Here is a 56,153-nt window from a genome sequence, read left to right as displayed (position 1 = left end):
CCTGGCACGCTGTCCGTACGGCTTGCCGTACGTGTCACCAAATGCCGTGAAATACGCACCCAGAGCGGCCAGTCCGCCGGCATGCGACGCCCCCACGGCCGCGCCCACGACCAGCGGCAACGCGATCGCCACCCCGCACAGCAGCCCATAGCCCCAAGGCGGCCGCGCGGGCAGTTCGAACCCGCGCCGCAGCGAACGAAGCGTCCCCCGCATGGATGCGTGCCCCCGGTCCGGCGGCGCGGCCCACGCTCCCGGACCCGCCGCATGCTGTGCTGGTGACGGCGCGGCGCCCGTGCCCCTACGCCTGTTTGGGGTCCCAGTGCGTGACCAGGTTCCCCGCCCCTGGCCAGAGGTCTACCCACTCGGAGTCTGTCCGGATCACCGCGAACGAACCCGGCCGAAACCCGAACTCGCCGCCGGACAACCCCAGGGCCAGCTCGTGCACACCCGGATTGTGCCCGCACAGGACCATCGTGCGCGCCTCCGGATCCTGCAACCGGATCAACGCCAGCAGCTCGTCGGCATACGCCTCGTAGATGTCCCGCTCGAAGCTGATCTCCTGATCGGGGAAGGCCAGCTCGGCGGTGCGCCGCGTCCGCAACGCCGGTGAACACAACACCACGTCCGGCCGGTGCCCCAGCGCCCGGAGCTCATCGCCCACCCGCTGGGCGTCCCGCTCACCCCGCTCCGTCAACGGCCGCTCCCGATCGGCCAGCCCCGGCACCTGAGCGGCCTTCGCATGCCGCAACACGATCAGCGTCCGCACCGGTTCACCCCCTCGACGCCCACACGGCCATGGCGACCAACAGTCCCAGGATCACCACCATGGCCAAGAGGATCAAGACCAGCGTTCGGCCGCCGTTGGGCCGGTTCTCTTCCACCGGCCCAGTTTCCCACCCGACCCGCCCGCCCCTTCACCCGAGACCATCGGGTCCGAGTCCGGGCGCGCCGGACCAGAGCCTGCCCGCCCCCCTCAGACCGGCCCTCCGGGCCTGCCCCTCCTGTCCCTCCTGTCCCTCCTGTCCCTCCTGTCCAGCGTCCGGGACCGCTGGGCAACGTGCGTTGTGGCGGCGAGGACCACGTCCGACGTGAGAAGCGCCCGGCGATCGGCGCCCGCCCACGGCGGCGGGAGGTGGGGGCGGCGGCTTCGCCGTAAAGGAAGAAGGGCACCCACCGAAGCGGATGCCCTTCGACTGCGAGAAGTGACTACGAACCCACTGAAGCCGGGTTGCGGTCGTTGGCGGGCTCGACGGTTACCGAGCGGCGCTTGCTGATGATGATGGCGATCACGATCACCAGCACCGCGACCGCCGGCACGCCGATGCGCACCAGCAGATTGTCCGCGTACAGGACCACCGCCGGGGCCACCAGCAGCGCCACCAGGTTCATGACCTTGATGAGCGGGTTGATGGCCGGGCCGGCCGTGTCCTTGAACGGGTCGCCGACCGTGTCGCCGATCACCGTGGCGGCGTGGGCCTCGGAGCCCTTGCCGCCGTGGTGGCCGTCCTCGACGAGCTTCTTGGCGTTGTCCCAGGCGCCGCCGGAGTTGGCCAGGAAGACCGCCATCAGCGTGCCGCAGGCGATGGCGCCGGCCAGGAACGCGCCCAGCGGCGCGTACCCCAGCGCGAAGCCGACCGCGATCGGGGTCATGACCGCGAGCAGGCCGGGCGTGGCCAGTTCGCGCAGCGAGTCGCGGGTGCAGATGTCGACGACGCGGCCGTACTCGGGCTTGACGGTGCCGTCCATGATGCCCGGGTTGTTGCGGAACTGGTCGCGGACCTCGAAGACCACGCGCATCGCCGCCCGGCCCACGGCCATGATCGCCAGGCCGGAGAACAGGAACACGACCGCGGCGCCGATGATCAGGCCGACGAGCACGTTCGGCTGGTCGATGTCGAGGCCGAAGCTGGCCGGGTTCGGGAGCTGGCCCTGCACGGCCGTCTTGAACGCGCCGAACAACGCCGTCGCCGCGAGCACCGCCGTCGCGATCGCGATGCCCTTGGTGATCGCCTTGGTGGTGTTGCCGACCGCGTCGAGGCTGGTCAGGACGCGGGCGCCCTCGCCCTCGACGTCGCCGGACATCTCGGCGATGCCCTGCGCGTTGTCGGAGACCGGGCCGAAGGTGTCCATGGAGACGATGACGCCGACCGTGGTCAGCAGGCCGGTGCCGGCCAGCGCGACCGCGAACAGCGCCACGGTCACGTTGCCGAAGCCCAGCAGGAACGCGCCGTAGACGGCGCCGCCGATGATCAGCGCCGAGTACACCGCGGACTCCAGGCCGACGCTGATGCCGGCCAGGATGACGGTCGCGGGACCGGTCACCGAGCTCTCGCCGATCTCCTTGACCGGACGGCGGTTCGTCTCGGTGAAGTAGCCGGTGAGCAGCTGGATCGCGCTGGCCAGCACGAGGCCGACGAGCACCGCGCCGATCGCGATGATGCGTGGGTCGGCGTCGGACTGCACGGCCGAGCCGCTCAGCCCGCTGAAGCTGCTGGGCAGGTACCAGAAGGCGGCCGCGGCCACGAGCACCGCGGAGATCGCGGCGGAGATGAAGAAGCTGCGGTTGATGGCCGCCATGCCGTTGCGGTCCTTGTCGCGCAGGCCGGTGACGAAGATGCCGATGATGGCGGTGACGACACCGATCATCGGCACGATGAGCGGGAAGATCAGTCCCTGCTCACCGAAGGCCACCTTGCCCAGGATGAGGCTCGCGACGAGCATGACCGCGTACGACTCGAACAGGTCGGCCGCCATGCCCGCGCAGTCGCCCACGTTGTCACCGACGTTGTCGGCGATGGTCGCGGCGTTGCGCGGGTCGTCCTCGGGAATGCCCTGCTCGACCTTGCCGACCAGGTCGGCGCCGACGTCCGCGGCCTTGGTGAAGATGCCGCCGCCGACGCGCATGAACATCGCCAGCAGCGCGGCGCCGAAGCCGAAGCCCTCGAGCACGCCAGGCGCGTCACCCTGGTAGAGCAGGACGACGACGGCCGCGCCCAGCAGGCCGAGGCCCACCGTGAACATGCCGGCCACACCACCGGTGCGGAAGGCGATCCGCATGGCGCGCTTCTCGCCGCTGGTGCGAGCGGCGGCGGCGACCCGCACGTTTCCGCGTACGGCCAGCCACATTCCCATGAATCCGGTCAATGCGGAGAACACCGCACCCACCACGAAGAAGATCGACCTGCCGATCTTCACGTCCGTCTCGCCGGGCAGGAACCACAGCAAGATGGGGATGAGAATGACGAAAATCGCGAGAGTTCTGAACTGCCGCTTCAGATAGGCGGCCGCTCCTTCTTGTACGGCACGCGCGATGTTCTGCATGCGCTCCGTGCCCTGGTCGGCCGCCAGCACCTCGCGGACGAGGCCGCCGGCGACGGCCAGTGCGATGAGTGCGACGGCGGCGACCACGACCACAATGGTCAGGTTGGTTCCGCTCAGGGTCAGATTCGACGCTGGCTCCAAGGCCAGGTAGTGCCCAAACATCCGTTCTCCTCGGCAAGACCGGTACGTCCTGCCCGGGCGGTGCTGCAAGGTTCTCGGTTGGTGCGGCACCATCCGGGTACTGGGTGCCGCTTCCGGTTGAGTCCGCAGTGTCGCCGGATCACCTTGGCCGGTGCCGGGAGTCTACGCAGCGCTTCCACGGATATGAAGGCTCTCGGGGCGGGCAATTAAGCGCGCGTCCAGTAAGCCCCAGACTGGGGCCCGATTTGGTGGGTGGCCGTGGGTATGTCCTGCGGTTTACGGGCATGACAAGTTCTTGAAAAGTGTTGTCCGAAACTGGGTTGCGCGTGACGGCGCCCCGACACCTGCGGGTGGGGCTCCGCGGCTCCGCCGTACCCGACCTGTTCCCCGTTCGTGCGCACATGTTCCTGCGCCCAGCATTCCCGCGCACAGCTTTCCCGCGCACAGCTTTCCTGCGCCCAGCTTTCCCGCGCACATGACAGGAGCCGCGCCGCTGTGAGCGGCGCGGCTGTCAGGAAAGTCGTCCCGTCAGGAGGCTTTCAGGGAGCCTTCAGGGGCCTTCAAGGGGTACGGCCGTTGAGCGAGGCCGGCCAGCTCATGCGGATCCGCATGCCCTTCGGACTGGGGAAGACCTCCACGTCGTCGGCCAGGCCCGCGATCACCGCGATGCCGAAGCCGGACATGAACGAGTCGGAGAGCGCGCCCAGGTCGACCGGCTGCTCCTGCTGGATCTCGTCGCTCGGGGCCTGGTCGCTGACCGTCACCTCGAAGCGGCCGGAATCGTCGCGCAACTCGATGCGGATCGGCTCTCCCGGGCAGTGGGCGCGATGCGCCTCCACCGCCCGGGAGCACGCTTCACCGACGGCCAGCCTGACCTCGTCAAGCAGCGACTCCTCCACACCGGTGCGCCGGGCGATCGCGGTCGCGACCAGCCTCGCCGTCCGCACGTGCGCGGGCAGGGCGCTGAACGTCAGCTCGACGGTAGCCATGGCTACTTGTCTTTGCCGTGAGCTTCCTTGGCCTCGTCCACCGAAGCGTAGATCCCGAAGACCTTGGTCAGACCGGTGATCCGGAAGATCTTGAGGATGCGCTCCTGCGTGCAGACCAGTTCGAGCGATCCATCGTGCGCACGAACTCGCTTGAGCCCGCCGACGAGGACGCCAAGGCCGGTCGAGTCGAGGAAATCGACCTTCTCCATGTTCACGAGAAGGTGGAAGTTGCCCTTGTTGACCAGGTCGATCAGCAGCTCACGCAATCTCGGCGCGGTGTAGACATCGATCTCACCTTCGACCTCCACGATGGTGAGTCGGTCCTCGGTGCGGTGATCCAACTTCAGATCCACAGATCCTCCAGCGCCTCGCCTGCGAAAGTACCCTTGCGGGCCTGGCAGTCTGGAGCGGGGCTCCCGACCGTCGGACCCTGACGCGCGGCATTCAACCATGCGTCTGGCTTGTGTCTATACGAAATCACGATTCCCGGCGACTTTGCCCACGGATGCCAGACTGGAAACAGTGACTTCCTCCGCTTCCTCCCCACACCGGCCAGGTCCACTCCTCGGCCACCTGCTCGGCGTTCCCGCACGTCATGAGCGCGTCACCCATGTGGAGCATGTTCCAGCACGTCAGGCGGGTCAAGTGGGATGGCCCAAATGGGTTCCGGAACTCCTGGTTACGCGCTTGGCGAACCACGGCGTGAACGGCCTGTGGCCGCACCAGCTCGAAGCCGCTGACCTGGCGTACCGTGGCCGAAACGTGATCATTTCCACAGGGACGGCGTCGGGGAAGTCGCTCGCTTACCTCACTCCGGCGATCACGGCATGTCTCGGCGGAGGCACTGTTCTGTACCTCACGCCGACCAAGGCGCTGGCCGCCGACCAGCTCCGCTCGCTGCGCGAACTGCGCATCTCCGCGGTACGGCCGGCCACCTTCGACGGCGACACCCCCTTCGAGGAACGCACCTGGGTCCGCCAGCACGCCAACTACGTCCTCACGAACCCGGACATGCTCCACCGCGGCATCCTGCCCCGCCACTCCCAATGGTCGGCCTTCTTCCGCCGCCTGCGCATGATCGTCGTGGACGAGTGCCACGGGTACCGCGGCGTCTTCGGCTCCCACGTGGCCCAGATCCTGCGCCGCCTGCGCCGGGTGTGCTCCCGGTACGGCTCCGCCCCCGTGTACATGCTGGCCTCCGCCACCGCCAGCGAGCCCGCCGCGTTCGGGATGCGCCTGACGGGCCTTGAGATGGACGAGGTGACCTTGGACGCCTCGCCCAAGGGTTCGACCACGTTCGCCCTCTGGGAGCCGCCTCTGACGGATCTGCGGGGCGAGGGAGGGGCGCCGATCCGCCGCACGGCCACCGCCGAGACCGCCGACCTCCTGGCCGACCTGGTCCTCGCGGACGTGCGCACCCTCGCCTTCGTCCGCAGCCGCAGAGGTGCCGAGACGGTGGCGCTCTCGGCCCGCGCCAAACTCGCCGACGTGGCCGCCGCCCTCCCCTACGGCGCCCACCTCGGCCCCCTCCCCGGCGCCCCCGTCCCCCACCCGGCCCTCCCGGGAGACGCCGCCCCCCACCCCTCCACGGGTACGGCAGGCGACCCTCCCCCGGATTCCGGCCCCCCGGACACCGGTACAGCCCCCGCCGACCCGCCAGGCGCAACCCCCGCAGACCTGGGCGCCCTCGCGGTTGACGCTGACGCCCTCGCGGTTGAGGCTGACGCCCTCGCGGTTGACGCTGACGGCCTCAAGGCCGAACCTGCCGACCCCGCAGCCGTGCCCCCCGCCGAGCCAGGGGACGCAACCGCCCACCTTCAGGCCGAGCCCACCACCCACCTTCAGGCCGAGCCCACCACCGATCCCACCGACGTGACCAAAACGACGACCGGCCCGCCCTCCGACGCGGAGCCCGACTGGGCCGGCTTGCCGGACAAGGTGGCCGCCTACCGGGCCGGTTACCTCTCGGAGGACCGGCGCCTGCTGGAGAAGGCCCTCCGGTCGGGCACCCTGATGGGCCTGGCCACCACGAACGCCCTGGAACTGGGCGTGGACGTCTCCGGCCTGGACGCCGTACTGATCGCCGGCTGGCCGGGCACCAGGGCGTCCCTGTGGCAGCAGGCGGGCCGGGCGGGCCGTGACGGCAAGGAGTCGCTGGCCGTGCTGATCGCCCGGGACGACCCTCTGGACACCTACATCGTCCACCACCCGGAGGCCCTGTTCGGCCGCCCGGTGGAGGCGATCGTCCTGGACCCGGACAACCCGTATGTCCTGGGCCCCCACCTCTGCGCCGCCGCCGCGGAGATCCCGCTGACCGAGGACGACCTCCCGACATTCGGCGACACCACCGCCGACGTCCTGGACGACTTGGTCACCGACGGCCTCCTGCGCAGACGCGCCGCCGGCTGGTTCTGGACCCGCCGCGAACGCGCCACCGACCTGGCCGACATCCGCGGCGGCGGCGGAGCCCCCGTCCAGGTCGTGGAGTCCACGACCGGCCGCCTCCTGGGCACCGTGGACGAGCCGTCTGCCCACACCACCGTCCACACCGGCGCCGTCTACCTCCACCAGGGCGAGACCTTCCTGGTGGAGGAGCTGGACCTGGACGCCGGAGTAGCCCTGGTGGGCGCCGCCGAGCCCGACTACTCGACCTTCGCCCGCGACATCACCGAGATCCGCGTCCTGAAGTCCCTCCGCACCGCCCCTCTGGGCTGCGGCACCCTGACCTTCGGCGAGGTGGAGGTGACCCGGCAGGTCGTCTCCTACATGAAACGCCGCCTCCAGACCGGCGAAATGCTGGGAGACGAGCCACTCGACCTGCCCCCGCGCACCCTCCGCACCAGAGCCGTCTGGTGGACCCTCCCCGCCGACACCATCGCCACCCTGGCGGAGGAGGGCTTCGACCTGGGCGGCGCCGCCCACGCGGCCGAACACGCCTCCATCGGCCTCCTCCCCCTCTTCGCCACCTGCGACCGCTGGGACATCGGCGGCGTCTCCACCGAACTCCACTTCGACACCGGCCTCCTCACCGTCTTCGTCTACGACGGCCACGAGGGCGGCGCCGGCTTCGCGGAACGCGGCTACTCCCGCGCCGCCGACTGGCTCACCGCCACCCGGGAGGCCATCCGCTCCTGCGAATGCGAACGCGGCTGCCCGTCCTGCATCCAGTCCCCGAAATGCGGCAACGGCAACGAACCCCTGAGCAAACGCGGCGCCCTCCGCCTCCTGGACACCCTCCTCAACCCTTGACCCCACCCCAACACCCGCCCCAACCCTTGACCCCGACGCCCTCCCCAACCCTTGCCCCCACCCCGACGCCCTCCTCAATCCGTGGCCTCACCCCGACGCCCTCTTCAACCCTTGACCCCACCTCGAAACACCGACAATCTCCGCCAGCCACCGACCAGCCCGCCCCCTCGCAAGGTTCCCCACGAAGGACGGGGCACAGGGCTCGTCCGCCCGCCGTACAAACATCAGGCAAGGCAGGATGATCAAGCACGTCAGGCAACAGCCCGAGCACTCATGATCGTTTTACTTCTCGGCCTCCGCGGTCATCCCAAGATGGCGGCTGCCCAGCAGGGCCAGCGCGTCCGCCGAGAACTGCCCGGCTCCGCCCGGTAGACGGCCAGTTGCTGGCCGGGGCTGGAGTTGACGCTCAGGGATTGGTAGCTCTGCCACTCCCACCCACACGAAGACGCCAGCCCCCGCTACACCTCACCCGCCGGACGACCGGATGCGCGGCTAACTTTCGGCACGCTCATCCGGGGTCCAGAAGTCGCCCGGCTGCGGACGCTCCCAGAACCCGCTGTCCTCCATCGCCCTGGGCGTGGGCGGAAGGTAGTCATCCCAACGATCCTCAAGACGTACGGCCGGCGCCGGCCTCGAAGGCTCGGCCACCTCGGTCACCGCCGAACTGGGGAGGGCGATGCGAAGCGGTTCCTGGCGAGCGGCGTCGGCCTGGTTCTGGGCACTGCGCATGTCATCGGCACTCACATACAACGGGAGAACCGCAGAAGGCCGATCCGGCCCGTGCTCGCGCTCTGACCCAGCCGCGCCCTGACCCGATCCGCCAGAAGCACGCGAGACGCCCGGAGCACTCGAGTCACCAGAGGCACGCGAGGCGTCGGGCGCACTCAAATCGCCGGGACCACTCGAGGCGGCAGGAGCGGGAACCTGAGCCGGAACCCGCGGACCGGCGGCATCCGGCTGATCCGGCACCCGAGACGAACCGCCCTGCACCTCACCGGAACTCCCCGATCCCCCCTGGACACGTCCTCGCCCCGAATCAGACTCCTGACCCCGGCCAGAGCCAGGCAGCTGCCCTTGGGCACGCGACCGTCCCGAGGCGTAGGGGTGACCGGCCCCCTCCAACCGCCCCGCGCCATCCAACCGGCCAGGGCCGTCCAGGTGACCAGCACCATGCACCTGACCAGCGCCATCGCGCCGACCCGCACCACCCGACGGACCAGCACGACGCGCCTGACCAGGACCACGCACCTGACCAGAGCCGCCCAGCCGACCCGAGCCTTGCACGTGACCGCTCGAGTCGTGCACCTGACCACCCGAGCCGTGCACCTGACCACCCGCGCCATCCAACCGGCCAGGGCCGTCCAGGTGACCAGCACCATGCAGCTGACCAGCGCCATCGCGCCGACCCGCGTCATTCCGTTGGCCAGAACCGTCCGCTCGGTCGCCGGTGCGCGGTTGACCGTGGATGTGCGGGTGGGAGGAGGGCATGGACTGTGGAGACTGGTCCGGCCTGGTGCGGGTCTTGGCTACGGCCAGCACCACGGCAGGACGGCGAGGCGCGGTCGCCGTCGGCGGAATGCTGTCACCGGCCTGTGGGGCGTCATGGGCGGCAGCGCGATAGACCGAACCTGAGGGACCCGGGGAACCTGGGGATGGCCTGGATGGTCCAGTGGCGGTGGCGAGGGAGCGGCGGCGGGCCCAAGCACCAAAGTGGGCGGCGAGCAGCAGAAGGACGAGCCCACCCGCGACATACAGCCCGTACTGCCCGACGTCCCCCAGAGGCGATTCGGAGGACTGGGCCTGCACCTGGCTGTCGGCGGGAGCAGACGTCTGCGACTCTTCCCGGCTGGGGGTGAGGGAGTCGTCGTCAGCGGTTGGGACGGGAAGGTTGCCGTCCTTGTCGGTTTCCGGCATCGCCGGGAGCTTGGTGTCGGTCTTAGGCGTGGTGACCTTGCGCGTGGGAGTCGCGACCTTGGGATCGGTCTTCTTCTTGCTGGTGTCGTTCGGGAGGGTGGGAAGGTTGTCGATGCCCTTCTTGGTGGTCTGCGGCTTCGCCGTGGGGGCGGCTCCCGCCTTCTTCGTCGTGGGCTTGGCGGCCGGCGGCGCAGGAACGTTCACATAGGCAGGCCCCGAGCTCCGAGACGCCAGCGAACCACCGTCCCCGTCGCCGCGAACCGCCTTGACCGTGAAACCGACCCGCTGCCCCGCCGCCTTGGGCGGAACCGACAACGTCGCCCGGCACGTCCCTCCGCCACACGCTTCGTCCACCGACATACGCCCCACGGTCCCCGACTGGGTGGTGGCGACCTCGTAGGTCTGCAGATCAGGCTCACTACCTCTGCTCCAGGTCACCACGACCTTCCCGGCACCCTGAAGGTTCGCATCCACACCGCTGGGGGGCGCGGCCGGGCGCCGGAGCTTGAAGGTGCGCGTCTCATAGGTGGTGCCCGTGATCTCGCCCTTGAGCGTGACGGTGAAGGTGCCATTAGGCGCGTCCCCGGCATCGAACGTGCCCGACAGGGTCTGACTGGCACCCCCGCCGGCAACCTTCTGCCGAGGTGTGGAGGGCCCCTCGACATACAGGCCCATGCTCAGCTGAGCCAACCGGGTACGAGCGGAGATGGAAACCGACCCACCGGTGATCACCTGGCCGTCTGAAGGCGAGGTGATCTGACCATCCCGCGCCCCGCCCACGTCACCCCACCGGACCTGCGCGCCGGCCGTACCACCACCGAGCGCCAGCGCACCGATCACGACCAGCGTGGCTGTCATCAGCCTGCCAACCACCGTCACGACGCATCCCTTCATCGAGAGCCTCGCGCCGCCTCTGGGACGGCCGGGAAGTGCCGGTCCCCCGGCGACCATAGCGACTGGAGTCACACCATTCCCAGACCTAGTTCTCAGTCGGCATGGACCGAGGGTAAGCGTGACCTTACGCGACATAGTCAACTCTTGGACACCGCGTCCAAGAAGTCGTAATTCGATCGCGACCTACCCCACCAGCCCCTCAATCACGACGAGTTTCACGACCTACAAGCACCAGCGATGGGCGCATGAACAGCACGACCTGCCGGAACTGTTCAACCAGCGGCCCTTCGCCCGGAAGCCCTCTCCGGGCAGCGCCGACGAGCACGCGGTGGACGCGGCCCGGCAGGCAACCGCCACGAACGAACTGATCGCTGCGGAGAGGATGCGACCGACGCGCCGCGATCTTCCCCGGGGATCATGGTGTGCCAATCACAAGGTCACGATCAGGGGCGAGTGCGCCAAGAGGCCGCATTCTATGATCATGGACTCATGAGCCAATTGCGCATGCTGTCTGCCACGGAAATCTCTTCGGAACGACTCCTGCTCCGCAAAACATTGCATGATGCCGACCGCGAAGGATTCGTCGAGCTCATGACCGATCCCGAGGTTCAGAAATACATCGGTGGCCCGCGGCCGCGGAGTGAGGTCGAGCAGCGCTTCGATGCCCTCATAACCGCCAACGCGACATCGAGTCCTGGCAACTATGTCATCGCGGACAACACGACGAACCAACTCATCGGAACATTGATGCTCGCCCGCCGATCGGCCGATAACCCCGGGCACATCACCCAGGATGGCGAGGAACTGGAACTGGGCTATGTACTGCGGCGCAGTGCATGGGGTGCAGGCTTCGCCTTCGAAGCCGCCACGGCCGCGCTGCGGGCCGCGGCGGACGAACTCCCTGCCCAACCGGTCGTGCTCGTGACCCAGACCGCGAACACACGATCTCTGGCACTCGCCGCCCGCCTGGGTTTCCGCCCCATCAGCACATTCGAGGAGTACGGCGCCGAGCAAACCCTCTGCACCGCTCCCCTGTTCATGTTCCGCAATCGAGCTGACACTTGATCACTGGAATAGTTTTTGCATATCCGTCTCAGTCGGCTTGAGGATCCTAGGGAGTCGGTTCGGAGTGGTTGGGAAAAGGTCCACCCGGGAGGACCATGGTTGGGACTTGGCGCAAACACCAAGGGGGCCATGTGGACGCGGCATCACTGGAACTAACCCGGCGAGCTGTGGATGAGTTGCTGGCCATCGTTCAGGGCTCTTCTCAAGACTTGACATGGCAGTCGCGCTACGAGAGCGAACAGGATCTCGTGCGCGACCTACGTGACCATGCCGGCCGGCTCGCGCGCGGGGACGTGAGCCGCTTGTCCGATCTTCGCTTCCTCCTTCTTCCGACAGGCGCGTTGTGTGAGATCGCGGCAAGCAGCGGATGGCTGGAACGCTACGTCTCGCTGGCGAACCGCCTGGACGCGTCCTCGGTGTGGCCCCCCACCTGACCCGCCCAGTGTGACGGTCATCCGGTTCACATGCTCCGCTCGCCCAAGCCTTAGGCAGAGTGCATGGCTCGGGGGCAGGATCGGCGCGGCGGGTAGCCGGTTGATGTGCCCCCTTGCCATGCCCCGGGGTCCGGTGGCCGGAAGGCGGTGCCGGACCGGGGCGGTCAGCTTGGCTGTGGGATTGGTTGTCGTGGTCAGCCGGTTGAGGTGATCCAGGAGGGGCCTGCTTTTGCCTGGCCGGTCAGGGTGCGTTTGCCCAGGCCGGGGATGGTGATGTCCACGGCGGTTCGGACTTCGGCCGTTTCTTCGGTGATGGTGCAGTGGGTCAGGCGGGCTGTGTTGGCCTGGGCTATCTCGTCGGCTCGGGCACAGGCTTGGTCGGGGGCGGCTATGGCCAGGCGGGCGGCTTCCAGGGCGCTCAGGTCGGCTGCGCTGTTCACACGGTGTCTTGCCACTCTTACGGAGCCGGCGGTGGTCAGGGCGATGGCCAGGCACATCAGGACTGTCATCACCGCGGCGGACCAGATCGTGGCTGAGCCTTGCTCGGCGTTCATCGTGGCATCGTCCTGGGGTGCTTCGTTGCACGTGTTGCCGCCTTGGGTGCGGCTTTCGCGGTCATCGTTCTGTGCCTGCGGTGGCGGAGGCGGTCACACGCATCGGGGGGAAGGAGTCGGACCAGGGTGGGCGCACGCGGAGGGTGATCTGGACCTTGGTCTGCTGCTGGGACTGGGTGATGCTGATCTCGGCTTCCGGTCGGGTGGCCGACTTGGCGGCTTCGCGGACTTGGTCCAGGGGTTCGCCTCTTGCTGCGGCTCTTGCGGCTGCTCTGGCGGCGTCCACGCATTCGAGATGGGCGCTCACTGACTGGATGAGCCAGAGGGAAACGGCTAGGACGATCATCAGGGCGGGAAGGGCTGCGGCGGTCTCCGCGGTGGCGAAGCCCCGGGAGGAGCCGGTGCGGAGGGCGGCGGCCCGCGCATGCGTTGGACGCCACCGGCCGCGGGTCACGCGGCCGAGTCGGGTCACGCGGCCGAGTCGGGTCACGCGGCCGAGTTGAGTGCTCGGTCGATCACGCCGGCCAGCGTGGCCTGGACCTCGGGGCTGTTGATGACCTTGAAGAGCAGGAGGGCGAAGGCTACCGCGGCCAGGGTGCCTACGGCGTACTCGGCCGTCGACATGCCTGCGTCGGGCCGGGTGGTCGTGCGGGTGGGCGGCCACCAGCGGCGGCAGTTGGCGTCCTTGGGGGACTGCTCGTCGGGGGGTGTGGGCTCGGGCTCCTCCGGGGATGCGGGGTGGTCGGCTGGCGGGTCGAAGGGGTCGGGTTCGGTTCGGGGTTTGGGTGGGGTGGCTGCGATGTCGTGCTGGATGGTCAGGGTGCTCATCGTGCCTCCTGGGGTTTGGCGCCGGGGCTTTGGCCGGTGCGGGAGTTCAAGGGTGGCCGAGGTGGGGTGGGGGGCGATCGGGCGAACGACGTTCTGTGGATGGGGCGGAGTGGAGGTGGTGGGGTTGTGGATTGGCCGGGAGGCGATGGAAGGGGCTGTGGATGGGGTGCGGCGGCCGATCGCGGCTGACGGGACCCGTCCCGGGGGGCTACGGCAGGACGATGGTCGAGGCCAGGCTGGCGATGACCGGGACGATGCCCAGGAGGACGAAGGCGGGAAGGAAGCACAGGCCAAGGGGGGCCACGGCCTTGACGGCCACGCGGCGGGCCGCGGTCAGGGAGGCGGCCTGGGCGGACTCGCGGGCGTCGTCGGCCAGCCGGGTGAGGACGTCGGCCACGGGTGCGCCGCTCAGGGCCGCTCTGGTCATGGCTCGGGCCAGGGCTGCGGTGGCGGGGTCGCGGGCCAGGTGAGCCCAGGTGGGTTCGGGGTCGGCGCCGAGGCGGAGTTGGGTGGCGACCCAGGTCAGGCGGGTTGCCAGGGGGCCGGGTAGGGCGTTCGCGGCGGTTTCGACGGCTGCGCCGACAGGGCGGCCGGCCAGGAGGCAGGCGACCATGAGGTCGGCGGCGAAGGGGAGGTCGGCGGCCATCTGGCGGCGTTCGCGCAGGACGGCCGGGGGTTCCTGCCTGGCGAGTACCCAGGCCGTGGCGACGGCGCTCAGGAGCCCGGCGATCATCCCTGCCACGCCCATGAAGACGAGGCCGGTGACCACACCCACGCATGCGGCGATCAGGAGAACTCGGCGGTCGGGCACCGGCAGGCGCACCGGCCCCAGGTGGAGCACGGAACCCGGTTGGGCGAGCGTCCCCAGGGGCGCAGGGCCCGGTCGTGCGCGTGACCCCGATTGCGCGGCGGACGGCCCTGCCGCGACAGGCGGCCATACCGTGGCGGACGGCCCTGCCGCGGCGTGCGACCCTGCCGCGGCGGCCGGCCGTGCCACTGCCTCAGGCCACACGGTCGTATCCCCATCCGGGTACAGCCGAGCCAACCGGCGGGCGGGTGTGTCAAAGGGAACCCACACCCACACCGCCAGCCCGGCAGCCACCGCGCACAGCACAGCCAGCACCGAACCACCCCCTCACGAATCCTGGGCCGCCAAGGCCATCCGCCCCGTCCACCACATCCCGCAGGCGACCAGCGAGACCCCACCCACCAGGCACCCCACCCCGACCAGCCCGCCGAACAAGAAGTCCAGCGGCCGCATCCCCAGCGCCGACGCCATCACCAGCCCCAGCAACGGCAGGACGGCCAGCAGCCGGGCCGTGGCCCTGGGGCCCGCGAGCTGGGCGGCGACCTCCTGGCGGTGTGCCCGGGCGGCGCGCAGCGTGGCGGCCACGCGTTCGGCCAGTGCGGCCATGCCGCCCCCGACGCCCACGCCCACCCGCCAGCAGGCGGCCAGCCTGGCCAGCCCTTCCCCACCGGGTACGGCGGCAGCGGTGGCCAGGGCCGCGGCCACGTCACCGCCGTCGCGGGCCGCGGCGGTGACCTCCCGCAGGTTCTCGGGCAGGTCCACCGTGGCGATGGCCCGGACCATGGCCTCGCCGGGCGTCCGGCCGGCCGCGAGTTCCGCGGACAGCGCGTGACACAGTTCGATGGTCGCCTGCCGCCACGCCTCGGCCCGATGCGCCGGACGCTGCCGGGTGAGCGTCCATCGAGCCGCGGGCCGGCGGGCGGTCAGGCGGGCCAGCCGTACGGCGGCGGCCGATGGGCCGGTCCACACCCAGGCCGCCAGGCCGGCGAGCACGGCAGCCAGGATCGGGGTCATCGCGGCTCCCCCAGGCGGGCCATCAAGGCTGGGTAGGCGGGGCCGAAGCTCAGGTCGGGTGTGAACGCGACCGCCTGCCGGGCTTCGACGAGCCCGGAGGAGGGCGTCCTGGTCAGCAGGCAGATCTCCGCGACCCGCCGACGGCCGTCGGCCCGGCCGCGGGTCAGGTGGACGACCACGTCCAGCGCCGCGGCGAGCTGGCTGTGCACGGCCTCCCGGCTGAGTCCGGCCGCGCAGGCCAGCGCCTCCAGGCGGGCGGGCACGTCGGCGGCGTTGTTGGCGTGCAGGGTGCCGCAGCCGCCCTCGTGGCCGGTGTTCAGGGCGGCCAGCAGGTCGACGACCTCGGCTCCGCGGACCTCCCCGACCACCAGCCGGTCGGGGCGCATGCGCAGCGCCTGGCGTACCAGGTCGCGGAGCCCGACCCCGCCGGCGCCCTCCAGGTTGGCGGGCCTGGACTCCAGGCGGACCACGTGGGGGTGTTCGGGGCGCAGCTCGGCCGAGTCTTCCACCAGCAGCAGGCGTTCGCCGGGGTCGGCCAGCGACAACAGGGCGGACAGCAGGGTCGTCTTGCCGGTGCCGGTGCCGCCGGTGACCAGGAAGGCCAGCCGGGCGGCGACCACGGCGCGCAGGATGCGCACCGCCTCCGGGCGGAGGGTCCGGGCGGTCACCAGGGCGTCCAGCGTGAACGTCTGGCGCGGCGGCAGCCGCAGCGACACGCACGTGCCCTCGGCGGCCACGGGCGGCAGCACGGCGTGGAGGCGGACGCCCCCGGCCAGGCGGGCGTCCACGTAGGGGCAGGCGTCGTCCAGCCGCCGTCCCGCCGCGGCGGCCAGGCGCTGGGCCAGCCTGCGCACGGCGTCGTCGTCGGGGAAGGTCACTCGGGTACGGCGCAGCCCGCGGCCGTCGTCCACCCAGACCTCGCCGGGTCCGTTGACCAGGACGTCGGTGACGTCGGGGGCGGCCAGCAGCGGCTCCAGCGGGCCGGCGCCGATCAGGTCGGCGCTCAGCGCCCTCGCCACGGCCAGGATCTCGGCATCGCCGTACACGGACTTCTCGGCGCGCAGCGCGAGGGCGACCTGGGCGGCGCTGGGCTCGACGCCGGCGCGGGCCAGGCGGGCGCGGACGGCTTCCACAAGGCTGGTGTCGATGGCCTCGACCAGGCCGGAGTCCATCAGCTGCCCGCGACGAGGGTGTGGACGAGGTTGCCGCACAGGGTGCCGAGGGCGGTGCGGGTGCCGAGGCGCGGGAGTTCGCCGCGGTTGAGGGCGGCCGGGAGGCGGGGGTGGTCGGGCAGGCGTCCGGCGCAGGGGATGCCGAGGGTTTCCGCGACGGCCTGGTCGCTCAGGACGCCGGGCCTGGTCACGACTCTGGCGTCGGCCGTGTGCCTGGCGAGCTCGCGCAGGACCTGGCCCGCGGCCAGGACGCCGCGTACGTCGGCGGTGACCACGAGGAGGGTGGTCTCGGCTCTGGCCAGCGCCTCGGCGGCGGCGGGGTCCAGGTGGCGGGGAAGGTCGGCGACCACCAGGTCGAAGCCGCGGCGGCCGGCCTCCAGGACCGAGCGCATGGCGGCGGGCGGGATGGGGGCGACCTCGCCTCTGCCGAAGCTGAGCAGCGCCAGGTCGCCGAAGGCCGGGAGGGCGGCCTGTAGGGCGCCGGCGTTGATGCGGCCCTCTCTGGCCATCAGGTCGCCCCAGCGGGCTCCTGCCGCGTCCTCACGGCCGAGCAGGGCGTCGATGCCGCCGCCCAGGCGGTCGGCGTCCACGAGCAGTGTGCGCAGGCGGTCGCCGGACGCCTTCAGCGCCAGGCAGGCGGACAGGACGCTGGCTCCCGCGCCGCCGCGGCCGCCGGCCACGCAGGCGATGACCCCCGCGCGGGAGGCGGGCTCCAGCGCGTCGGCGAACTCCTCCACCAGGCGGCGCTCGTCGTCGGGCAGGTCGATGACCGCCTGGGCGCCCACCGCCACGCAGCGCCGCCAGGCGCCGGGGTCGGACAGGTCGCGGGTGGCGAGGAAGACGCGTTCGCGGGCGGGCGGGCCGGTGGCGGCGAGTTCCTCGGCGAGGTCGTCACCGACGACGACCACGGGGGCGACGCCCCACTGGGGGCGGGCGAGGGCGGGGCTGTGGGCGACGTCGAGCTGGGCGCCGGCGGCCGCGGCCACGCGGACGAGGTCGTCGAGGAGCGCTGGGTCCTCGGTGATGACGAGGGGTCGGGTCATCGGATCCTCCCGGGCGGGTTGGGAGGACAACGATGCGATGCCGGCGGGCTCGCCCGCGCAGCCGAACGGGGTTCTGTGGACAGACCGGCGGCTGTGGAAAAGAGGCGACCCCCGCCGGGGGGGAGAGCGGGGGTCGCCGTACCGGTCCGGCTCCGGGGGGGTAGAGCCGGTCCCGTTTCAGAAGAAAGCTTTCAACACTTAACCAGAGCATGGCAAGGGACTTGCAAAGCTAACCCATGCACAGTCGCTCCAGTTTCGGGAGATACCACCGTATGCTGCCCGATCGACTCGAGTTTCGTCGAGGAGCAATCTCGTATTTTCGCTAAGTTTTTTCGCCCGAAGCTAACGATCACATAAAGGAGATCACGCAGCGTGATCATCACGGCGAGGTAACCGTGAGGCCCGCTCGCGTCGGGCCCAGAGGTCCGACCGCTCCGCCACGGCGCGGTAAAGGTCTTGGTCGTAGGGCTTCCCATCAGGGCGAATCCGACGTACAAAGGTGACACGGACCACTTGTCCGGGTGCGTCAGCCGGGTACCCACGCGCGACCAGCCGCGGGAGGCGCGTCGAGACGGGCTTGACCCGATCCGACGAATACAGGTGCACGCTTGGTAACCCGGTGTGATGCGCGGCAGACGGCGTCTCACCCAATCGAGGCGCCGTCAGCTATGTCCGCCCACGGGCCACCCCCTCGACTACCCCCGCTGCATGGCCTCACAGACGGCCGTGGTCTCCCGCGCCCCGAGGCTCACCGCCGAGGCACACTGGCATACCCACGCGGCGACTCCCTCGGGCGTCCCGGTCAGGTACGCCTTCAGGCCGGCCTCGTAGTCCTGCTCCAGATGGCCCACCTCGATCGCGACCAGCGACTTCGGATCCAGGCCGTACTCCACCAGCGTCAGCCGCTCGGCCGCCCGCGCGACCACCCCGTCCGCGCTGCCGAACGGCTTCAGTACGGCCAGCTCCGCGTGCACGATCGCGGCCAGGACCACCGCCGGCGCCTTCGTGGGCGTCTCCAGCAGCCCGAACAGCGCCTCCACGCGCGGCCCGGACGCAGCGGGCCGCCCCAGGTCCTCGGCGGGGACCAGACCGGCCGCCGCCACCGCGTGCAGCCGCGCCAGCACCTGCCGGGGAGCCTTGCGCCAGGTCGGGCCCAGCCGGCCCAGCTCGGCGGAGGCGCGCAGCGCCCCCTGCACGACCGGATCGCCGACCTCGTCGGCCCGCAGCGCCTCCAGCGTCACGTCCGCACCGGCCAGCGCGGAGGAGGCCCGCGCCCCGCGCAACGACGACTCGGTGGAGACCGCCGGACTGGCCCGGCGCAGGACCCGGTGCCGGTAAAGCCGGTCGACGGACTTACGCGCCTCGTCGACGGCTTCGGCAACACCGGGAAGCTGGGCGACTGCGGCCAGTGGGTCACTCACGCGTCAGACCTTACCTGCGGGTAACTCGAGGGAGCGCCCAGGGGGCCCATAAACCCCCACGAATTGGCCCGTTCCAGCATTCTATGCTTTCAAAATGACAACGTTTCAATTGCGACTGTAATGACGTCTGATAAACCGGGCCGCTGGTACGGACCTGTCTAGACCTCTTGTGTGAGCCACCGGCGACCTGGTGAAGTGGGACACGACCTAACCAACCTGGCCATAGAAGGAGCATGAGGTGGCCCCGGAGACCCCTGGCACCGAGACCCAGGCGCTGTCGAACCTGCTGCAGGAAAGCCGCCGGTTCGCACCACCCGCCGACCTGGCCTCGTCCGCGAACGTCACGTCAGCCGCGTATGACGAGGCGGCCGCCGACCGTCTCGGGTTCTGGGAGCGTGCCGCAGACCGGCTGACCTGGGCCAAGCGCTGGGACACCACGCTCGAGTGGAACCCGCCCTTCGCCAAGTGGTTCACCGGCGGGCAGCTGAACATCGCCTACAACTGCGTCGACCGGCACGTCGAGGCCGGTCGGGGCGACAAGGTCGCCTACCACTGGGAGGGCGAGCCCGAGGGCGACAGCCGTACCCTCACCTACGCCGACCTCCAGCGCGAGGTCAACAAGACCGCGAACGCGCTCACCGAGCTGGGGGTGGGCAAGGGCGACCGGGTCGCGATCTACATGCCGATGATCCCCGAGCTGCCGATCGCGATGCTGGCCTGCGCCCGCATCGGCGCGGTCCACTCGGTGGTGTTCGGCGGCTTCTCGGCCACCGCGCTCAAGAGCCGCATCGACGACGCCGACGCCAAGCTGGTCATCACCGCCGACGGCGGCTACCGCAGGGGCGCGCCGTCCGCGCTCAAGCCGACCGTGGACGAGGCCGTCGCCGAGTGCCCGCAGATCGAGCACGTGCTCGTCGTCCGCCGGACAAATCAGGAAATTTCCACGTACGACCGCGATGTCTTCTGGGCCGACATCGTCGAGCGCCAGAGCGACCAGCACACCGCCGAGCCCCACGAGGCCGAGGACCCGCTGTTCATCCTGTACACCAGCGGCACCACCGGAAAGCCGAAGGGCATCCTGCACACCAGCGGCGGCTACCTCACCCAGACGTCCTGGACGCACCACGCGGTCTTCGACCTCAAGCCCGAGACCGACATCTACTGGTGCACCGCCGACATCGGCTGGGTGACCGGCCACTCCTACATCGTGTACGGCCCGCTGGCCAACGGCGCCACCAGCGTGATCTACGAGGGCACCCCCGACACCCCGCACCGCGGCCGGTTCTGGGAGATCGTCCAGAAGTACAAGGTCACGATCCTCTACACCGCGCCGACCGCGATCCGGACGTTCATGAAGTGGGGCGACGACATCCCCGCGAAGTTCGACATGTCATCCCTGCGCATCCTCGGCTCCGTGGGCGAGCCCATCAACCCCGAGGCCTACGTCTGGTACCGCGAGCACATCGGCGCCAGCCGTACCCCGGTCGTGGACACGTGGTGGCAGACGGAGACCGGCGCGATCATGATTAGCCCGCTCCCGGGCGTGACCAGCGCCAAGCCGGGCGCCGCGATGACCCCGCTGCCGGGCATCGTCGCCGACGTGGTCGACGACCAGGGCCACAGCGTCCCCAACGGAGGCGGCGGCTACCTGGCCATCCGCGAGCCGTGGCCGTCGATGCTGCGCACGATCTGGGGCGACGACCAGCGCTACATCGACACCTACTGGTCGCGCTTCGAGGGCATGTACTTCGCCGGCGACGGCGCCAAGCGCGACGAGGACGGCGACATCTGGCTGCTCGGCCGGGTCGACGACGTCATGCTCGTCTCCGGGCACAACATCTCCACCACCGAGGTGGAGTCGGCGCTGGTCAGCCACCCGAAGGTGGCCGAGGCGGCGGTCGTGGGCGCCACCGACCCGGTGACCGGCCAGGCGATCGTCTCCTTCGTCATCCTGCGCGGCACCGCGGAGGAGGGCGCGGACATCGCCACCGAGCTGCGCAACCACGTGGCCAAGACGCTCGGCCCGATCGCCAAGCCGCGCCAGATCCTGGTCGTGCCCGAGCTGCCGAAGACGCGCTCCGGCAAGATCATGCGGCGTCTGCTGCGTGACGTGGCGGAGAACCGCAGCGTCGGCGACGTCACCACGCTGGCCGACAGCACGGTGATGAACCTCATCGCGGAGAAGCTCCCGAGCGCGAAGAGCGAGGACTGACACACCCCGGAAAAGCCCCCATAACCCCGAACAGGGGATATGGGGGCTTTCCCATGTAGATTTGTCGGGAGGTGTGCCGGGAAGTCTGGTCGGCGACAGGGGGACCCGACCCCGAAACCCGCCATGCCCGAGGGGGACTCACGTTGCGCCGCGCCGCCGAGATCTGGCCGTTCCGGCCCACCGTCCGCTACGCCCGCACGCTCGCCGAAGCGCTGCGCGCGGAGACGATCGGCGGCATCGTCATGCTCGTGGCCACGGTCGCCGCGCTGATCTGGGCCAACGTCGCCTACGACAGCTACGCCGCCCTGCGCGACACCGAGATCCTCGGTCTCGAACTGGTCAAATGGGCCCAGAACGGCCTCCTGGCCATCTTCTTCTTCGTGGCCGGACTCGAGGTCAAGGAGGAGTTCGTCCACGGCGAACTCAGCAACCTCCGCAAGGCCGCGCTCCCGATCATCGCCGCCCTCTCCGGCATGGTCGTCCCGGCCCTCGTGTATCTCCTGGTCAGCTGGGGCGCCCACGAATCCGGCCGCGGGTGGGCCATCCCCACCGCCACCGACATCGCCTTCGCCCTCGCCGTCCTGGCCGTCACCGCCAGCGCCATGCCCCCGGCGCTCCGGGCGTTCCTGCTGACCAGCGCCGTCGTCGACGACCTGGGCGCCATCTCCATCATCGCGATCTTCTACACCGAGCACCTCAACCTGATCATGCTGGCCATCGGCGCGGCGCTCATCGCGCTCTACGGATACCTGCAGGCCAAGCGGATCACCAGCCTCTGGATCCACCTGCCGCTGGCCGTACTGGCCTGGTACTTCGTCGAAGTGAGCGGCGTCCACGCCACCGTCGCCGGCGTGGCGCTGGGTCTGCTCACCCGCGTGTGGGCCCGGGACGACGAGGAACGCTCCCCCTCCGAGGCCGCCGACCACTACCTCCGGCCCGTGTCGGCCGGCTTCGCCGTACCCGTCTTCGCGTTCTTGTCGGCGGGGGTGCAACTCAACGCCGCAAGCCTGAGCGGTATCTTCTCGGATCGGGTAGTTCTGGGGGTGGTGGCGGGTCTCGTGCTCGGCAAGTTCCTCGGGGTTTTCGGCGGCGCCTGGCTGTCGGTACGGCTCGGCCTGGCAAGACTGTCGGAAGAGCTGCACTGGCGGGACATGGCGGCGGTGTCCTTGCTGGCCGGAATCGGGTTCACGGTGTCGTTGCTGATTGGCGACCTCGCCTATGGGCACGATCCACAACGCGCGGACGCCGTCACCACGGGGATCCTCGCCGCCAGCCTCGTCGCCTCGGTGCTGGCAGCGGTGCTCCTCCACATCCGGGTACGCAATCGCCGCACTGCGCTGGATGATGTTTGACACGGCCACCAGGCCCCGATAGGAGACGTTCATGCCGCAGACCCCGGAAGAGGAATCCCTGGGCTCTCTCGTCGCCCAGGCGAGCCAGCAGATCTCGACGCTGGTCCGCTCGGAGATCGAGCTGGCCAAGGCCGAGCTCAGGTTCGACGCCAAGCGGGTCGGCACCGCCACCGGCCTGTTCGCCGCCGCGGCGTTCATGGCGCACCTGTGCCTGATCCTGCTCTCGTTCACCATCGCCTACGTGCTCGACCAGTGGTTGCCGACGTGGGCCGCCTTCCTGATCGTGACCGTGTTCTACCTGCTGGTCGCGGGGCTGATGGTGTTCATCGGGATACGCAGGCTCAAGGGCCTGGCCGGGATGAAGCGCACCGCCCGCTCCCTCAAGGGCCTGAAGGAGATCGCCGACCCGGACGACGCCGACGGCGGCCCGGCCCTGGCCGCCGCCGGGCCGACCGCGGGCATCACCGGGTCACACCGCGAGCCGGTGGTGAAGCCGGATGGCACCTGACGAGTCGGTCGTCCAGATCGAGGGGCCCTGGACACACCGCGCCGTACACGCCGGCGGCACCCGCTTCCACATCGTCGAAGCCGGTGACGGGCCGCTGGTGCTGCTGCTGCACGGCTTCCCGCAGTTCTGGTGGACCTGGCGGCGCCAGCTCGTCTCCCTGGCCGCCGCCGGGTACCGAGCGGTCGCCGTCGACCTGCGCGGCTACGGCGGCAGCGACAAACCGCCCCGCGGCTACGACCTGCCCACCCTCGCCGGCGACGCCACCGGCCTGATCAGGGCGCTCGGCGAGACCGGCGCGATCGTCGTCGGCCACGACTGGGGCGGCCTGCTGGCCTGGACCATGGCGGTCATGGACGCGAAGAGCGTCCGCCGCCTGGTCGCCGTCGGCGCCCCGCACCCGCTCCGGATGCGCGCCTCCCTGCGCAACCCCGGCCAGCTCCGCGCCGGCGCCCACGCGTTCGGCTTCCAGCTGCCGATCCTGCCCGAGCGCAGGCTCGTCGCCCACGACGCCGCCCTGGTGGGCAGGCTGCTGGAGTCCTGGTCGCGGCCAGGCTGGCCGGACGAGGAGAGCGCCCGCATCTACCGCGAGGCCTTCCGCATTCCGGCGGTGGCCCACCTCGCCCTGGAGTACCACCGCTGGTTCGGCCGCTCCCAGCTTCGGCCCGACGGGCTGCGGTACGCCAGGGCCATGCGCACCGAGGTCGAGGCGCCCACCCTGCAGATCCACGGCGCCCTCGACACCTGCGTCCTCCCCCGCACCGCGCAGGGCTCCGGCCGGCACGTCGCCGCGCCGTACCGCTGGAGGCTGATCGACGGAGCGGGGCACTTCCCCCATGAGGAGACACCCGAGGTGTTCAACGCAGAACTGCTCGGGTGGCTATCCGACCCGGAGCCGGATCGATGAGAGATCGCGACACCGAGGGCAGGCCGCGCAACGCCCGCCCTCGCGACGAGTTCGGCCGTCCCATGCCGTACGGCGCGGCCGGCGTGCCCCGAGTGCCCGACGACTACGCCCCGACCACCGAGCAGGCGCTCCAGGACGGCCGCCAGTACCTGTCCGAGCGCAAGCCCTTCCACGCCCACGAGGTGTTCGAGGGCCGCTGGAAGTGCGCCCCCGAGGACGAGCGCGAGCTCTGGCAGGGCCTGGCGCAGATCTGCGTCGGCCTGACCCACCTGCAGCGCGGCAACGGGCGCGGCGCGGTGACCCTCTTCAGCCGCGGCGCCGCCCGCATCCAGGGGTACGGCCCGCCGTACGACCAGGTGGGGAGGGCGGCGACCGGCCTGGGAGAGGACAGCGACCCGGACGAGTCCATCGCCCTGATCCTGCGCGAGCTCGAACTGTCGTAGCCCGCGGCTAGCCTGGCTCGCATGGCCGAACGCAAGCATGGACTGCCCGCCCCGCCCACGGAGTCCGCGATCAGGTCCGGTGAGTGGGACGGGCGCGACCTCGACCACGAGACGTTCCGTCGGGTGCTCTTCGTCGACGTGGACATGACCGAGATGATCAACCGCGGCTCGGCCTTCGAGGAGTGCACGTTCTCGCAGGTGCGCTTCAACGTCTCCGAGCACGACGACGCCAGCTTCGTCAACTGCACGTTCAAGCGCTGCTCGCTCTTCGACGCCACGTTCCGGGCGTGCAAGTTCACCGGCAGCATGTTCGACGGCTGCACCTTCGGGCTGCTGAAGGTGGCGGGCGGCGACTGGTCGTTCACCGGCCTGCCCGGCGCCGACCTGCGCGGCAGCTCCTTCAGCGAGGTGCGGCTGCGGGAGGCCGACCTGACCGGGGCCAGGCTGGAGAAGTCCGAGCTGCTGCGCTGCGACCTGTCGGGCGCCTGGCTCCACAGCGCCGACCTGACCTCCTGCGACCTGCGCGGCAGCGACCTCAGCGCGCTCGACCCGCAGGTCACGAGCATCAAGAAGGCGATCATCGACACCGTTCAGGCGACCGTCGTCGCCGGCGCGCTGGGCTTCGAGGTCCGTTAGTCGCAGCGCTGGGTGCTGGCCGGGCTGACGTCGGTACGGCCGGCCGTGTAGTCCGGGCGCACCTCGTTGGCGGTCAGCACGTAGCCGGTCTCGGCCTTGCCGGTGGCGGCGGCGAAGATCACTCCGTAGACGTCGCCGTTGACGGTGAGCAGCGGGCCGCCGGAGTTGCCCGGCAGCACCTTGCCACGGACTTCGTACACCTGGCGGGTGACGGTGGTGCTGCGGTAGATGTCGGGGCCCTCCGCCGGGATCGCGCCACGGATGCGGGCGGGCTCGGCGGTGAAGCCCTTGCCCTTGGGGAAGCCGGCGATGATCGCGCTGTCGCCGCGCTCGGCCTGGCTGTCGAAGTCGAGCTGGGGCAGGTTGAGGCCGGGCACGTGGAGCACCGCGATGTCGCGCAGCGGGTTGTAGCGGACCACGGTGGCCGGGCGGCGGGTGCCCTCCTTGTCGATGACCTCCAGGTCACGGGTGACGCCGGCGACCACGTGCGCGTTGGTCATGATGCGGTCGCGGGCGAAGACGAAGCCGGTGCCCTCGATGTGCTTGTTGCAGCTTTCCGCGTTGCCCTGGACCTTCACGATCGACTCGCGGGCCTTCTTCAGCTTCGGCCCCTGCAGCACGCTGACGTCGGGCGGCGGGACGTTGACGAGCTGGTTGCCGCCGATCGCGTCGAAGACCGGCGGGAACTCCGAGTTGTCGATGAACTGCTTGAACGGCTGCTGCCAGTTGCGCGCCGCCTGCGGCAGGGCCTCGTCGACCGTGGTGAGCAGCAGCGAGTCCTTGACCTGGGTGACCAGCGGCGTGAACGACGTCGAGACGATCAGCGAGCCGATCAGCCACGCGATGACCAGCACCGACAGCGCGCTGGCGAAGGTGCCGCCGACCGAGTCGGCCAGCTTGGCCGGCTCCCAGGTGACGTGCGAGCGCACCACCGCGCCCAGCGTCGAGGAGGCGAACTGCCCGATCGTGGCGGTCAGGAAGACGATCACGATGGCCAGCAGCGCCTGCTCGGTCGGGCCGCCCACCACCGCCTTGGAGATCGGGGGCGCGATGAACACCCCGAGCACGGCGCCGCCGACGAAACCCACGAAGCTCATGACGCCGATGATGAATCCCTGCCGGTAACCCGAGATGCCGAAGGCGATCACGAGGCCGATCAAGATGAGGTCAAGCAGATCACCGCGCACGCTTCAAAGGTAACCAGCAACAGGGTCAAGTGTGCACGCCTTCGGGCAGGACGCCCTTACCCCCCGAGCTACCGTGAGCACGTGGGCGATCTTCTCGAGGCCGCTCTGGCCGACCCGAATCCCGACGGACCCGCCAGAAGGCGTGCGATCAGCGCGCTGCGCGAGCGGGGCGACCTCGCGTCCTTCACCCTGGCCCGGCGGCTGTGCGCGGCGGAGAGCGCCGCTGAGCGCCTGCTGGGGGTGCACATCATCGTCGAGCTCGCCGCCTTCCGCGATCGGGCGCTGCCCATCCTGCGCTACCTCGCGGTCGGGGACGACGACCCGGGCGTCCGCTACGCCGCCCTAGCCTCGGCGGGACAGCTTGACCGCCTCGGGCGGAAGGTCCTCGGTCACTGACGGGTCCCACGGCCCGGCCAGCCCGCTCATCCCCAGCACCCCGTCGAGCAGGCTGGCGGTGAACCCCCACACCAGCATCCCCCGCACCCTGAACGCCGGGCCTGAATACCCGCCCGGGTGCCGCAACGTCATCCGGTTGGCCGGATCCACCAGCTCCGCGATCGGCACCCGCTCCACCGACTCCACCTCGTCGGGCGCGGCCGCGTGCACCGCCGACGGCGCGTGCCACCAGCCCAGGACCGGGGTGACCCGGTTGTCGCTGCGCCAGATGTACAGCTCCGGCATCGTGCAGACGACGGTCACGCCCTGGGGCAGCAGTCCCGTCTCCTCCTCGGCCTCACGCAGCGCCGCCCCGATCGGGCCGCCGTCCTCGGGGTCCACGCCACCGCCGGGGAAGGCGGGCTGGCCCGCGTGCCTGCGCCCGCGGGAGCTGCGCTGGATCAGCAGCACGTCGGGCCCCATCGGGCCCTCGCCGAACAGCAGCAGCACCGCCGCCCGCCGGCCGCTTCCGTTGGCGGGCGGGTGCATGCCTAGGGGAGGTTGAGCTTGTACGGCTTCCGCCGCCAGTCGGTCGAGCCAGTCGGGCACCTGCGTCACGAACACCTCCAACGCCGCAGACCCCTCTGGGGCTTCCCGCTGGGTCACGATTCCCGGCGGTTATGAGAAGGGGCCGGAGCGGACGAGCTTCTGGGCGGCCTTCTCCTCCGTGGGGCCGGTGCCGTACGCGGGGCAGAGCGCGGCCAGGGGGCAGACGCCGCAGGCGGGCTTGCGGGCGTGGCAGATGCGGCGGCCGTGCCAGATGACGCGATGGGAGAAGATGGTCCACTCGCGCTTGGGGATGAGCTCGCCCACGACGTGCTCGATCTTGACCGGGTCGGTCTCTTCGGTCCAGCCGAAGCGGCGGACGAGGCGCTGGAAGTGGGTGTCGACGGTCAGCCCTGGGACGTCGAAGGCGTTGCCGAGGACGACGTTGGCGGTCTTGCGGCCGACGCCGGGCAGGGTGACGAGATCCTTGAGCTTGCCGGGGACTTCGCCGCCGTAGCGGTCGCAGACGGCCTGGGCCATGCCGATGATCGAATTGGTCTTGGCCCGGAAGAAGCCGGTGGACTTGATGATCGTTTCCATCTCGGCGCGGTCGGCCGCGGCGTAGTCCTGCACTGTCGGATATTTCGCGAAAAGGGTTGGAGTAACCATGTTGACCCTTTTGTCCGTACACTGCGCCGAGAGAATCGTCGCGACCAGCAGCTCGAGCGGGGAACCAAAGTCGAGCTCGCAGTGGGCGTCGGGGTAAGTTTCCGCCAGTATGCGATTCATCCTGCGCGCACGTCGCACCAGGGCGAGTCTGGACTCAGTCGGCATCCCCCTAGCCTAAGTGTGCTGCGGGGAGTGGGGTGAGTCACAATGGCAGCAGAGGAGGCAGAGTGAACACCGAAGACGTGCTGGGCAAGGCCCCCCTGTTCGCCGCGCTCGACCGAGAGAGCGCAGCGGCGCTGCGCACAAGCATTACCGAAGTCCAGCTGTCCAAGGGACAGACGCTCTTCCACGAGAACGAGACGGGCGACCGTCTCTACGTCGTGCTCGAAGGCAAGATCAAACTCTCCCGCCAGTCACCCGACGGCCGCGAGAACCTGCTGAGCGTGCTTGGACCAAGCGAAATGTTCGGGGAACTGTCGCTGTTCGATCCCCGGCCACGGACCGCCACCGCCACGGCCCTGACCGACGTACGGCTGGCCGGGCTCGGGCATGACGACCTGCGACCATGGCTGACCGGGCGGCCCGAGGTGGCGTTGCACCTGCTGCGCGCACTGGCGCAGCGGCTCCGCCGTACCAACGACGTCCTGGCGGACCTGGTCTTCACGGACGTGCCCGGACGAGTGGCGAAACAACTGTTGGACCTGGCCGAACGCTTCGGCACCAAGACGGACGACGGGTTGCGCGTCCACCATGACCTGACCCAGGAAGAATTGGCCCAGTTGGTGGGCGCTTCAAGGGAGACGGTGAACAAGGCGCTGGCCGACTTCGCGCAGCGGGGCTGGCTGCGCATCGAGGCCAAGGCCGTCGTCATCCTGGACATGGACCGACTCCACAACCGGTCACGCTAAACGGCCCTAAAAGCAAGGTCCTTGCCAAAAGGCCAAAAAGCAAGGTCCTTCCCAGGAAGCGCGCTTCGCGCGATGGGGCTCGGGCTCCCCTCAGTGGGGGGCCGAGCCCCCCACACCCCCTGCCGGGGACCTCCCGGCCCCCGGACCCCCGAGCGCTGACCGGGCACGGGTGCAGGGCGCCGATCCGCAGGATCCGGCAGGCAACGAGAAGCCCAGCATCATCGTGTGATCGAGTCCTTCCTACGAGGAGTCGGCCCGAGCCGTTGTCGCTCCGGCGGAATCAAGGCACGCCTCAGCCGCCGACCGAATCCAGCTCGACCAGGGCGCGCAACCGCCCGCCGTACCTCCAAGCACAGCGAGTGCTGTGACCGGAAAGGTTCACCAGGCTGCTCGCCCGTCGACGTAGTCAACTGAGCGCCGAGCGATGGCGAGTGGACCTAGACAGCCACGAACCCTGAAGTTGCAACGAACATCTAAGTGCACATGAAGAAGATCTTCGCCCTGGGCTTGGCAGCCGCAGCAGTCACAGGAGCCCTGTTGACTCACCCCGCCGAGGCGTCCATCAAGCGGTACAACCACCCCTGCCAAGGTGTCAGCGCTTGCAGGGACGAGAAGACTGACGGCGAGATGTGGCAGGTCATGACGCCTGCCTGGGGCTCAGGGTCGTCACCCACGTCAGCAAGGAGCTCCACACCGCAATACACCATGCCGAAACGGCCACATTTCACCGTGTGATGACACAGCACCCGAGCCGCTGAACGCGGCATACGCGAAGATCAGGACTTATCGACAAGCTAAGCCCGAAGCCCAAGGCGAGCTGTCGACACCCGGCAGCCGCCCTGCCCTCGCCTCGAATAGGCACCATCATGCATGATGCCCGTCATGACGACCCGCCCTCCAAGCGCCGACCTGGTCGAAGCCGGCTGGCAGGAGGTGCGCGAGGATGGACGCCTCCCTCCCGACCTGGTGGAGACCGCCTATGCCGAGCCGCGTCTGCGACAGCTCTTCCCTTGGACCGGGATGATGGAACTGCACTTCAGCCGCTGCACGGACCCCCGCTGGACCTGGGACATCCCCTACATCAAAGCCGCTGCAGGGCGCGGCTATCAGGTGGATGGTCCCCACCGCGGCCAGCGGGTGGGGTACGCCGCGACAGCCGCACATGCCGTCGCGATGGTGGTGGAACACCTTCCGCCTGGGTGCGGGCCCGCCTTCGTCGGCACTCCAGCAGAGCTTGCCGCCCACGAAGCGGCTTCACACCCGTTGGAAGGTTAATCACAAGGTCAGTGCCCGTTCCGATTCTCGGCAGGTGATCACGATCGTCCGTTGGCCGCTCGCGTACAGCTGAGGTCGGCGCACGACCCTCGAGAAGAAGAGGCCGACGTCGCCGCGACCATGCTCGCGGGCAAGGCGATCAGTTGCCGGGCTGACTCCTAGCCGACCTTCGTCATGACCACGAGCAGGTATTTGCCCTGATCGTATGGGGTTGTGGTGGTCGCCCCGAGGCTGCGGACGGCCTCCGGTTCATACGGCGCGACGCTGAGGGGCGTGTCCTTCCACCGGGCGGAATCCAGGGAGATCCCTTGTTCCCGCTCAACCCCGGGGACCCAGCCGGCCTTTGCAAGGCGATCGCGCGCTACGGCCATGCCCTCCTCGTGGGAGCTCGCGCCCACATCCATGACCAGGATGTCGTCAATCTGGATGGTGTTGCGATAGATGGGGTCGACGAAGGTCTTCTCCACCACACGGCCGATGCCGGACACTTCACGGACGGCTCCCGCCTCCGCCCTGAACGTCACCTGAAAGAGCCCGCAGCCCGCCGTCGAAACCACCGCACACACCACGAACACCATGACCGAGATGATCCGGCCTCGACTCATAGCCATCAGTGATCACCCTCTCAGCGCCGTTCTCGGCATAGCACCAACAATGATCGCGGAAGTGGGGCCATGTGGGGCCAAATCCGACAGATATTGGTCTCGTGGCCTGCTCTCCGCTAATCGGGCAGAGGTCCGGCCATTCCCGGTCTGCGCCACCGGATCCGGCCAGATCACCGCCACGTCATCGGGGGCGGCACCGTTGCGGTCCCCTACACCAGACAGCCGGACCCCGATCCTTAGGCCGGACAACGAGTACCGCGGACGACGTCACCCGCTGCGCGGCATAGGTCGTTGTGGCTCGCCAGGAACAGCGATCTGGGGTCGTCGTCGTCGGAGTTCCGTTGAGAGGTGGGCGGCGAGCTGAGTCTTCGTGCCTGCCAGGAGTGCGGGGGGCCGTTCTGGCTGGCTCGATGCGGCCGCAGGCGGTGTTCTGCTGCGGTGCATGCCGCGCGCAGTATCGGCGATGGACTCAAGGGGCGCGGATCAAGTCCATACGGCAGGAGGCGCCGGCTATGCCGGAACAGCCACAATCCGCTAGGTGCAGGGGGATGTGACCATCGCGCTGAACCCGGCAAACGCGCAGATCGATATGGCCGCATCACCATAGGCTTCGCCATGGAAACCACCACGGCACAGCAAATCCCGACTTTTGGGGCCTTATGACGAGCGTTCGGTATCCCACACCCCTACACGAACGGGTGCTCGATGAAATGCTGGCCGAACTGCGTGCTGATCCCAACGTGCAAGGAGTGATGCTGGGCGGATCACTCGCGCGTGGGACCGCACGCCCCGATTCCGACCTGGATGTCTTCGTGGTCACCGCCGAGAACGACGATGACGCCCCGTGGCGCCGCCGGCGCCGCCTCCTGCCCGTGGACCTGCTGGCCTACACCGCCAACGACTGGCGTGGACGCTTTTGCCCACATCGTGTCGGGGATGAGTCGTGGGGATATGCGTTCATGGACGGCATCATCCTGGAAGACCCGGCAGGCGCCCTCGCCCAACTCCTCGCCGAAGCCGCAGAGATCCACGCGTGCTACCGGGTACCAGCGCACATCAAGGCCCACTATGACTGGCTATGGAAGCATGTGCGCCCCAAGATGCTGGCCGTACTCCAACGCGGCGATCCCGTCGAGATCGGCTGGGCGGCAGCCGCGATGACCAACGAGGTAGTCCGAACCGTCTGGGCTGCGAACGACTTGCCCAACCCGTCACTCGACCTCGGGACCTTCCAGCGGCACCTGGACGGCCTTACTGTGCCTCCGGATGCTCCAGACCGGCTCCGCGACATGCTCCAGGCCCCGCCCAAACAGGCACTGCAGCTACAACTGGACCTGATCACATTGGTCGAACCCCACCTAGTGAAGCCCTCCGTGGAGCTGCGCCCGATTGAGGACTAGAGCATCAATCGCGAAGTTCGGCACTCAAGCGGCACGCTCAGTCCGAGGTGTGCTCACGACCCCGCTCGTCCCCGCGCTCTCGTTGGCGACAGCCTGCACCAGTCCGCTGGCCGCACTCCGCGACAATCACCGTCACTATGACCGTCCCCGGCGGCATCAGCGTGGCCACGGATTCCACGACGTCGAGGCCAGCCATCGCGGGCGCGTGCAGTACACAGGTGTGTCAGCGAACAGGGCGGCGGCTGGAAAGTAGCCGGCGCTCCGTTGAATCGGTTCGCCGTCCACGAGCATCAGTACGCGACAAGGACGGACCGCCACGCCCGCGCCGGGCCGTCTCGGCTCGTCTGGACCTCGCCCTGTCGCGGCTCGCCGTCGATCAGCCCGACGAGGCCGGACGGATCACCCTCGCAGCCATCACCAGCCGGATACTCGTCCCGTCGGGCTACTGGCGAGCCAGAGAAGTGATCAGGGCCGTCGAAGAACGCCGCCTTCCCGAAGCGGGTGAGCTCCGTGAGGCATACCGGGAGCTGAGCGCCCGCCAGACCTGGAGATCATTCCGCTTGGCGCTCCAGCTGCCAAGAGACCCGCCGCTGGCGAACCGTTGGGACGGTGTCGAGCTGGGTCGCTGCCACGTTGGCCTAGCCGGTCAAGGGCCGGTTCGGTGGATCAGTTCACACAGTCCTGGTTGGTGAGGGCGAGCGCCAGCTCCTCCAGGCGTCCCTGCCGGTTGACGCCGAACATGTAGTACGCCTTGGAGTTGCCCGGCACCTTGACGCTCGGGTTGCCCTCGGTGCGCGTGTTCACCTTCGGGTATGCCTTCTTGATCTGCTTCATCGTCGCGCCCAGCCCGATGCCCTCGGGGGTCTTCATGCCCTTGCCGGCGAAGATGACCGCCACGCCGAGGCGCTTGGACAGGAAGAATCCGGCCGAGTCCTTACCGGTGGGGTGGCTCTTCAGGTCCCAGATCGAGCAGGCGTCCGTGCCGAGGCCCGACTTGTGCACGACCTTGCCCGTCGCCTTGGCCTGCTTGGCGCTCATCCCGAGCTTCACCGCACCGTAGCCGTAAGGGCCGAGTGCGGGGGCCTTGGCCGCCTGCGCGAGCGCGGGGGTGCCGGCGACGAGCACGGCTCCGGCGGCGATTACGGCGGCAAAGGTCTTCTTCATGGTGGCGTTCCTCCCGATGCGATCACTCAACTCTCTGTTGGAGTACCCGCGGCCGAGAAAGGTTGCCCCACTTTTCGCTCACGCCAGGATCAGAATGGCCGCGACCACCGCCATCACCGCGGCGGTGAGGCCGTGGACGCCGAACCCCACCGCCCGCGGACCCTCGTTCCTGAGCACGACCACCATGTCGCCCAGCGGGGCGAACACACTGGCGAGAATCAGCCAGCCGAGCATGAGCTGGTTTCCCGTTACCAGGGCCGGGAGTATGACGAGCCCGGCCGTGATGTCCCGCACGCCCTTGACGGTCAGATACGCGTTCATGGACACGGGAACCCCGTAGCCCGCCGCCGACGCGACCGGCTGCAGCAGGAAGCGGATGCCGATGAGGATGATCCCGACGGCGACCAGTCCGGCAATCCAGGTGGCGATGGTGACCACGCCTTCTCCTTCGATCGTTGCTAGAAGTGTTAGCAACGCTAGACTAGCGGCGCTCATCTGTCTAGCGGTGCTAGCATCGGGAGGGTGTCCACCCAGCAGCGCAGAGAACGCGAACGCGCCCAGCGCCACGATCTGATCATCAAGACCGCCCGCAAGCTGGCCGAGTCCGAAGGCTGGGACGCGGTGACCACCCGCCGCCTGGCTGACGAGATCGAGTACAGCCAGCCGGTCCTGTACAGCCATTTCGCCGGCAAGGACGCCATCGTCGCGGCAGTGGCGCTGGAGGGCTTCGCGGAACTGGCCGTGCGCCTGCGCGCCGCGACCCGGACGGGCGAGCCGCGGGCCGCGCTGGAGGGGCTGGCCAGGGCCTATATAACGTTCGCCGAGGAGAACCCCGCGCTGTACGACGCCATGTTCACGATGGCCGTGGACCTGCCGTTCGGCCAGGACGACACCCCGGAGCCGCTTCGGGACGGCTTCCAGGCGCTTTTGTCCGGGATCGCACAGTTCGCCGACGGCCGCAACCCGGCGATCCTGACGGAGGTCACCTGGAGCGCCCTGCACGGGCTGATCGTCCTGTCCCGCGGCGGCCGACTCCCCGCCTCAGGTCGCGAGGCCCGCCTGACGCTGCTGCTCGACCAGCTCAGCGCCACCCGCTGATCCAGCCACGAACTTAAAGCCGCACAGCGCACCCGATCACGTAGAGCACCCGGGGTCTTCGCAGATCAGGGCCCGTGGTGAGAGGCAGAGTATGAGGTCCCTGGCTATGACGCGCGACGCAGCAGCAGGGTGACGAAGCCGAGCTTGCCGCGGTACCCCTTGAGCCACATGTCACGGTGCTCCAGCGCGGCCGCGAGCGCGGTGTCGCCGTCGGGCCCCGGGTTGTCCATCGCCCAGCGGATCAGCGACCCGGTCCACGACCACTCGTACTCGTCCCACTCACCCAGCGAGCTGGTGTGCGCGTAGACCGTGCGATACCCGGCCCCCTCCGCCTGGGCGACAAGTCCGGCCAAGTCGGGATATGTGCCGATCTCAGCCTCCAGTTCGGGCGACGGCGGCGTCTCCCAGTACCCCTCGCCCACCAGCACCAGCCCATCCGCCCGGACCAGCCGCCCGATCGCCCGCAAGCTCGGCGTGAGACCGTCGAAGGCGTGCGTGGAGCCGACACAGAGCACGAGATCGTACGGCTCGGCCGCACGGAAGTCCGCCGCCCCCATCTCGTGCAGCCGGATGCGCTCCCCCAGCCCACGCGCCTCGGCATCCTTGGCCGCAGCCTCCAGGGCACCGGTGGAAACATCCACACCATCGGCGGTAGAGCCGGGGAACAACTCCAGCGCCCGCAATGTCCACATCGCCTCGCCACAGCCGAGGTCGAGGATGCGGGCGCCCTCGCGGAGCCTGGTGCGCCCCAGCAGCTTGTCCAGGTTGGCGGCGCTCACCGGAGCGGCGATCGGATGGTCGGAATGGGCGATGTTACTGATCAGAGAACGGTCCATAAGCGGACAAATCTACACCCGGCTGATGCACGGCCGCCCCAAGTCACCACACGACGGGCAGTTCCGCGAAGCCGTCCCCGATCATCCCCTTAGTGCGCGGCAGCTTTTCCACGGGTACGGCCGGCCGCAGGTCGGGAAAGCGCTGGAACAGCCTGCTGAACACGGCCGTCAGCTCGACCCTGGCCAGATGGGAGCCGACGCACAGCCGCGGGCCGTACCCGAAGCTCAGATGCGGGTCCGTCTGCGGACGCCGGATGTCGAACACATCCGGATCCGGATAGACCCGCTCATCCCGATTGGCCACCCCCAGGAACAGCACCACGGCCTCGCCCTTGCGAATCGTCACGTTCCCGATCTCGACGTCCTCGTGGGCGTATCGCGGCATGCCGCTCACGCTCGTCACGGCCATGCGCAGGATCTCCTCGACCGCGCCCGGAGCCAGCCCGGGGTCGGCCTTGAGCAGCTCGAGCTGGCCGGGGTTGGCGAGCAGGAACAGCACACCGTAGTCGATGCGCTTGACCGTGGTCTCATGACCGGCCCACAACACCGTGCCGGCCAGCTCGGCGACCGTCCCGACCTCGTCCAGCTCGCCGGCCAGGTCCGACAGCAGGTCCTCGGCCGGCTCCCGCCGCTTGCGCTCGATCAGCGCCGCCATGTACGCGCTCATCTCGTCCCGTGCGGCCTGGCTCTTCTCCCGGTCGAGCATGTCTCCCATACGCGCGGACATTCCGCCGAAGAGCGCCCTGTCCTCGAACGGCACGCCGAGCAACTGGCAGATGACCAGCAGCGGCACCGGCCGGGACAGCTCGGCGTGCAGGTCCGCCGGTTGCGGCAGCGTGGCGAAGTGGTCGAGCCGCTCGTCGACCAGCGAGCCCACGTGATCGCTGAGCGCCTTCATCCGGCGGGCGGTGAACGACTTCATGATCAGCTTGCGCAGGTACTCGTGCTCGGCCTTCTCGGTGGCCAGGTCGCCCCGGGCGCCAAGGCTCCGGGCCAGCGCGCCGCTCGGGCCGCCGATCACCGCCGAGCCGGACACCCGCGCCGCCTTCTCCGGCTCCGGATGGGAGCGTCCGAGCCGGGGATCGACCAAGAGCTTGCGGACGTCTTCGTACCCGGTGGCCAGCCAGACCTCATCGCCCGCCTGGGTGCGGACCCTGGCGATGCCCTCCTTGATCCGGAGCTCCCGATACTCCCTGGGCACGTCGAGCAGGCTGTCGCGGGCGAACGGAATAGCCGGAAGAGCAGACATAGAAGCTTCTCCAATACGGAACGGAAACCATCTTTTCCAGTATTTGACAGCTCCTTAACAATTTCTGTAAAGGCGAGCCGGTCAGATGGAGCTCCAGCCTTTTCGAAACTCCGTCCCGATGGCCGCCACATACTGGAGACATGGTGATTGTCGATGTGGTGCTGGAAACGTACGACGCGGTGGGCTTCACCGCCTGGCCCATCGCCCAGCCGAGCGCCGATCGCCTTCTCACCCTCTCCGGCCGGCTGTCGTCACCCGAAGTGGGGACCGCCATGGCCGTCGTCTTCACCTACAACGACATCCCGGTGGGCGACGACCTGACCGCGCCCCAGCTGGAAGACCACCTGGCCGAGACGGGGGGCCTGATCGCCCCGGGCGGGCTGCGGTTCCGTGACACCGCCACGAACGTCCACGTCACGACCGGATGCTGCTTCGGGCTGGAGAACTGGCGCGACTGGCAGGACCTCGCCCACGGATACGCCCCCTGGCTCGGCCACGACCCCGAACTCCTGGCCGAACATCACGACCACGCCATCCGGCTCCGGCAGGACCGGCACCGCGATCATCCGCCGGCGGCGGTCGAGATCACCCGCACCGACATACCCGCACTGCTCACCTCGGCGCAACGGCAGCTCAGCGGATTCCTCGACCTCGTCCACGCCTGGACCGCCCACACCGCCCCCGGCCTGGCCGGCACACTCATCGGCGCGCTCGACCGGAACCTGCGGATCAACGAGCAATGAAATAACGATGCTATTGATGCTTCGTATGGCGCGCATAAAGGTCACGCAGCAGCGCGATTTCGGCGCCGTGGTGAATGGCCTCACGGTTGATATGCAGGATCAGCGCGGCTTCCGGCGCGTTCTCGAAGAATGGTTCCCGCTCCCCGCAGGGTTCGGTGAGGCCGTCTTCACCCAGACTCCGCACGCCCGTGATCCACCGGTCATAAGCCTCGTCGAGTTGCGCCAGCGCCTCCTCAGCGGTCCCCGCGTAGGGGTGCGACTCGTAACTTCGCGCCGGCCCGCCGAATGGCGCATGGCCCGGGTGCCGAAGACTCCGACGATGATGTGCGCCATTCGCCAGGCGATCGTGGTCACGGGCACCGGCCGGGGCTCCGGCTGGGCGAACTCGATCACCAGGGGGCCGTCACCGACGAACCCGCCCGGCTCGGCCAGCTCACGTGGCCGCAGGGACCAGCAGCCCGGCACGGGCTCCCAGAGGTACTCCTCGGTGGTCAACCCGTCGAGCCGGGGGCGAAGCTGGTTGGTCCAGTGTCGGTCGAGCTGGTCAAGAAGTTCCTTGTTCCACTCCACCCTGATGAGCATGCCGTATGACCGCTCAATTCAGGAGAGTCTGAAAATACTAAAACGCGCTAGGGTGACGGCCATGAGCGCTCCGCACGGCCCCAGCCGCGAGCACGTGCTCGACTGGGTCGAGCGGGTGGCCGCCTTCGTCTCCGAGGAATGGGGACTGACCCCGATCACGGGCCGCATCATGGGCTGGCTGATGGCCTGCGACCCGCCGGAGCAGTCGGCCGGCGAGATCGCCGAGGCCATCGGGGCCAGCCGCGCCTCGCTGACCACGAACATGCAACTGCTCACCTCCATCCGGCTGGTGCGCCGCCTCCGCAAGCCGGGCGAGCGGATCGTCTACTACCGCATCGAGGACGACGCCTGGTCGAAGGTCATCCGCCAGAAGCTGGCCGCCTTCGCCGCCTTCGACCAACTGGCCGAGGAAGGGCTCGAGCTCGGGTTGAACGAGAGGGCGGGAACCGAGCGCATCCGCTCGGCACGCGCCTCCATCGCCGCCCTGTCGGCCGTCCTCGACCGGATGGGCCCTGCTCAGAACGCATAGCGCAGGATCCGGCCGCCTTGCCCCGGCAGGGCGGCGACCGCCGGGCTCGCAGCTCCATCAAGTCACCCCGGCGCGCGGCTGTCCGGCGCTCGCGCGTGCAGGGTGAGGCGGAGCGTCTCCTGGATCGGCGTCATCGCCGCATCGCCTCGACCGTCTCGATCGTGGGGACCGGCGTGGCCTCGGGCAGCCTGGTCTTGCGCAGGTAGGTGTCGAACCAGCCCACCGCCAGCGCCATCGCCTCCTCCAGGCCGGGCCCGGTGTAGAGGCCGAGCACGTCGTAGGGCAGGATCTCCAGCCGCTTCGGCTCCCCGGCGCGGTTGAACGCGCTCTGCGCCTCCTCCAGCACGTGGTAGGGGTCCCAGCCGCCGTTGGCGATCATGAGGAGCGGGGTGGGGGCGAGCCGGTCGATGAGGTTCTCCGGCGCCCAGGTCAGCAGGTGCTCGGTGGAGTCGAGCGTCTTTTCGTTGCGATAGGTCGGGAAGACCTGCTCGGACAGGGCCGGCGCGTCCTTGACATTCTCGTGGCCGAGCGTGAGGTGCGGCACCCGGGCGCTCTCCCCCGTCTCGTAACGTTGCTGCCAGTCGGCGTCGAGCCGGTCGCGCAGCGCCCGCAGTCCCTCCCGGCCGAGCAGGCGCTCCAGGTAACGCCAGCCGTTCCAGACGCTGGGGCTCTGCACGACCACCGCCTTGGCCCGGCGGTCGAGCGCGGCGGCCTGCACGGCGACCGACCCGCCCGCGCTGACGCCCCACAGCCCGATGCGCTCGGCCAGCACCTCGGGGCGGCCCTGGAGGTAGGAGATCGCGCTGCGGAAGTCCTCCACCTGCCGTTCCGGGTGGTCGAGGCCGCGTGGCTCGCCCTCGCTGGACCCGACGGTGCGGTAGTCGATCGCGAGTACGGCGAAGCCCGCGCGCACGAAGTAGGGCGCGAAGAAGGCGAGCGCTTCCTTGACCATGACGCCGCTGTGGCCCAGGACCAGGGCGGGCGCCGGGGTCTGCGCGGGCAGGTAGAGGTCCGCGGCGCAGGTGGTGCCGAGGCTGTTGAACGTCACGTGCTCAGGCATGAGTACCCTCCATGAAAGCCAGTTATTTCAGTTTTGACTGAAACGACTAGCAATGTCAATACCCTCTAAACTAATGATCGAAATCCCGGAAACGGCAACAAAAGTTGTCCGCAGCGCCGGGCGAAACCCACCATCGGGGCCCTATCCATCGGCCATGAGAGGGGTTCGCGCATGTCCACGCAAACGGCAACCAAGGTTGGGGGACGGCTGCCGCTCGGGGTGTACCTGCTGGCGCTGAGCCTGTTCGCGATGGGCAGCGCGGAGTTTCTCCTGGCGGGGGTGTTGCCGGCGATCGCCGGCGATCTCGGCGTCTCCCTGCCGGCGGCGGGCGCGTTGATCTCGGCGTTCGCCGTGGGCGTCGTGCTGGGCGGGCCGCCGCTGGCCGTCGTGACGCTGCGCTGGCCGCGGCGGACGACGTTGGTCGTCACCCAGGTCGTCTTCGCCGCCTGCGTCGTGGCCGGCCTGGTGACCGACAGCTACGCGCTGCTGGTGGTGACGCGGTTCGTGTGCGGCCTGGCCTATGCGGGGTTCTGGGCGGTGGCGGCGGTGACGGCGATCGGCCTCGTGCCGCCGGACCGGACCGCGCGCGCCTCGGGGGTGGTCGTGAGCGGACTGAGCCTCGCGATGATCGCCGGCGGGCCGGCCGGGGCGATGATCAGCTACTTCACCGGCTGGCGGGGCGGTTTCTGGGCGGTGGCCGCCCTCACCCTCGTGGCGGCGGTGCTGACGGTGGTAGCCCTGCCCGCGACGAGCGCGACCGGCGTCCCCAGCGTGCGAACGGAGCTTCGCACCATGCGACGGCTCCAGTTGTGGGTGATCTACGCCGTCACGCTGCTGAGCACGGCGGCGTACATGATCTCGTTCTACTACCTCGCCGCCTTCCTGACCGAGGTCACCAGGGTTCCGGGCGTGTGGGTCCCGGCGATCCTCACGTTGTTCGGCGTCGGCGCCTTCGTCGGGCTGTCCGCAGGAGGGCGGATCGCCGACAGGAGGCCGACGCACGCGCTCCTGGTCGGCGCGGCGGGCATCGCCGTCGCCTCGGTCCTGCTGGCGCTGTTCGCCCGGAACGCGGTGGCGGTCGTGGTTCTGGTGCTGCTTCTCGGGATCGCCGGTTTCATCCTGAACCCCGCGATCTACGGGCGGGTGTTCACCGTCGCCGCCGAGGCCCCGACGCTGGCGGGCGCCACCGCCGTCTCCGCCTTCCAGCTCGGCATCAGCCTCGTGCCGGCGCTCGCCGGGGCGGCGCTCAACGCGGGCGCGGGGATCACCTCGGTCACCTGGATCGGCGCCGCCCTGGCGGTGGTGACGGTCCCGCTCATCCTGCTCGACCGCTCTCGCAAAAGTTAGAGACTATAACGAAGGTTATTGACACTCCCGTTCGCGATGAGTTACAACTTGTAATGAACACGACAGCCTGTAGCTCACGGGAGGACGCCATGACCGCCGAACAGCTCACCGAGATCCTTCTCCCCGGCAAGGTAGAGCCCGAGGGGCTCACCGTCCGCCACGGAGCCGTCCCCGCCCCGGCCCCCGGTCAGGTCCTGATCCGGATGGAGGCCACCGGCGTCTCCTTCGCCGAGCAGCAGATGCGCCGCGGCCGGTACTACGACCAGCCCGCCTTCCCCTTCGTCCCCGGCTACGACCTGGTCGGCACGGTGACGGCGACCGGCGAGGGAGTCGAGCCGGGCATGATGGGCGCCAGGGTCGCCGCGCTGGTCAAGGTCGGCGGGTGGGCCAGCCACGTGCTCGTCGACGCGGCGGACACGGTCCCGGTGCCCGGCGGCATCAGCCCGGCCGAGGCGGAGACCCTCGTGGTCAACGGCATCACCGCCTGGCAGATGCTGCACCGCAAGGCCAGGGTCCGCGCGGGACAGACCATCCTGGTGCACGGTGCCAACGGCGGCGTCGGCTCCGTGCTGGTCCAGCTCGCCCGCGCCGCCGGGGTGAACGTGATCGGCACCGCCTCCGCCCGCCACCACGCCGCCCTGCGCGAGCGGGGCGTCATCCCCGTCGACTACCGCGCCGAGGACGTCGCCGCCCGCGTCCGCGAACTCGCCCCCGCCGGTGTGGACGCCGTCTTCGACCACGTCGGCGGCCGCGGCATCGTCACGTCCTGGCGCCTGCTCGCCCCCGGCGGCACGCTGGTCTCGTACGGCAGCGCCTCCACGAGGGACGCGGAGGGTTCCAAGCAGTGGCCGGTGCTCAAGCTGCTCGGCCGGGTCTGGCTCTGGAACACGCTCCCCAACGGCCGCCGGGCCTACTTCTACAACGTCTGGGCCGGCCGTACCCTGGCCAAGGACCGGTTCCGCGCCCGGCTGCGCGCCGACCTCACCCAGGTCTTCGCCGCCCTGAAGCACGGGGACGTGACGGCCCAGATCGCCGCCCGGTTCCCCCTGGCCCGCGTGGCCGACGCCCTGCGCCTGGCCGAGTCCGGAACGGTCGCCGGAAAGATCATCCTGAACCCCTGAGGCGGTCGGCCCACGCGGGAGACCGGCCACGACCGTCACATCGTCCGGGTGAACTCCGCCGCATGCTCCTCGGCCCACGAGGCGAAGCCGTACGCGGGCCGGCCGAGGATCCGCGCCACCTCCTCGCTCACCCGCGGCGGACGGCCGAGGTCGCGGGCGTATCGCGCCATGAGGGCCGTGACGAAGGGCTCGGGGATGCCACGGGCGACCCAGCCCTGAACAGCGGCCTCGGGCGGAACCTCCACGTAGGACAGCGGCCTGCCGATGACCCGGCCGATGGTCTCCACCATCTCCGCGTGCGTGAGGGCCTGCGGCCCGGTCAGGTGGATGCGCTGCCGCAGCACGTCGTCGGCCAGCAGGGCGTGGGCGGCCACCGCCGCGACGTCGCGCTCGTCGATCGGCGTCTCCCGGAAGCCGGCGTACGGCCCGCGGACCACGTCACCCGCCCTGATCTGCGCCGCCCACCCGGTGAGGGCGTTGACCGCGAAGCTGGACGGCCGCAGGCTCACCCACTCCAGCCCGCTGGTGACGGCGGCCTCCTCCGCCTCCTTGTTCCGGTCGCCGCGCAAGCGCGACGGCTGGTGATCGAGGGGTTCGTCGATGTTGGCGGCCGCGAGCGCCACCACCCGGCGGACCCCGTGCTCGGCGGCCAGCGCGACGAGGTCGGCCGCCGCGTCGCCCGCGGCCCTCGGGTGAAGGAAGAGCGCGGTGACACCGTGCAGGTGTGGGGCGAGGGTCTCGGGCCGGGACGGGTCGCCGGTCACCACCTCGACGGGAGCGGGCGCGCCGGCAGCGGGCGCGTCTGGGGTGGGTGCGCCGGCCCGGGTGACGGCTCGGACCCGGGCCTTCGCCTGGACGAGCAACTCGACGAGGGGACGGCCGATGACGCCGGTGGCTCCGGTGACGAGGATCATGATGCTTCCTTCCGCATGCCGTATGATATGGAAACCATAACATCTATTTTGAAAGTCATATGATATGGATTCCGTCACATCTGACGCCGTGGAGGAAGCACGCCGTCGCAGGCGGGCGACCGCGCAGCTCAAGGAGGCGCTGCGCGCGCTGAGCGGCCAGCTGTCCCTGCTCGATCGGCAGGTGAGCGCGCGGGCGGAGCTGAAGGACGTGGATCTCGACTGCCTCGACGTCATCGGCAGGCACGGGCCGATCAGCCCCAGCGCCCTGGCACGGCAGGCCGGGCTGCACCCGGCCACGCTGACCGGCATCCTCGACCGGCTGGAGCGGGCAGGGTGGATAGCCAGGGAGCGCGACACCGCCGACCGCCGGGCCGTACTCATCAAAGCGCTGCCCGATCGCAGCGGCGAGCTGTTCGGGCTCTATTCCGGCATGAACCGGGCGATGGACGAGATCTGCGCCGGCTACACCGAGACCGAATTGCACCTGGTGACCGGCTTCCTGCGCCAGGTCACCGGGGCGGGCGGCGAGGCCACGGCGGCGCTGTCACAGGGGTGAAAGCAGCTTCTCCATGAGAATCGGCAGGTCGCGCACCCGCTTGCCGGTGGCGTGGTAGACGGCGTTGGCGATGGCGGCGATGGTGCCGGTCATGCTCATCTCGCCGATGCCGCGGGAGCCGAGCGGGTTGGAGTAGGGGTCGGGTTCGTTGACGAACAGGACCTCGATGTCGGGGATGTCGGCGTTGACCGGGAGCATGTACTCGGCCAGGTTGGGGTTGGCCAGGCGGCCCAGGCGGGCGTCCACGACGACGGCCTCCAGCAGGGCGGCGCCGGTGGCCATGATCATGCCGCCGATCATCTGGCTGCGGGCGGTGGTGGGGTTGAGCACGCGGCCGCAGTCGAAGGCGCCGAGCAGCCGCCGGAGCCGGATGGTGCCGAGCTCCTCGTCGACGGCGACCTCGGCGAAGACGGCGCTCCAGGAGTGCACTGAGTGGGTGCCGGCGTCGGGCAGCTTGGTGAGTGCCAGGGTGCCGTACTTGTCGTGTCGTTCCTGGGCGGGGATGCCGGCGAAGTCGTCGTGCGTGGCTTCGACGACCGTGCGGCCGGCGGCGCCGAGCAGTTCGGCGAAGCTCAGCCCCTGCTCGGGCCGGCCGGTCGGGTGCACGCGGCCGGCGCTGACCTGAAGTTCACCCGCGTCCGGTCCGATCAAGGCCGAGGCCAGCCGGATGAGTTCGTCGCGGACGGCGGCCGCGGCCCGGTGGGCGACCGGTGTCACGGATCCGGCCAGCGTCGAACCGCCGCTCACCGCGGCGTCCGGGTAGCTGCTGTCGCCGAGCCGTACCGTCACCGTGTCCGCGGGGACGTCGAAGACGTCGGCCGCCGCTTGGGCGAGCAGCGTGTAGGTGCCCGTGCCCAGGTCGGTGGCGGCGCTGAGGACCTCGATGGCGGCGTCGGCGTGGACCCGCACGGTGGCGGCGGAGGGGTGGCTGTAGGTGGGGAAGACGCCTCCGGCCATGCCCCAGCCGATCAGCTCGTGGCCGTCGCGCATGCTGCCGGGCCTGGGGTCGCGCTCCGCGGCGTGGCGAGATCACCCCGAGGCAGGTCGGCCTGCCCGCGGGCAGCCGGAAGGTGACCGGGCTGCGCCGGGAGGAGGTGGCCCACCGGGCGGGGATCAGCGTCGACTACTACACCCGCCTCGAACAGGGCCGCCTGCCCGCCCCGTCCGGCGGCGTCCTGGACGCGCTGGCCCACGCGCTCCTGCTCAACCTCGACCAGCGCGACTATCTGCGGTCGCTGGCCGATCGCGCGCCCGCCCGCCGCCAGCGGCCGCGCCAGCAGAGCGTCCCGGAGCCGGTGCTGGAGTTCCTGAACGACCTGACCGCCACGCCGGCGTTCGTTCTCGGCCGGTTCCTGGACGTCCTCGCCTGGAACGACCTGACGACCGAGCTGTTCACCGACTTCGGCGCGCTGGCCGAGCCGGAGCGCAACTATCTGCGCATGGTCTTCCTCGATCCGCTGATGCGCGAGCGCCTGCCCGACTGGGACTCCGGGGCCCGGCAGTGCGTCTCCGTCCTGCGCATGGACGCCGCCCGCTACCCCAGCGACCCCCGCCTGGCCGCCCTGGTCGCCGAGCTGGCCGTCAAGGCGCCGGAGTTCCATCACTGGTGGACCACCCACCGGGTGGCCGCCAAGACCTTCGGCGTCAAGAGCGTCCATCATCCGAAGACCGGCACGCTCCACCTGCACTGGCAGATCCTCACCGTGGCCCAGGACCCCGACCAGTGCCTGGTCGTCCTGCCTCCCGCGGACGAGGAGAGCCGCGCCGGCCTGGCCCTCCTCAACCGGCCCTGAAGCCGCTATTCTGTTATTCCGGAATTACGGAGCAACAGCATCGAGGCGCCCATGAACCCGCTGGAAAAACGCGTCGAGGAACTCGAACGCCGCATCGCCCTCCTGGAGGGTGGCGGACGCTCCCCCGCCGGCCCCGCGCCGGCCGACCTGCTCGCCCTCATCCAGTCCAGACCCGGCACGATCCTGTACGGCGGAGCCGCCGGCTTCGGCGAGCGCGACTACCTGTGGGCGATGGAACACCCGGCCGCCGAGGTCGCCGCCGCGCACTGGCCCGCGGCGGCGACCTTGCTCGAGCACCTCGGCAGCGCCCCGCGCCTGGCCCTTCTCGCCGCCGTCCTGCACGAGCCGCGCACCAGCAGGGAACTCCAGGAAATCCTCGGCGAAACCTCGACCGGGCACCTGTACCACCACCTCAAGGACCTGCAGAGCGCTGGCCTGCTGGTTCAGCCCCGGCGCGGGGAGTACGCGATCGCCCCCCATGCCGTGGTGCCCTTGATGACGATCGTCGCCATCGCCATGGAGCTGGGATCATGAGCAGACAGGCGTGGCGTCACTGGTCCGAGGGCGACGTGGAGTCCTGCCGGCTCCTGGCGCGGACCCTGCCCGGCCGCACCCGGGACCACCTGCTGTTCCTGTGTGAATACGTGTGCCAGTCCTACGAGCAGGCGCTGGCCCACTACGCGGCCCTCGGCGCGCCGCGGTCCCTGGACGAGCCGGTCGTCGAAGCCTGGCTGCACCTGGGCCGCCCCGATCGGGCCGTCGAGCACGTACGGCGCCGCCGCCGGGAACCCTCGCCCGTCCTCGAGCGGCGGCTCACCCACCCGCTGGGCGTCCGGCTCGGCGAGTCCACCGTGTTACCCCTGGCCGACCACGAGCTGGCCCCCTATCTGCCCGCCGTACCGGCGACCATCGACGGCATCGACGTCCTGGCCCACCTCGACACCGGCGCTCCCTTCGTGGTCCTGGGCCCGGGACGCGCCGCCGAACTGGGCGTTCAGACCTTCCCCGGCGGCCGATCCCACCAGGGGCTGCGCAGCGCCGACAGCCGCCACGGCACCGTCGCCGAGCTGCGCCTGGGGGCCGCGACGCTGACGAACGTGCCGGTGACGGTCCTTTCCACCCTCACCGGCGCCCAGGACCTGGTCATCATCGGCACGAACGTCCTGCGGCAGTTCCTGACCACGCTGGACCAGCCGGGCGGCCGCCTCGTCCTCTCCCCGAGAGGCAGCCCCTGCCCCGCCGGCACGGAGGTCGCGTTCTACCTCTGGTCGGACCACTACATGTTCGCCCGCGGCGGCTTCGGCCCCCACGGCCTCACCTTTTTCGTCGACTCTGGCCTGGTGTACGTGGCCGACGACCCCCGGGGGCCGCGCCAGGCGAGCCTGCTGGCCACCTCCCGCCGCTACCGCTCCTGGGGCGTGCCGCGCCGCCTGGCCGGGCTGCCGCACTTCGACAGCCCGTCGCCGATCTCGCTGGGCCCGCTGGCGCGGCAGGACCTGCTCGTGGCGGCCACGCGGTCCAGGAGGACGCCGTGGCGGTCCTTCGGCGGCGTGCGCATCGACGCCATGCTGTCGAACGGCTTCCTGAGGTCCTACGCGTGGACCCTGGACTTCGACCGGCGCCGGTACGTCTTCCGTCAGGGCGAGCCCAGGTAGTCGAGTTGGGCCCGGACCGAGATCTCGGCCATGGGCCAGAGCTGCCGGTCCACGTCCGCGTAGACGATCTCCACGATCTCCCGCGGGGTTCTGGCTCCCTGTTTCTGCGCGGACCTGATCTGGTCCAGCCTCTCCCGCCGATGCCGGATATATCCGTCCAAAGCGCCGATCGGGTGGGCGAGCACCGGGCCGTGCCCGGGCAGCAGGGCGTCGGCAGCCAGCTCCTCGGCCGCCTGCCTGAGCCGGTCCAGGCTGCGCAGGTAGTCGGCCAGGCCGCCGTCCTGCGCGATGACCGTAGTCCCCCGGCCGAGAACGGTGTCGCCGGTCAGCATGGCCCGGTCCTCCGGCAGCCAGAAGCACAGGGAGTCGAAGGAGTGCCCCGGGGTGCCGTACACATGCAGCTCGACCCCGCCCACGGCGACCACGTCACCGTCGGCCAGCCCCTCGGAGCCCAGCCGATGACGGGGATCCAGCGCCCGCACCGGCGCCCCGACCAGCTCCGCGAACCGGCGCGCGCCGCCGCTGTGGTCAGAGTGCCCGTGGGTCAGCAGGATCTGGCGCACCCGCCGCTCCCCCAGATGCCGGACGACCCGATCGAGGTGCGCCGCGTCGTCGGGCCCCGGATCGACCACCATGACCTCGTCGGTGCCGATGACCCAGGTGTTGGTGCCGTCCAGCGTCATCATGCCGGGATTGGGAGCCAGCACGTTCTCGGCGTGTGCCGTACGGGAGCCGTCGGGGGTGTCGATCGGGATGTGAAGTCCGCTCATTGCATCATCAACCGCCACTCGCCCTCGATCTCTACCGCCCTCGGGAGAATAGTGACAATCTCCCGCTGTACGGCAAGGGCCTCCGCGACCGAGTCGCAGGCCGACAACTCCCGCAACGTGGCATACGTGGGCGGCATGAGGAAGATCTCGCCCCTGTGCGCCAGGTCGAGGCCCTCGGCGGGACGCTTCCACGCGACCTTGTCGGCCTCGCCGCCCACGTCGCGGGTGCGCTGGCCGGGCGGCAGCACGGCGACGAAGAAGCGGGTGTCGAAGCGGCGCGGTTCGATCACCGGCGTGATCCAGTGCGACCACGGTTTCAGCAGGTCGGAGCGGAGCACCAGCCCGCGCTTGTCGAGGAAGTCGGCGAAGGACACGCTCCGGTCGATCAGGGCCAGCCGGTCGGCCTCCCAGCCGGGGCCGGTGGTGTCCTCGACCACCGAGTCGGCGCCGGGCCCGGCCAGCAGGACGCCGGACTCCTCGAACGTCTCCCGCACCGCCGCGCAGACCAGTCCGCGGGCGGTGCGTTCGTCGGCGTTGAAGACCTCGCCCCACTCCTTCGGGGACGGCCCGGCCCACGCGACGGCGTGGTCGGTGTCGCGGGGATCCACCGAGCCGCCGGGGAAGACATAGGCCCCGGCGGCGAACGCCATCGTGGACTTCCTGCGCAGGAGGTAGACCTCAAGCCCGTCACGCAGGAGTACCACGGTGGCGGAGTCCTTGGCGGGAACCGGCTCGAGGCGTCCGGCGTCGATCTCGCGAGCCCGCTGGGCGAGCTCTTCAGGCAGCGGTAGTCCAGCCACGATGACCTCCAACTAGAACATCACTCGGTCATGGTGACACACCGGCACCTTAGGAAACTTCGGCGATCAGCTCCACCTCGACCGAGGCCCCCAGCGGGAGGGCGGCCACGCCCACGGCGCTCCTGGCGTGCACCCCCGACTCGCCGAAGACCTCGCGCAGCAGCTCGCTGGCCCCGTTGCCCACGCTCGGCTGCGCGGTGAACTCGGGGTCGCTGGCCACGAAGACCACGACCTTGACGATCCGCACCACCTTGCTCAGGTCGCCGACCTGCGACTTCAGCGCGGCGATCGCGTTCAGAGCGCAGATGCGGGCGTGCCCGGCCGCCTCCTCCGCGGTGACGTCGGCGCCGACCTTGCCGGAGCCGACCAGCTTGCCGTCCACCATGGGCACCTGGCCCGAGGTGTAGACGTAGTCGCCCGAGCGCACGGCCGGGACGTAGGCCGCCAGCGGCGGCACCACCTCGGGCAGGGTCAGCCCGAGGTCCGCGATCTTCTGCTCGGGGGTCACGCCTTCTCCCGCTTGAAGTAGGCCACCAGGTTCTCGGCGTTGGGACCGGGCACGATCTGCACCAGTTCCCAGCCGTCGGACCCGAAGTTGTCCAGGATCATCTTGGTGTTGTGGATCAGGAGGGGCGCGGTGAGGTACTCCCATTTCTTCATGCGGATCAGCGTAGTGACCGAGCGCAGCGAGGGAACCATCAAACACAGTAGCTTCAGCTCACGCTCACGACGGAGTCGGGAGTGTGAGCTAGCTCAAAGCCTCCGCAGGAGTCGGCAGGAAGTGACTGACAGGTAGCCTCGAGTCGTGGACTCTCGGGACACCGATTGGGACGGCGTGCGACTGCACGTGGTCACCGGCAAGGGCGGCACGGGCAAGACGACCGTGGCCGCGGCCCTGGCCCTCGCGCTGGCGGCGGGCGGGCGCAAGGTCCTGCTCGTCGAGGTCGAGGGCAGACAGGGCATAGCACAGATCTTCGACCTGCCGCCGCTTCCCTACCAGGAGCGCAAGATCGCGGTGGCCCCCGGCGGCGGTGACGTGTACGCGCTGGCCGTCGACCCGGAAGAGGCCATGCTCGACTACATGGAGATGTTCTACGGCATGCGCCGCGCCGGACGCGCGCTGACCCGGATGGGCATCGTGGACTTCGCCACCACCGTCGCCCCCGGCTTCCGCGACGTGCTGGTCACCGGCAAGACCACCGAGGCGGTGCGCAGGAAGGCCAAGAACGGCAAACGGGTGTACGACGCGGTCGTCCTGGACGCGCCGCCGACCGGCCGGATCACCCGCTTTCTCAACGTGACCCAGGAAGTCGCCGGGCTGGCCAAGATGGGGCCGATCAAGAACCACTCCGACCTGGTGAGCGGGGTGGTGAAGTCGCCGGAGACGGCTGTGCACTTCGTCACTCTTCTGGAGGAGATGCCCGTTCAGGAGACGCTGGACGGCGTCGCCGAATTGCGTTCTGCCGGACTTCCGGCAGGCGGAATTTTCCTCAATATGGTGCGTGAATCACTCCTTCCGCAAACCGCACTTGACTCGGCTGTCAAGGGCCGATTCGACGTGGGCGAACTCACACTCGGCCTCAAGGCCGCCGGGCTGGCCGACGGAGCCGACGCCACGGCCGTGGCCGAGTCGCTGATGGCAGAGGTCGTCGAGCACGCCCGCCGTACCGAGATCGAACAGGCGGAACGCCGCTCGCTCACCCAGGTCGAGCTGCCCCGCTACGAGCTGCCGCTGCTGGCCGACGGGGTGGACCTGGCCGGACTGTACGAGCTGGCCGAGAGCATCCGCACCCAGGGAGCCGCATGAAGACGCCGACCCCCCTCGACATCGACGCCATCCTCGACGACGGCGGCACCCGCATCATCGTCTGCTGCGGCGCCGGCGGCGTCGGCAAGACCACCACCGCCGCCGCCCTGGGGCTGCGCGCCGCCGAGCGCGGCCGGTGCGCGGTCGTGCTGACCGTGGATCCCGCGCGCCGCCTGGCGCAGTCCATGGGCCTGACCGAGCTGGACAACACCCCCAGGCTCGTGCACACCGCCGACGCGAGCGGCGGCCGGCTCTTCGCCATGATGCTCGACATGAAGCGGACCTTCGACGAGATCATCGAGGCGCACGCCGACCCGGAGCGCGCCCGGCAGATCCTGTCGAACCCCTTCTACCAGTCGCTGTCGTCCAGCTTCTCCGGCACGCAGGAGTACATGGCGATGGAGAAGCTCGGGCAGCTGCGCCGCTCCGACGAGTGGGACCTGATCATCGTGGACACGCCGCCGTCGCGCTCCGCGCTGGACTTCCTCGACGCCCCGGAACGGCTCGGCCGCTTCCTCGACGGGCGCTTCATCAAGCTGCTCACCGCTCCGGCGAAGGCCGGGGGACGCAGTGCCTTCCGGTTGCTCAACGCCGGATTCGGGCTCGTGGCCGGGGCCATGACCAAGCTGCTGGGCGCGCAGGTGCTGAAGGACCTGCAGACGTTCGTCTCGGCGCTGGACGCGGTCTTCGGCGGGTTCCGGCAGCGGGCCGAGATGACCTACCGGCTGCTCCAGGCGCCCGGCACCGCCTTCGTGGTCGTGGCCGCGCCCGAGCGGGACGCGATGCGGGAAGCGTCCTACTTCGTCGAACGGCTCGCGGAGGAGCGCATGCCGCTGGCCGGGCTCGTGGTCAACCGCGTGCACGTCTCACCCGCCGCCGGGCTCTCGGCGGCACGCAGCGCCGCCGCGGCGGAGGACCTGGAAGCCAGAGGCGAGCACGAGCTGACCGCCGCCGTGTTGCGGCTCCACACCGGGCGGATGCAGCTCGCGGCCCGCGAGCACAGGGAGCGGGAGCACTTCGTCTCAGCCCACCCCACCGTGCCTGTCGTCCAGGTCCGGGCCATGTCGCAGGACGTTCACGACCTCGCGGGTCTGCACGAGATCGGGGAACTCCTGGCGACCGGAGCATGAAAGCACGGCCGGCGTGCGCCGGCCGTGCTTCCGGGGCAGGGATCAGCCTGCGATCAGCTCGTTAGTCCGTTCGTACTCTTCCTTGGCGGACTCGAGCAGCTCCCGCCACGAGTCCACATCAGGCCGCCGCCGCAGCAGCGCCCGCCGTTCCCGCTCCGTCATACCGCCCCACACCCCGAACTCGATGCGGTTGTCGAGCGCATCGGCGAGGCATTCGGTACGGACCGGGCATCCTCGGCAGATCAGCTTAGCCCTGTTCTGCGCGGCTCCCTGGACGAACAGCGCGTCCGGATCCGCACCTCGACAGGCGGCACGGGAGGTCCAATCCGTGATCCACATTTCGACCCCACTCCCCTTAGGTGGTCAGTCGTCACTTGGGGCCGACGGGCGCGGGCGCCGAGCCTCCGTATTCAGTTGCCGCAGAGGAGAACGTATGCAACGAGACGTTCGGGCCGACAGACCCCAGAGGACCAATTTCTCGCCCGAGTGTTGACCGGGAATGACTAGTCACCCCAACCAGTCAAGGCGAAATGGGGTTCGGTTACCGATAACGTCACTCTTTCGACGTACTCTTGGTGCTGTGCAAGCTCAGGGCAAAGATCGTTCATCACCGTTCACGAACGTCATCCGGCTGATCGCGGCCGGGGCGGCCGCGGGTGTGCTGGCGGCCGCCATCGCGCTGCCCGCCGTAGGCGGCGCCGGTGTGACGGCCAAGTCCGCCATGGAGGATCTCAACCTCAAGCCGGAGAACCTCGACGAGCCTCCGCTGCCCGAACGCACCATCCTCAAGGATGCCAAGGGCAAGCAGATCGCCCAGTTCTACTTCGAGAACCGCCAGTCGACCACCCTCGACAAGGTCGCGCCGATCATGAAGGACGCGCTGATCGCGATCGAGGACTACCGCTACTACGAGCACGGTCCCATCGACATCGAGGGCACCATCCGCGCGCTGCTCAAGAACATGACCTCCGGCGGCGTGACCCAGGGCGGCTCCTCCATCACGCAGCAGTACGTCAAGCAGGTGCTGTTCAACGCCGCCGAGACCGACGCCGAGCGGGCCGCGGCCATCGCGCCCACCTTCTCCCGCAAGCTGAACGAGCTGCGCTACGCCCTGGCGATCGAGAAGAAGTACAACAAGGACCAGATCCTGGAGAAGTACTTCAACATCGCCTACTTCGGGGCCGGCGCCTACGGCATCCAGGCCGCCTCCAAGCGCTTCTTCGGCAAGTCGGCCAGCGAGCTCAACCTCGTCGAGGCTGCCACGCTGGCGGGAGCCGTACAGAACCCCAACAGGACCGACCCCAACGTCAGCAAGGACTCGCGCGCCGCGCTCCTGGATCGGCGCAACCTCGTCCTGGACACCATGGTCCTGCGCGGGAAGATCACCAAGCCCGAGGCCGACGCCGCCAAGACCACCAAGCTCGGCTACAAGGACACGAAGTTCCCCGGAGGCTGCGAGACCAGCCCTTATCCGTACTTCTGCCTCTACGTGCAGCACGAGATCCTCAACAACGAGGAGTTCGGCAAGACCCCGGAAGAGCGCAAGAAGCGCCTCCAGCGCGGTGGCCTGACGATCAAGACCACGATCGACCCGCAGATGCAGAAGGCCGCCGACAAGGCGATCAAGAAGTGGGTCAGCACCAAGGACAAGCCGGTCGCTTCCCAGGCGATGGTCGTGCCCGGCACCGGTGAGATCAAGGCGATGGCCGCCAGCCGGAAGTTCGGCAACAACAAGAAGAAGAACGAAATGAGCTACAACGTGGTGGCCGACGCCAAGCACGGCGGTGGCGGGGGCTTCCAGCAGGGCTCCACCGCCAAGCCGTACACGCTGGCCGCCGCGCTCGAAGAGGGCTACAAGTACAACGACGGCTTCCCGTCGCCCGCCGGCTACAACGCGCCCAGCTACGGCGCCTTCCGCGACTGCAAGGGCAACCGCGTCGGCGAGCCCTCCCACCAGGTACGCAACTCCAGCGAGGGCGGCGGCGGCTTCAAGACGCTGCAGTCCGGCACCTGGGGCTCGGTCAACACCTTCTTCATGAAGCTCGAAGAGCGCGTCGGCCTGTGCAAGACGGTCAAAATGGCCAAGAAGCTCGGCCTCAAGCGCGCCGACGGCCAGCCGCTGAAGGAGTTCGAGACCTTCACCCTCGGCATCAACGAGACCGACCCGGTCACCGTCTCCAGCACCTACGCCGTCTTCGCCTCGCGCGGCATGTACTGCAAGCCCCTGGCCATCACCGAGATCGTCGACCGCTTCGGCAAGGCCCAGCGGTTCAAGCCGAAGTGCTCGCGGGTCCTGGAAGAGGAGGTCGCCGACGCCGTCAACGGCATCCTGTCCGGCGTCTTCACCAAGGGCACCATGAGCGGCGTCGGCGGCATCGGCCGCGACGCGGCGGGCAAGACCGGCACCACCGACGGCTACACCGCCGCCTGGTTCGCCGGCTACACGCCCAACCTGGCCTCCGCGGTCAGCATCGGCGACCCGCGCGGCGCCTTCAGCCACGACCTGATCGGGGTCACCATCGGCGGCCGGCCGTACGGGTACGTGTACGGCGCCTCGATCTCCGGGCCCATCTGGAAGCAGTCCATGATCGACGCCCTGAAGGGGGTCGAGCCGGCCGAGTTCCATCCGGTCAACATGGAGCGCTTCGGCGGCTGTGGCGACATCTGCGCGCCCAAGCGGGTCGAGAAGGACGAGGAGCCGGGGGACGGGGACGGGCCGCCGGATGACGGTGGCGGCGACCCGTTCGAGATGTTCGAGATGGACGGGGGCAACCGGCCCATCACCCCGGCCAACTGACCACTCGAGAGGCTCCCGGTCGCTGGGGGCCTCTCGTGGTTCGTGGGGTACGGCCCGGCCGTACCTGGGGTGCGTCGGGTGGCCGAGTGGGCAGGCGGGCGCGGATTTATCCGTGTTTAGCCGTGTTTGTGGCGGATTTAGACGGATTTAGACGGATTTATGCGGACAGGCGGGCGCGGACGGCGGCTGCGACCCGGCCGCCCTCGGCCCGGCCGGCCACCTTCGGGTTCAGGACCTTCATCACCGCGCCCATCGCCTTCGGCCCCTCGGCGCCGCTCTCCGCGATGGCCTCCTCCACCAGCGCGTTCAGCTCCTCGTCCGACAGCTGCGCCGGAAGGTACTCCTCCAGCACCGCCTGCTCGTCCAGCTCCGCCTGCGCCTGCTGGGTACGGCCAGCGTTAGAGAACGCCTCAGCCGCCTCCCGCCGCTTCTTGGCCTCCTTCGTCAGCACCTTGACGATCTCGTCGTCCGACAGCTCCCTGGCCTCCTTGCCGGAGACCTCCTCGACGTTGACGGCGGCCAGGGCCATCCGGATCGTCCGCAGGCGCGTGTCGTCCCGGCTCTTCAGGGAGGCCGTCAGATCGGCCTTCAGCTTGTCCTTCAATGCGCTCATGCGCTCCATCTTGCCGCTTGGCGGGCACCCCTTGTGCCGGATGTCGGGCATCATGAATGGGTGAGGAAAGCCGTCGCCATACCACTGTCCCTGCTGGGTCTCGGCGCCGCCGGGCTCGGCTACGCCTCGGTCGTCGAGCGCAACTGGTTCCGGCTGCGCCGGTTCGACGTCCCGGTTCTGGCCCGTGGACAACGCCCGGTCCGCATCCTCCACCTGTCGGACCTGCACCTGACGCCGGGCCGTACCAGATTGATCAACTGGGTCCGCTCCCTGGGCTCCCTCGAGCCCGACCTGGTCGTGAACACCGGCGACTCGATCGCCCACCCGGAGGCCGTCCCGTCGCTGCTGTACGCCCTGGAGCCCCTGCTCGGCCGTCCGGGCCTGTTCGTCTACGGCTCCAACGACCTGTACGCCCCGGTGGTCAAGAACCCGCTGCGCTACCTCTGGCGCACCTCCCGCAACGAACGCCGCCAGCACGTGCCCTCCCTCCCCTGGCGCGAACTGGGCGAGGGCATGGCCGCCGAGGGCTGGCTGGACATGAACAACACCACCGCCCGCATCAAGGTCGCCAACCTGGACGTGGCCGTGGCCGGCATCCACGACTCCCACATCTCCCGCGACCGCTACGACCTCGTCGCCGGCCCCGCCCCCGAGGACGCCGACCTCCGCCTGGGCGTCATGCACTCCCCCGAGCCGCGCAACATGACCCGCTTCGCCGCCGACGGCTACCAGCTCCTCCTGGCCGGCCACACCCACGGCGGCCAGGTCTGCATCCCGTTCTACGGCGCCCTGGTCACCAACTGCGGCATCGACCGCGCCCGCGTGAAGGGCCTGAGCCGCCACGACGCCGCCTGGCTCCACGTCTCCGCCGGCCTCGGCACCTCCCCCACCGCCCCCGTCCGGTTCGCCTGCTTCCCGGAGGCCACCCTGCTCACCCTGGTGCCGCGGCGCTGAGAAATATGCGGTCACAAGCACACGGGAAGTCCGCTAGACTTTCGGAGGCACGCGCAAGACGGGCGTGCACCGGGGTGTAGCGCAGCTTGGCAGCGCGCTTCGTTCGGGACGAAGAGGCCGTGGGTTCAAATCCCGCCACCCCGACCCAGCTAGACCGCCTCTGAACTGCTGAGACTTCAGCAGAGCAGGGGCGGTTTCGTGTTTGGGGTCACTGTGATGTGACGGAGGCGTCGTCTGGCGCGACCTTCGGCGGGGCGGCGCGCAGCCAGCGGGAACCGTGCGGGTCCAGCGGCAGCCGTACCCCTCCCTTCCGCGCGACCTCGAACGTGGCGTCGGTGAGCAGGTCGGTCAGTACGTGCTCGCCCAGATCGTCCAGGCTCAGGTCGACGTCGGTGGCGGTGTCGGTGAAGTTGTGCACGACCACGACGGAGGCGCCGTCGGCGTCGCAGCGGTGCGCCAGGACTCCCGGATGGCCGGAGTCGAGCACGGTCGTCTCGCCCCAGGCCAGTTCTGGGCACTCCCGGTAGCGTTCGATGAGGAGCTGGAACCAGCGCAGGAGCGAATCGGGCCGGCGCTTCTGGTCGGCGACGTTCACCCGATCGGGGGCGTACGCCCCGCCGGGCATGGGCCTGTCGGGCTCGGCGGGGCTGAAGCCGCCCTCCGGTGACCACTGCATCGGCGTGCGGACGGCCATGCGGCCTGCGGCGTCGAGGTTCTCGCCCATCCCGATCTCCTCGCCGTAGAAGATCACCGGGGTGCCGGGCAGGG

The 56,153-nt window shown here is 69.7% G+C and carries 58 protein-coding genes, 1 tRNA gene and 1 pseudogene (2 of these 60 cut by a window edge); 27 read left to right on the top strand and 33 right to left on the bottom strand.

Annotated features, from left to right (window positions below; translation table 11 throughout):
• The 5 genes from FVE25_RS56340 to FVE25_RS21240 all read right to left on the bottom strand — a co-directional run.
• On the bottom strand, positions 1–213 hold the start of the coding sequence (locus tag FVE25_RS56340) for an FUSC family protein (protein WP_157248747.1). It extends 1,947 nt beyond the left edge of the window; 213 of the gene's 2,160 nt are visible here — the first part of the coding sequence; the start codon lies at positions 211–213; its stop codon lies off the left edge, out of view.
• Positions 214–298: 85 nt separating this feature from the next.
• Positions 299–766 carry a SixA phosphatase family protein gene (locus FVE25_RS21255; RefSeq protein WP_246267248.1) on the bottom strand — a complete coding sequence of 156 codons (468 nt, stop codon included), beginning with the start codon at positions 764–766 and terminating at the stop codon, positions 299–301.
• A 440-nt stretch (positions 767–1,206) separates the two neighbouring features.
• Positions 1,207–3,483: a sodium-translocating pyrophosphatase gene (locus FVE25_RS21250; RefSeq protein ID WP_157248746.1), complete on the bottom strand. Its 2,277-nt coding sequence runs from the start codon at positions 3,481–3,483 to the stop codon at positions 1,207–1,209.
• A 539-nt stretch (positions 3,484–4,022) separates the two neighbouring features.
• On the bottom strand, positions 4,023–4,451 hold the full coding sequence (locus FVE25_RS21245; protein ID WP_157248745.1) for an ATP-binding protein: 429 nt from the start codon (positions 4,449–4,451) through the stop codon (positions 4,023–4,025).
• Positions 4,452–4,453: 2 nt separating this feature from the next.
• Positions 4,454–4,804, bottom strand: coding sequence for an STAS domain-containing protein (locus FVE25_RS21240; RefSeq protein WP_043629845.1), 351 nt, complete (start codon positions 4,802–4,804; stop codon positions 4,454–4,456).
• Positions 4,805–5,213: 409 nt separating this feature from the next.
• Here FVE25_RS21240 and FVE25_RS21235 point away from each other — a divergent pair, with 409 nt between their 5' ends.
• Positions 5,214–7,700, top strand: a complete 2,487-nt coding sequence (locus FVE25_RS21235) for a DEAD/DEAH box helicase (protein ID WP_246267247.1) — start codon at positions 5,214–5,216, stop codon at positions 7,698–7,700.
• 492 nt (positions 7,701–8,192) lie between these two features.
• Here FVE25_RS21235 and FVE25_RS21230 read toward each other — a convergent pair whose 3' ends face one another.
• Positions 8,193–10,508, bottom strand: coding sequence for a hypothetical protein (locus FVE25_RS21230; protein WP_157248744.1), 2,316 nt, complete (start codon positions 10,506–10,508; stop codon positions 8,193–8,195).
• A 489-nt stretch (positions 10,509–10,997) separates the two neighbouring features.
• Between FVE25_RS21230 and FVE25_RS21225 the strand changes: the two genes are divergently transcribed.
• The gene (locus FVE25_RS21225; protein ID WP_157248743.1) at positions 10,998–11,573 is read left to right on the top strand and encodes a GNAT family N-acetyltransferase; all 576 of its coding nucleotides are present in this window, start codon (positions 10,998–11,000) and stop codon (positions 11,571–11,573) included.
• A gap of 167 nt (positions 11,574–11,740) precedes the next feature.
• Complete coding sequence (locus tag FVE25_RS21220) at positions 11,741–12,007, top strand: hypothetical protein (protein WP_157248742.1); 267 nt, start codon at positions 11,741–11,743, stop codon at positions 12,005–12,007.
• A 194-nt stretch (positions 12,008–12,201) separates the two neighbouring features.
• Here the strand turns inward: FVE25_RS21220 and FVE25_RS21215 are convergent, their stop codons facing one another.
• The 8 genes from FVE25_RS21215 to FVE25_RS21180 all read right to left on the bottom strand — a co-directional run bounded on the left by FVE25_RS21215 (position 12,202) and on the right by FVE25_RS21180 (position 18,847).
• On the bottom strand, positions 12,202–12,561 hold the full coding sequence (locus tag FVE25_RS21215; protein WP_157248741.1) for an Rv3654c family TadE-like protein: 360 nt from the start codon (positions 12,559–12,561) through the stop codon (positions 12,202–12,204).
• A 61-nt stretch (positions 12,562–12,622) separates the two neighbouring features.
• Entirely contained in the window at positions 12,623–13,051 is a 429-nt protein-coding gene (locus tag FVE25_RS21210; RefSeq protein ID WP_157248740.1) for a TadE family type IV pilus minor pilin, read from the bottom strand.
• Positions 13,048–13,389, bottom strand: a complete 342-nt coding sequence (locus tag FVE25_RS56335) for a DUF4244 domain-containing protein (RefSeq protein ID WP_157248739.1) — start codon at positions 13,387–13,389, stop codon at positions 13,048–13,050. Before FVE25_RS56335 ends, FVE25_RS21210 begins: the two co-directional genes overlap by 4 nt.
• Positions 13,390–13,597: 208 nt before the next feature.
• Positions 13,598–14,230 carry a type II secretion system F family protein gene (locus FVE25_RS21200; RefSeq protein WP_246267245.1) on the bottom strand — a complete coding sequence of 211 codons (633 nt, stop codon included), beginning with the start codon at positions 14,228–14,230 and terminating at the stop codon, positions 13,598–13,600.
• Between the two features lie 294 nt (positions 14,231–14,524).
• Positions 14,525–15,211, bottom strand: coding sequence for a type II secretion system F family protein (locus FVE25_RS21195; protein ID WP_157248738.1), 687 nt, complete (start codon positions 15,209–15,211; stop codon positions 14,525–14,527).
• Entirely contained in the window at positions 15,208–16,383 is a 1,176-nt protein-coding gene (locus FVE25_RS21190; RefSeq protein ID WP_157248737.1) for a TadA family conjugal transfer-associated ATPase, read from the bottom strand. Before FVE25_RS21190 ends, FVE25_RS21195 begins: the two co-directional genes overlap by 4 nt.
• Positions 16,383–17,426 (bottom strand): septum site-determining protein Ssd, encoded by a 1,044-nt coding sequence (ssd, locus tag FVE25_RS21185; RefSeq protein ID WP_157248736.1) that lies wholly within the window; start codon positions 17,424–17,426, stop codon positions 16,383–16,385. The genes FVE25_RS21190 and ssd overlap by 1 nt, the downstream gene beginning before the upstream one ends.
• 695 nt (positions 17,427–18,121) lie before the next feature.
• The gene (locus FVE25_RS21180) at positions 18,122–18,847 is read right to left on the bottom strand and encodes a Fic family protein (RefSeq protein ID WP_157248735.1); all 726 of its coding nucleotides are present in this window, start codon (positions 18,845–18,847) and stop codon (positions 18,122–18,124) included.
• A gap of 238 nt (positions 18,848–19,085) precedes the next feature.
• Between FVE25_RS21180 and acs the strand changes: the two genes are divergently transcribed.
• From acs to FVE25_RS21150, 6 genes are all read left to right on the top strand, one after another.
• Positions 19,086–21,059, top strand: a complete 1,974-nt coding sequence (gene acs, locus FVE25_RS21175; protein WP_157248734.1) for an acetate--CoA ligase — start codon at positions 19,086–19,088, stop codon at positions 21,057–21,059.
• 143 nt (positions 21,060–21,202) lie between these two features.
• Complete coding sequence (gene nhaA, locus FVE25_RS21170; RefSeq protein ID WP_157248733.1) at positions 21,203–22,411, top strand: Na+/H+ antiporter NhaA; 1,209 nt, start codon at positions 21,203–21,205, stop codon at positions 22,409–22,411.
• Between the two features lie 31 nt (positions 22,412–22,442).
• On the top strand, positions 22,443–22,919 hold the full coding sequence (locus FVE25_RS21165) for a phage holin family protein (protein WP_157248732.1): 477 nt from the start codon (positions 22,443–22,445) through the stop codon (positions 22,917–22,919).
• On the top strand, positions 22,909–23,823 hold the full coding sequence (locus FVE25_RS21160; protein WP_157248731.1) for an alpha/beta fold hydrolase: 915 nt from the start codon (positions 22,909–22,911) through the stop codon (positions 23,821–23,823). The genes FVE25_RS21165 and FVE25_RS21160 overlap by 11 nt, the downstream gene beginning before the upstream one ends.
• Positions 23,820–24,266 carry a DUF309 domain-containing protein gene (locus tag FVE25_RS21155; RefSeq protein WP_157248730.1) on the top strand — a complete coding sequence of 149 codons (447 nt, stop codon included), beginning with the start codon at positions 23,820–23,822 and terminating at the stop codon, positions 24,264–24,266. Before FVE25_RS21160 ends, FVE25_RS21155 begins: the two co-directional genes overlap by 4 nt.
• Positions 24,267–24,287: 21 nt before the next feature.
• On the top strand, positions 24,288–24,902 hold the full coding sequence (locus FVE25_RS21150) for a pentapeptide repeat-containing protein (protein ID WP_157248729.1): 615 nt from the start codon (positions 24,288–24,290) through the stop codon (positions 24,900–24,902).
• On the opposite strand, the gene FVE25_RS21145 is transcribed toward FVE25_RS21150, so the two are convergent.
• The gene (locus FVE25_RS21145) at positions 24,899–26,089 is read right to left on the bottom strand and encodes a MarP family serine protease (protein WP_157248728.1); all 1,191 of its coding nucleotides are present in this window, start codon (positions 26,087–26,089) and stop codon (positions 24,899–24,901) included. The two genes, FVE25_RS21150 and FVE25_RS21145, sit on opposite strands and share 4 nt — an antisense overlap.
• Before the next feature lie 81 nt (positions 26,090–26,170).
• Here FVE25_RS21145 and FVE25_RS21140 point away from each other — a divergent pair, with 81 nt between their 5' ends.
• On the top strand, positions 26,171–26,485 hold the full coding sequence (locus FVE25_RS21140) for a HEAT repeat domain-containing protein (RefSeq protein WP_157248727.1): 315 nt from the start codon (positions 26,171–26,173) through the stop codon (positions 26,483–26,485).
• Here the strand turns inward: FVE25_RS21140 and FVE25_RS21135 are convergent.
• The gene (locus FVE25_RS21135) at positions 26,432–27,082 is read right to left on the bottom strand and encodes an NUDIX hydrolase (protein ID WP_246267243.1); all 651 of its coding nucleotides are present in this window, start codon (positions 27,080–27,082) and stop codon (positions 26,432–26,434) included. The two genes, FVE25_RS21140 and FVE25_RS21135, sit on opposite strands and share 54 nt — an antisense overlap.
• A 60-nt stretch (positions 27,083–27,142) precedes the next feature.
• Entirely contained in the window at positions 27,143–27,844 is a 702-nt protein-coding gene (gene nth / locus FVE25_RS21130; protein WP_157248726.1) for an endonuclease III, read from the bottom strand.
• A gap of 62 nt (positions 27,845–27,906) precedes the next feature.
• Between nth and FVE25_RS21125 the strand changes: the two genes are divergently transcribed.
• Positions 27,907–28,587: a Crp/Fnr family transcriptional regulator gene (locus tag FVE25_RS21125; protein ID WP_157248725.1), complete on the top strand. Its 681-nt coding sequence runs from the start codon at positions 27,907–27,909 to the stop codon at positions 28,585–28,587.
• Between the two features lie 882 nt (positions 28,588–29,469).
• Positions 29,470–29,862: a DUF6193 family natural product biosynthesis protein gene (locus tag FVE25_RS21120; RefSeq protein WP_219825593.1), complete on the top strand. Its 393-nt coding sequence runs from the start codon at positions 29,470–29,472 to the stop codon at positions 29,860–29,862.
• Between the two features lie 158 nt (positions 29,863–30,020).
• On the opposite strand, the gene FVE25_RS21115 is transcribed toward FVE25_RS21120, so the two are convergent.
• Complete coding sequence (locus tag FVE25_RS21115) at positions 30,021–30,440, bottom strand: hypothetical protein (RefSeq protein ID WP_157248724.1); 420 nt, start codon at positions 30,438–30,440, stop codon at positions 30,021–30,023.
• Positions 30,441–31,177: 737 nt separating this feature from the next.
• Between FVE25_RS21115 and FVE25_RS21110 the strand changes: the two genes are divergently transcribed.
• Complete coding sequence (locus tag FVE25_RS21110) at positions 31,178–31,867, top strand: nucleotidyltransferase domain-containing protein (RefSeq protein ID WP_219825592.1); 690 nt, start codon at positions 31,178–31,180, stop codon at positions 31,865–31,867.
• Between the two features lie 666 nt (positions 31,868–32,533).
• Here the strand turns inward: FVE25_RS21110 and FVE25_RS21105 are convergent.
• On the bottom strand, positions 32,534–33,031 hold the full coding sequence (locus FVE25_RS21105; protein ID WP_157248722.1) for a hypothetical protein: 498 nt from the start codon (positions 33,029–33,031) through the stop codon (positions 32,534–32,536).
• Positions 33,032–33,109: 78 nt separating this feature from the next.
• Entirely contained in the window at positions 33,110–33,469 is a 360-nt protein-coding gene (locus FVE25_RS21100) for a DUF4267 domain-containing protein (protein WP_219825591.1), read from the bottom strand.
• Positions 33,470–33,553: 84 nt separating this feature from the next.
• Here FVE25_RS21100 and FVE25_RS21095 point away from each other — a divergent pair, with 84 nt between their 5' ends.
• A complete protein-coding gene (locus FVE25_RS21095) occupies positions 33,554–34,129 on the top strand; it encodes a TetR/AcrR family transcriptional regulator (RefSeq protein WP_157248720.1) in 576 nt (191 codons plus the stop codon).
• A gap of 104 nt (positions 34,130–34,233) precedes the next feature.
• Here the strand turns inward: FVE25_RS21095 and FVE25_RS21090 are convergent, their stop codons facing one another.
• Together FVE25_RS21090 and FVE25_RS21085 are read right to left on the bottom strand one after the other, a co-directional pair.
• Positions 34,234–34,965 (bottom strand): SAM-dependent methyltransferase, encoded by a 732-nt coding sequence (locus FVE25_RS21090; protein WP_157248719.1) that lies wholly within the window; start codon positions 34,963–34,965, stop codon positions 34,234–34,236.
• 43 nt (positions 34,966–35,008) lie between these two features.
• Positions 35,009–36,214 (bottom strand): cytochrome P450, encoded by a 1,206-nt coding sequence (locus FVE25_RS21085; RefSeq protein WP_157248718.1) that lies wholly within the window; start codon positions 36,212–36,214, stop codon positions 35,009–35,011.
• Positions 36,215–36,354: 140 nt separating this feature from the next.
• On the opposite strand from FVE25_RS21085, the gene FVE25_RS21080 reads away from it, so the two are divergent.
• The gene (locus FVE25_RS21080; protein ID WP_157248717.1) at positions 36,355–36,957 is read left to right on the top strand and encodes a hypothetical protein; all 603 of its coding nucleotides are present in this window, start codon (positions 36,355–36,357) and stop codon (positions 36,955–36,957) included.
• A 10-nt stretch (positions 36,958–36,967) separates the two neighbouring features.
• Here FVE25_RS21080 and FVE25_RS55280 read toward each other — a convergent pair whose 3' ends face one another.
• Positions 36,968–37,183: a DinB family protein gene (locus tag FVE25_RS55280; RefSeq protein WP_246267295.1), complete on the bottom strand. Its 216-nt coding sequence runs from the start codon at positions 37,181–37,183 to the stop codon at positions 36,968–36,970.
• Positions 37,184–37,600: 417 nt separating this feature from the next.
• Here FVE25_RS55280 and FVE25_RS21070 point away from each other — a divergent pair, with 417 nt between their 5' ends.
• A complete protein-coding gene (locus FVE25_RS21070; RefSeq protein WP_157248716.1) occupies positions 37,601–38,068 on the top strand; it encodes a GbsR/MarR family transcriptional regulator in 468 nt (155 codons plus the stop codon).
• 130 nt (positions 38,069–38,198) lie between these two features.
• On the opposite strand, the gene FVE25_RS21065 is transcribed toward FVE25_RS21070, so the two are convergent.
• Entirely contained in the window at positions 38,199–39,128 is a 930-nt protein-coding gene (locus FVE25_RS21065) for an alpha/beta hydrolase (protein ID WP_157248715.1), read from the bottom strand.
• Between the two features lie 171 nt (positions 39,129–39,299).
• Between FVE25_RS21065 and FVE25_RS21060 the strand changes: the two genes are divergently transcribed.
• A complete protein-coding gene (locus FVE25_RS21060) occupies positions 39,300–40,475 on the top strand; it encodes a Cmx/CmrA family chloramphenicol efflux MFS transporter (RefSeq protein ID WP_157248714.1) in 1,176 nt (391 codons plus the stop codon).
• 89 nt (positions 40,476–40,564) lie between these two features.
• Entirely contained in the window at positions 40,565–41,596 is a 1,032-nt protein-coding gene (locus tag FVE25_RS21055) for a medium chain dehydrogenase/reductase family protein (protein ID WP_157248713.1), read from the top strand.
• Between the two features lie 35 nt (positions 41,597–41,631).
• On the opposite strand, the gene FVE25_RS21050 is transcribed toward FVE25_RS21055, so the two are convergent.
• Positions 41,632–42,510, bottom strand: coding sequence for an NAD(P)H-binding protein (locus FVE25_RS21050; protein WP_219825589.1), 879 nt, complete (start codon positions 42,508–42,510; stop codon positions 41,632–41,634).
• A gap of 88 nt (positions 42,511–42,598) precedes the next feature.
• Here FVE25_RS21050 and FVE25_RS21045 point away from each other — a divergent pair, with 88 nt between their 5' ends.
• The gene (locus tag FVE25_RS21045; RefSeq protein ID WP_219825588.1) at positions 42,599–43,066 is read left to right on the top strand and encodes a MarR family transcriptional regulator; all 468 of its coding nucleotides are present in this window, start codon (positions 42,599–42,601) and stop codon (positions 43,064–43,066) included.
• Here the strand turns inward: FVE25_RS21045 and FVE25_RS21040 are convergent.
• Positions 43,055–44,071, bottom strand: a pseudogene (locus tag FVE25_RS21040) (xanthine dehydrogenase family protein molybdopterin-binding subunit); the annotation flags it as partial. The gene FVE25_RS21045 and the pseudogene FVE25_RS21040 sit on opposite strands and share 12 nt — an antisense overlap.
• 65 nt (positions 44,072–44,136) lie before the next feature.
• Between FVE25_RS21040 and FVE25_RS21035 the strand changes: the two are divergent.
• From FVE25_RS21035 to FVE25_RS21025, 3 genes are read left to right on the top strand one after another with little or no spacing between them, the layout of a single operon-like run.
• On the top strand, positions 44,137–44,859 hold the full coding sequence (locus FVE25_RS21035) for an MmyB family transcriptional regulator (protein WP_181019661.1): 723 nt from the start codon (positions 44,137–44,139) through the stop codon (positions 44,857–44,859).
• A 51-nt stretch (positions 44,860–44,910) separates the two neighbouring features.
• Positions 44,911–45,393, top strand: a complete 483-nt coding sequence (locus tag FVE25_RS21030; protein WP_157248710.1) for a winged helix-turn-helix domain-containing protein — start codon at positions 44,911–44,913, stop codon at positions 45,391–45,393.
• Complete coding sequence (locus tag FVE25_RS21025; protein WP_157248709.1) at positions 45,390–46,514, top strand: retropepsin-like aspartic protease; 1,125 nt, start codon at positions 45,390–45,392, stop codon at positions 46,512–46,514. Before FVE25_RS21030 ends, FVE25_RS21025 begins: the two co-directional genes overlap by 4 nt.
• On the opposite strand, the gene FVE25_RS21020 is transcribed toward FVE25_RS21025, so the two are convergent.
• The 4 genes from FVE25_RS21020 to sp36 are packed head-to-tail and all read right to left on the bottom strand — an operon-like array spanning position 46,496 to position 48,744.
• Entirely contained in the window at positions 46,496–47,284 is a 789-nt protein-coding gene (locus FVE25_RS21020) for an MBL fold metallo-hydrolase (protein WP_157248708.1), read from the bottom strand. The two genes, FVE25_RS21025 and FVE25_RS21020, sit on opposite strands and share 19 nt — an antisense overlap.
• Entirely contained in the window at positions 47,281–48,084 is an 804-nt protein-coding gene (locus FVE25_RS21015) for an NUDIX hydrolase (protein WP_157248707.1), read from the bottom strand. Before FVE25_RS21015 ends, FVE25_RS21020 begins: the two co-directional genes overlap by 4 nt.
• Before the next feature lie 49 nt (positions 48,085–48,133).
• Positions 48,134–48,592, bottom strand: coding sequence for a RidA family protein (locus FVE25_RS21010; protein WP_157248706.1), 459 nt, complete (start codon positions 48,590–48,592; stop codon positions 48,134–48,136).
• Positions 48,589–48,744, bottom strand: coding sequence for a Sp36 family protein (gene sp36, locus FVE25_RS53905; RefSeq protein WP_181019660.1), 156 nt, complete (start codon positions 48,742–48,744; stop codon positions 48,589–48,591). Before sp36 ends, FVE25_RS21010 begins: the two co-directional genes overlap by 4 nt.
• Positions 48,745–48,889: 145 nt before the next feature.
• On the opposite strand from sp36, the gene bagA reads away from it, so the two are divergent.
• Together bagA and bagB are read left to right on the top strand one after the other, a co-directional pair.
• Positions 48,890–49,891 (top strand): ATPase BagA, encoded by a 1,002-nt coding sequence (bagA, locus tag FVE25_RS21005; protein WP_181019659.1) that lies wholly within the window; start codon positions 48,890–48,892, stop codon positions 49,889–49,891.
• The gene (gene bagB, locus FVE25_RS21000) at positions 49,888–51,021 is read left to right on the top strand and encodes an ATPase BagB (protein WP_157248705.1); all 1,134 of its coding nucleotides are present in this window, start codon (positions 49,888–49,890) and stop codon (positions 51,019–51,021) included. The genes bagA and bagB overlap by 4 nt, the downstream gene beginning before the upstream one ends.
• Positions 51,022–51,063: 42 nt before the next feature.
• Here the strand turns inward: bagB and FVE25_RS20995 are convergent, their stop codons facing one another.
• Entirely contained in the window at positions 51,064–51,360 is a 297-nt protein-coding gene (locus tag FVE25_RS20995) for a WhiB family transcriptional regulator (protein ID WP_148036282.1), read from the bottom strand.
• A gap of 241 nt (positions 51,361–51,601) precedes the next feature.
• Here FVE25_RS20995 and FVE25_RS20990 point away from each other — a divergent pair, with 241 nt between their 5' ends.
• Positions 51,602–53,818, top strand: coding sequence for a transglycosylase domain-containing protein (locus tag FVE25_RS20990; protein WP_157248704.1), 2,217 nt, complete (start codon positions 51,602–51,604; stop codon positions 53,816–53,818).
• A gap of 157 nt (positions 53,819–53,975) precedes the next feature.
• Here FVE25_RS20990 and FVE25_RS20985 read toward each other — a convergent pair whose 3' ends face one another.
• A complete protein-coding gene (locus FVE25_RS20985; protein WP_157248703.1) occupies positions 53,976–54,431 on the bottom strand; it encodes a GatB/YqeY domain-containing protein in 456 nt (151 codons plus the stop codon).
• Between the two features lie 60 nt (positions 54,432–54,491).
• On the opposite strand from FVE25_RS20985, the gene FVE25_RS20980 reads away from it, so the two are divergent.
• Positions 54,492–55,385, top strand: coding sequence for a metallophosphoesterase (locus FVE25_RS20980; RefSeq protein ID WP_157248702.1), 894 nt, complete (start codon positions 54,492–54,494; stop codon positions 55,383–55,385).
• 70 nt (positions 55,386–55,455) lie between these two features.
• Positions 55,456–55,529: transfer RNA gene (locus FVE25_RS20975), tRNA-Pro, on the top strand.
• Positions 55,530–55,593: 64 nt separating this feature from the next.
• Here the strand turns inward: FVE25_RS20975 and FVE25_RS20970 are convergent.
• A protein-coding gene (locus FVE25_RS20970) for an alpha-amylase family protein (protein ID WP_157248701.1) crosses the window boundary here: on the bottom strand, positions 55,594–56,153 show its final stretch. 1,102 nt of this gene lie beyond the right edge of the window; 560 of the gene's 1,662 nt are visible here — the last part of the coding sequence; its start codon lies beyond the right edge, outside the window — the gene reads right to left on this strand; its stop codon occupies positions 55,594–55,596.

Source organism: Nonomuraea typhae (assembly GCF_009760925.1).
Lineage (GTDB): Bacteria > Actinomycetota > Actinomycetes > Streptosporangiales > Streptosporangiaceae > Nonomuraea > Nonomuraea typhae.
The sequence above is the reverse complement of the archived record's forward strand: the minus strand, read 5'-3'. Positions and strand labels throughout refer to the sequence as shown.

Excerpts from the sequence above, each read along its gene's own strand:
- FVE25_RS21250 (WP_157248746.1), bottom strand. The coding sequence starts at position 3,483 with ATGTTTGGGCACTACCTGGCCTTGGAGCCAGCGTCGAATCTGACCCTG.
- FVE25_RS21245 (WP_157248745.1), bottom strand. The coding sequence starts at position 4,451 with ATGGCTACCGTCGAGCTGACGTTCAGCGCCCTGCCCGCGCACGTGCGG.
- FVE25_RS21230 (WP_157248744.1), bottom strand. The coding sequence starts at position 10,508 with ATGAAGGGATGCGTCGTGACGGTGGTTGGCAGGCTGATGACAGCCACG.
- FVE25_RS21225 (WP_157248743.1), top strand. The coding sequence starts at position 10,998 with ATGAGCCAATTGCGCATGCTGTCTGCCACGGAAATCTCTTCGGAACGA.
- FVE25_RS21215 (WP_157248741.1), bottom strand. The coding sequence starts at position 12,561 with ATGAACGCCGAGCAAGGCTCAGCCACGATCTGGTCCGCCGCGGTGATG.
- FVE25_RS56335 (WP_157248739.1), bottom strand. The coding sequence starts at position 13,389 with ATGAGCACCCTGACCATCCAGCACGACATCGCAGCCACCCCACCCAAA.
- FVE25_RS21195 (WP_157248738.1), bottom strand. The coding sequence starts at position 15,211 with ATGACCCCGATCCTGGCTGCCGTGCTCGCCGGCCTGGCGGCCTGGGTG.
- FVE25_RS21190 (WP_157248737.1), bottom strand. The coding sequence starts at position 16,383 with ATGGACTCCGGCCTGGTCGAGGCCATCGACACCAGCCTTGTGGAAGCC.
- ssd (WP_157248736.1), bottom strand. The coding sequence starts at position 17,426 with ATGACCCGACCCCTCGTCATCACCGAGGACCCAGCGCTCCTCGACGAC.
- FVE25_RS21165 (WP_157248732.1), top strand. The coding sequence starts at position 22,443 with ATGCCGCAGACCCCGGAAGAGGAATCCCTGGGCTCTCTCGTCGCCCAG.
- FVE25_RS21160 (WP_157248731.1), top strand. The coding sequence starts at position 22,909 with ATGGCACCTGACGAGTCGGTCGTCCAGATCGAGGGGCCCTGGACACAC.
- FVE25_RS21155 (WP_157248730.1), top strand. The coding sequence starts at position 23,820 with ATGAGAGATCGCGACACCGAGGGCAGGCCGCGCAACGCCCGCCCTCGC.
- FVE25_RS21150 (WP_157248729.1), top strand. The coding sequence starts at position 24,288 with ATGGCCGAACGCAAGCATGGACTGCCCGCCCCGCCCACGGAGTCCGCG.
- nth (WP_157248726.1), bottom strand. The coding sequence starts at position 27,844 with ATGCCGACTGAGTCCAGACTCGCCCTGGTGCGACGTGCGCGCAGGATG.
- FVE25_RS21120 (WP_219825593.1), top strand. The coding sequence starts at position 29,470 with ATGACGACCCGCCCTCCAAGCGCCGACCTGGTCGAAGCCGGCTGGCAG.
- FVE25_RS21115 (WP_157248724.1), bottom strand. The coding sequence starts at position 30,440 with ATGGTGTTCGTGGTGTGTGCGGTGGTTTCGACGGCGGGCTGCGGGCTC.
- FVE25_RS21110 (WP_219825592.1), top strand. The coding sequence starts at position 31,178 with ATGCTGGCCGAACTGCGTGCTGATCCCAACGTGCAAGGAGTGATGCTG.
- FVE25_RS21105 (WP_157248722.1), bottom strand. The coding sequence starts at position 33,031 with ATGAAGAAGACCTTTGCCGCCGTAATCGCCGCCGGAGCCGTGCTCGTC.
- FVE25_RS21090 (WP_157248719.1), bottom strand. The coding sequence starts at position 34,965 with ATGGACCGTTCTCTGATCAGTAACATCGCCCATTCCGACCATCCGATC.
- FVE25_RS21085 (WP_157248718.1), bottom strand. The coding sequence starts at position 36,214 with ATGTCTGCTCTTCCGGCTATTCCGTTCGCCCGCGACAGCCTGCTCGAC.
- FVE25_RS21080 (WP_157248717.1), top strand. The coding sequence starts at position 36,355 with ATGGTGATTGTCGATGTGGTGCTGGAAACGTACGACGCGGTGGGCTTC.
- FVE25_RS21070 (WP_157248716.1), top strand. The coding sequence starts at position 37,601 with ATGAGCGCTCCGCACGGCCCCAGCCGCGAGCACGTGCTCGACTGGGTC.
- FVE25_RS21065 (WP_157248715.1), bottom strand. The coding sequence starts at position 39,128 with ATGCCTGAGCACGTGACGTTCAACAGCCTCGGCACCACCTGCGCCGCG.
- FVE25_RS21060 (WP_157248714.1), top strand. The coding sequence starts at position 39,300 with ATGTCCACGCAAACGGCAACCAAGGTTGGGGGACGGCTGCCGCTCGGG.
- FVE25_RS21055 (WP_157248713.1), top strand. The coding sequence starts at position 40,565 with ATGACCGCCGAACAGCTCACCGAGATCCTTCTCCCCGGCAAGGTAGAG.
- FVE25_RS21050 (WP_219825589.1), bottom strand. The coding sequence starts at position 42,510 with ATGATCCTCGTCACCGGAGCCACCGGCGTCATCGGCCGTCCCCTCGTC.
- FVE25_RS21030 (WP_157248710.1), top strand. The coding sequence starts at position 44,911 with ATGAACCCGCTGGAAAAACGCGTCGAGGAACTCGAACGCCGCATCGCC.
- FVE25_RS21025 (WP_157248709.1), top strand. The coding sequence starts at position 45,390 with ATGAGCAGACAGGCGTGGCGTCACTGGTCCGAGGGCGACGTGGAGTCC.
- FVE25_RS21020 (WP_157248708.1), bottom strand. The coding sequence starts at position 47,284 with ATGAGCGGACTTCACATCCCGATCGACACCCCCGACGGCTCCCGTACG.
- sp36 (WP_181019660.1), bottom strand. The coding sequence starts at position 48,744 with ATGAAGAAATGGGAGTACCTCACCGCGCCCCTCCTGATCCACAACACC.
- bagB (WP_157248705.1), top strand. The coding sequence starts at position 49,888 with ATGAAGACGCCGACCCCCCTCGACATCGACGCCATCCTCGACGACGGC.
- FVE25_RS20995 (WP_148036282.1), bottom strand. The coding sequence starts at position 51,360 with ATGTGGATCACGGATTGGACCTCCCGTGCCGCCTGTCGAGGTGCGGAT.
- FVE25_RS20985 (WP_157248703.1), bottom strand. The coding sequence starts at position 54,431 with ATGAGCGCATTGAAGGACAAGCTGAAGGCCGATCTGACGGCCTCCCTG.